Origin of the sequence: Pseudoalteromonas sp. ESRF-bin5, assembly GCF_002632075.1 — a bacterium.
In the GTDB taxonomy this organism is placed as follows: domain Bacteria; phylum Pseudomonadota; class Gammaproteobacteria; order Enterobacterales; family Alteromonadaceae; genus Pseudoalteromonas; species Pseudoalteromonas marina.
Map to the genome: position 1 here is coordinate 1 of NZ_NTLW01000170.1, position 57,671 is coordinate 57,671.

At 40.1% G+C, this 57,671-nt stretch carries 56 protein-coding genes (1 of these 56 running past the window's edge); 25 read left to right on the plus strand and 31 right to left on the minus strand.

Translation table 11 applies throughout. From position 1 onward, the window contains the following. The 4 genes from BCG07_RS09595 to BCG07_RS09610 all read left to right on the plus strand — a co-directional run. Nucleotides 1–276, plus strand: a 276-nt coding sequence (locus BCG07_RS09595) for a VOC family protein (RefSeq protein WP_286889942.1), incomplete at its 5' end; no start/stop codon positions are given. Nucleotides 277–426: 150 nt separating this feature from the next. Continuing rightward, nucleotides 427–1,017, plus strand: a complete 591-nt coding sequence (locus BCG07_RS09600; RefSeq protein WP_286889944.1) for a uracil-DNA glycosylase family protein — start codon at nt 427–429, stop codon at nt 1,015–1,017. Next, complete coding sequence (locus tag BCG07_RS09605) at nt 1,014–1,340, plus strand: phytanoyl-CoA dioxygenase (protein WP_286889945.1); 327 nt, start codon at nt 1,014–1,016, stop codon at nt 1,338–1,340. The genes BCG07_RS09600 and BCG07_RS09605 overlap by 4 nt, the downstream gene beginning before the upstream one ends. Before the next feature lie 163 nt (nt 1,341–1,503). Next, nucleotides 1,504–3,888 (plus strand): TonB-dependent receptor, encoded by a 2,385-nt coding sequence (locus tag BCG07_RS09610; protein WP_286889947.1) that lies wholly within the window; start codon nt 1,504–1,506, stop codon nt 3,886–3,888. Here the strand turns inward: BCG07_RS09610 and BCG07_RS09615 are convergent. Beyond that, a complete protein-coding gene (locus tag BCG07_RS09615) occupies nt 3,872–4,801 on the minus strand; it encodes a LysR family transcriptional regulator (protein ID WP_058429330.1) in 930 nt (309 codons plus the stop codon). The two genes, BCG07_RS09610 and BCG07_RS09615, sit on opposite strands and share 17 nt — an antisense overlap. 90 nt (nt 4,802–4,891) lie before the next feature. Here BCG07_RS09615 and BCG07_RS09620 point away from each other — a divergent pair, with 90 nt between their 5' ends. From BCG07_RS09620 to BCG07_RS09630, 3 genes are all read left to right on the plus strand, one after another. After that, nucleotides 4,892–5,698: a class II aldolase/adducin family protein gene (locus BCG07_RS09620; RefSeq protein WP_286889950.1), complete on the plus strand. Its 807-nt coding sequence runs from the start codon at nt 4,892–4,894 to the stop codon at nt 5,696–5,698. A 126-nt stretch (nt 5,699–5,824) separates the two neighbouring features. Next, on the plus strand, nt 5,825–7,816 hold the full coding sequence (locus tag BCG07_RS09625) for an AMP-binding protein (RefSeq protein WP_286889951.1): 1,992 nt from the start codon (nt 5,825–5,827) through the stop codon (nt 7,814–7,816). A 1-nt stretch (nt 7,817) separates the two neighbouring features. Next, a complete protein-coding gene (locus BCG07_RS09630) occupies nt 7,818–8,690 on the plus strand; it encodes a bile acid:sodium symporter family protein (RefSeq protein ID WP_010556125.1) in 873 nt (290 codons plus the stop codon). Nucleotides 8,691–8,748: 58 nt separating this feature from the next. On the opposite strand, the gene BCG07_RS09635 is transcribed toward BCG07_RS09630, so the two are convergent. Beyond that, nucleotides 8,749–9,657 (minus strand): LysR family transcriptional regulator, encoded by a 909-nt coding sequence (locus BCG07_RS09635; RefSeq protein ID WP_039037314.1) that lies wholly within the window; start codon nt 9,655–9,657, stop codon nt 8,749–8,751. 115 nt (nt 9,658–9,772) lie between these two features. Between BCG07_RS09635 and BCG07_RS09640 the strand changes: the two genes are divergently transcribed. The 6 genes from BCG07_RS09640 (at nt 9,773) to BCG07_RS09665 (ending at nt 15,456) form a co-directional block, all read left to right on the plus strand. After that, a complete protein-coding gene (locus tag BCG07_RS09640) occupies nt 9,773–10,993 on the plus strand; it encodes an acyl-CoA dehydrogenase family protein (protein ID WP_004586256.1) in 1,221 nt (406 codons plus the stop codon). 9 nt (nt 10,994–11,002) lie between these two features. Continuing rightward, entirely contained in the window at nt 11,003–11,824 is an 822-nt protein-coding gene (locus BCG07_RS09645; protein ID WP_286889954.1) for an SDR family oxidoreductase, read from the plus strand. 12 nt (nt 11,825–11,836) lie between these two features. Then, entirely contained in the window at nt 11,837–12,910 is a 1,074-nt protein-coding gene (locus tag BCG07_RS09650) for a phosphotransferase family protein (RefSeq protein ID WP_286889955.1), read from the plus strand. Next, nucleotides 12,910–13,614: a histidine phosphatase family protein gene (locus tag BCG07_RS09655; protein ID WP_286889956.1), complete on the plus strand. Its 705-nt coding sequence runs from the start codon at nt 12,910–12,912 to the stop codon at nt 13,612–13,614. The genes BCG07_RS09650 and BCG07_RS09655 overlap by 1 nt, the downstream gene beginning before the upstream one ends. 10 nt (nt 13,615–13,624) lie before the next feature. Beyond that, nucleotides 13,625–14,371, plus strand: a complete 747-nt coding sequence (locus BCG07_RS09660; RefSeq protein ID WP_286889957.1) for an SDR family oxidoreductase — start codon at nt 13,625–13,627, stop codon at nt 14,369–14,371. Nucleotides 14,372–14,745: 374 nt separating this feature from the next. Further along, nucleotides 14,746–15,456 carry a hypothetical protein gene (locus BCG07_RS09665; protein ID WP_286889958.1) on the plus strand — a complete coding sequence of 237 codons (711 nt, stop codon included), beginning with the start codon at nt 14,746–14,748 and terminating at the stop codon, nt 15,454–15,456. An 18-nt stretch (nt 15,457–15,474) separates the two neighbouring features. On the opposite strand, the gene BCG07_RS09670 is transcribed toward BCG07_RS09665, so the two are convergent. Then, nucleotides 15,475–17,874, minus strand: a complete 2,400-nt coding sequence (locus BCG07_RS09670) for an exonuclease domain-containing protein (protein WP_286889959.1) — start codon at nt 17,872–17,874, stop codon at nt 15,475–15,477. A gap of 229 nt (nt 17,875–18,103) precedes the next feature. Continuing rightward, a complete protein-coding gene (locus tag BCG07_RS09675) occupies nt 18,104–18,673 on the minus strand; it encodes a hypothetical protein (protein ID WP_058429322.1) in 570 nt (189 codons plus the stop codon). A 211-nt stretch (nt 18,674–18,884) separates the two neighbouring features. On the opposite strand from BCG07_RS09675, the gene arfB reads away from it, so the two are divergent. After that, nucleotides 18,885–19,298: an alternative ribosome rescue aminoacyl-tRNA hydrolase ArfB gene (arfB, locus tag BCG07_RS09680; RefSeq protein ID WP_006793276.1), complete on the plus strand. Its 414-nt coding sequence runs from the start codon at nt 18,885–18,887 to the stop codon at nt 19,296–19,298. 53 nt (nt 19,299–19,351) lie between these two features. Here arfB and BCG07_RS09685 read toward each other — a convergent pair whose 3' ends face one another. The 3 genes from BCG07_RS09685 to BCG07_RS09695 all read right to left on the minus strand — a co-directional run bounded on the left by BCG07_RS09685 (nt 19,352) and on the right by BCG07_RS09695 (nt 22,187). Then, entirely contained in the window at nt 19,352–20,236 is an 885-nt protein-coding gene (locus BCG07_RS09685) for a spermidine synthase (RefSeq protein WP_058429321.1), read from the minus strand. Then, entirely contained in the window at nt 20,229–20,852 is a 624-nt protein-coding gene (locus tag BCG07_RS09690; RefSeq protein WP_008130517.1) for a fused MFS/spermidine synthase, read from the minus strand. Before BCG07_RS09690 ends, BCG07_RS09685 begins: the two co-directional genes overlap by 8 nt. Nucleotides 20,853–21,311: 459 nt before the next feature. Continuing rightward, nucleotides 21,312–22,187, minus strand: coding sequence for a LysR substrate-binding domain-containing protein (locus BCG07_RS09695; RefSeq protein WP_286889962.1), 876 nt, complete (start codon nt 22,185–22,187; stop codon nt 21,312–21,314). A 107-nt stretch (nt 22,188–22,294) separates the two neighbouring features. Here BCG07_RS09695 and BCG07_RS09700 point away from each other — a divergent pair, with 107 nt between their 5' ends. The 4 genes from BCG07_RS09700 (at nt 22,295) to BCG07_RS09715 (ending at nt 24,344) form a co-directional block, all read left to right on the plus strand. Continuing rightward, nucleotides 22,295–22,975 carry a hypothetical protein gene (locus BCG07_RS09700; protein WP_286889963.1) on the plus strand — a complete coding sequence of 227 codons (681 nt, stop codon included), beginning with the start codon at nt 22,295–22,297 and terminating at the stop codon, nt 22,973–22,975. A gap of 390 nt (nt 22,976–23,365) precedes the next feature. Continuing rightward, nucleotides 23,366–23,626, plus strand: a complete 261-nt coding sequence (locus tag BCG07_RS09705) for a hypothetical protein (RefSeq protein WP_243534317.1) — start codon at nt 23,366–23,368, stop codon at nt 23,624–23,626. A 41-nt stretch (nt 23,627–23,667) separates the two neighbouring features. Then, nucleotides 23,668–23,991 carry a hypothetical protein gene (locus tag BCG07_RS09710; protein WP_286889965.1) on the plus strand — a complete coding sequence of 108 codons (324 nt, stop codon included), beginning with the start codon at nt 23,668–23,670 and terminating at the stop codon, nt 23,989–23,991. Between the two features lie 80 nt (nt 23,992–24,071). Then, the gene (locus BCG07_RS09715) at nt 24,072–24,344 is read left to right on the plus strand and encodes a hypothetical protein (protein WP_286889966.1); all 273 of its coding nucleotides are present in this window, start codon (nt 24,072–24,074) and stop codon (nt 24,342–24,344) included. Nucleotides 24,345–24,816: 472 nt separating this feature from the next. Here BCG07_RS09715 and BCG07_RS09720 read toward each other — a convergent pair whose 3' ends face one another. After that, complete coding sequence (locus BCG07_RS09720; RefSeq protein WP_286889967.1) at nt 24,817–25,317, minus strand: lactoylglutathione lyase family protein; 501 nt, start codon at nt 25,315–25,317, stop codon at nt 24,817–24,819. A gap of 114 nt (nt 25,318–25,431) precedes the next feature. On the opposite strand from BCG07_RS09720, the gene BCG07_RS09725 reads away from it, so the two are divergent. After that, on the plus strand, nt 25,432–26,298 hold the full coding sequence (locus tag BCG07_RS09725; RefSeq protein ID WP_286889968.1) for a LysR family transcriptional regulator: 867 nt from the start codon (nt 25,432–25,434) through the stop codon (nt 26,296–26,298). A gap of 37 nt (nt 26,299–26,335) precedes the next feature. Here BCG07_RS09725 and BCG07_RS09730 read toward each other — a convergent pair whose 3' ends face one another. Genes BCG07_RS09730 through BCG07_RS09760 form a run of 7 tightly spaced genes read right to left on the minus strand, consistent with a single transcriptional unit; the run spans nt 26,336 to nt 34,430 of the window. After that, the gene (locus BCG07_RS09730) at nt 26,336–26,764 is read right to left on the minus strand and encodes a hypothetical protein (protein ID WP_286889969.1); all 429 of its coding nucleotides are present in this window, start codon (nt 26,762–26,764) and stop codon (nt 26,336–26,338) included. Continuing rightward, the gene (locus tag BCG07_RS09735) at nt 26,751–27,410 is read right to left on the minus strand and encodes a heparan-alpha-glucosaminide N-acetyltransferase domain-containing protein (protein WP_286889970.1); all 660 of its coding nucleotides are present in this window, start codon (nt 27,408–27,410) and stop codon (nt 26,751–26,753) included. The genes BCG07_RS09730 and BCG07_RS09735 overlap by 14 nt, the downstream gene beginning before the upstream one ends. Beyond that, nucleotides 27,394–28,032 (minus strand): hypothetical protein, encoded by a 639-nt coding sequence (locus BCG07_RS09740; protein ID WP_286889972.1) that lies wholly within the window; start codon nt 28,030–28,032, stop codon nt 27,394–27,396. Before BCG07_RS09740 ends, BCG07_RS09735 begins: the two co-directional genes overlap by 17 nt. After that, complete coding sequence (locus BCG07_RS09745; RefSeq protein ID WP_286889973.1) at nt 28,025–30,373, minus strand: GNAT family N-acetyltransferase; 2,349 nt, start codon at nt 30,371–30,373, stop codon at nt 28,025–28,027. Before BCG07_RS09745 ends, BCG07_RS09740 begins: the two co-directional genes overlap by 8 nt. A 24-nt stretch (nt 30,374–30,397) precedes the next feature. Continuing rightward, nucleotides 30,398–31,576, minus strand: a complete 1,179-nt coding sequence (locus BCG07_RS09750) for an MFS transporter (protein WP_286889975.1) — start codon at nt 31,574–31,576, stop codon at nt 30,398–30,400. Next, on the minus strand, nt 31,573–32,892 hold the full coding sequence (locus BCG07_RS09755; protein WP_286889977.1) for a lysine N(6)-hydroxylase/L-ornithine N(5)-oxygenase family protein: 1,320 nt from the start codon (nt 32,890–32,892) through the stop codon (nt 31,573–31,575). The genes BCG07_RS09750 and BCG07_RS09755 overlap by 4 nt, the downstream gene beginning before the upstream one ends. Beyond that, the gene (locus BCG07_RS09760; protein ID WP_286889978.1) at nt 32,892–34,430 is read right to left on the minus strand and encodes a pyridoxal phosphate-dependent decarboxylase family protein; all 1,539 of its coding nucleotides are present in this window, start codon (nt 34,428–34,430) and stop codon (nt 32,892–32,894) included. The genes BCG07_RS09755 and BCG07_RS09760 overlap by 1 nt, the downstream gene beginning before the upstream one ends. A 383-nt stretch (nt 34,431–34,813) precedes the next feature. Between BCG07_RS09760 and BCG07_RS09765 the strand changes: the two genes are divergently transcribed. Beyond that, nucleotides 34,814–35,263, plus strand: coding sequence for a GyrI-like domain-containing protein (locus BCG07_RS09765; protein ID WP_353743797.1), 450 nt, complete (start codon nt 34,814–34,816; stop codon nt 35,261–35,263). Nucleotides 35,264–35,330: 67 nt separating this feature from the next. Here the strand turns inward: BCG07_RS09765 and BCG07_RS09770 are convergent, their stop codons facing one another. Then, on the minus strand, nt 35,331–36,011 hold the full coding sequence (locus BCG07_RS09770; RefSeq protein WP_286889981.1) for a haloacid dehalogenase type II: 681 nt from the start codon (nt 36,009–36,011) through the stop codon (nt 35,331–35,333). A gap of 454 nt (nt 36,012–36,465) precedes the next feature. Here BCG07_RS09770 and BCG07_RS09775 point away from each other — a divergent pair, with 454 nt between their 5' ends. Continuing rightward, a complete protein-coding gene (locus BCG07_RS09775; RefSeq protein WP_286889982.1) occupies nt 36,466–37,272 on the plus strand; it encodes a collagen-like triple helix repeat-containing protein in 807 nt (268 codons plus the stop codon). 524 nt (nt 37,273–37,796) lie between these two features. Here the strand turns inward: BCG07_RS09775 and BCG07_RS09780 are convergent. From BCG07_RS09780 to nhaR, 3 genes are all read right to left on the minus strand, one after another. Further along, the gene (locus BCG07_RS09780) at nt 37,797–38,837 is read right to left on the minus strand and encodes a methionine synthase (RefSeq protein ID WP_286889984.1); all 1,041 of its coding nucleotides are present in this window, start codon (nt 38,835–38,837) and stop codon (nt 37,797–37,799) included. A gap of 31 nt (nt 38,838–38,868) precedes the next feature. Then, on the minus strand, nt 38,869–39,843 hold the full coding sequence (locus tag BCG07_RS09785) for a DUF1852 domain-containing protein (protein ID WP_286889986.1): 975 nt from the start codon (nt 39,841–39,843) through the stop codon (nt 38,869–38,871). A 507-nt stretch (nt 39,844–40,350) separates the two neighbouring features. Beyond that, the gene (nhaR, locus tag BCG07_RS09790; protein ID WP_286889987.1) at nt 40,351–41,244 is read right to left on the minus strand and encodes a transcriptional activator NhaR; all 894 of its coding nucleotides are present in this window, start codon (nt 41,242–41,244) and stop codon (nt 40,351–40,353) included. Nucleotides 41,245–41,353: 109 nt separating this feature from the next. Here nhaR and BCG07_RS09795 point away from each other — a divergent pair, with 109 nt between their 5' ends. After that, complete coding sequence (locus tag BCG07_RS09795) at nt 41,354–41,665, plus strand: hypothetical protein (protein WP_008130547.1); 312 nt, start codon at nt 41,354–41,356, stop codon at nt 41,663–41,665. 224 nt (nt 41,666–41,889) lie between these two features. Here BCG07_RS09795 and BCG07_RS09800 read toward each other — a convergent pair whose 3' ends face one another. Beyond that, nucleotides 41,890–44,226, minus strand: a complete 2,337-nt coding sequence (locus BCG07_RS09800) for a S9 family peptidase (RefSeq protein ID WP_286889988.1) — start codon at nt 44,224–44,226, stop codon at nt 41,890–41,892. A gap of 137 nt (nt 44,227–44,363) precedes the next feature. Continuing rightward, nucleotides 44,364–45,248 (minus strand): LysR family transcriptional regulator, encoded by an 885-nt coding sequence (locus BCG07_RS09805; protein ID WP_286889989.1) that lies wholly within the window; start codon nt 45,246–45,248, stop codon nt 44,364–44,366. Between the two features lie 104 nt (nt 45,249–45,352). Between BCG07_RS09805 and BCG07_RS09810 the strand changes: the two genes are divergently transcribed. Continuing rightward, nucleotides 45,353–46,216, plus strand: coding sequence for an MBL fold metallo-hydrolase (locus tag BCG07_RS09810; protein ID WP_286889990.1), 864 nt, complete (start codon nt 45,353–45,355; stop codon nt 46,214–46,216). 72 nt (nt 46,217–46,288) lie between these two features. Here BCG07_RS09810 and BCG07_RS09815 read toward each other — a convergent pair whose 3' ends face one another. The 3 genes from BCG07_RS09815 to BCG07_RS09825 all read right to left on the minus strand — a co-directional run bounded on the left by BCG07_RS09815 (nt 46,289) and on the right by BCG07_RS09825 (nt 48,323). Next, complete coding sequence (locus BCG07_RS09815) at nt 46,289–47,089, minus strand: DODA-type extradiol aromatic ring-opening family dioxygenase (protein WP_286889991.1); 801 nt, start codon at nt 47,087–47,089, stop codon at nt 46,289–46,291. A gap of 91 nt (nt 47,090–47,180) precedes the next feature. After that, nucleotides 47,181–47,825: a thiopurine S-methyltransferase gene (tmpT, locus tag BCG07_RS09820; RefSeq protein WP_286889992.1), complete on the minus strand. Its 645-nt coding sequence runs from the start codon at nt 47,823–47,825 to the stop codon at nt 47,181–47,183. A gap of 9 nt (nt 47,826–47,834) precedes the next feature. Further along, a complete protein-coding gene (locus BCG07_RS09825; protein ID WP_138740720.1) occupies nt 47,835–48,323 on the minus strand; it encodes a DUF2938 domain-containing protein in 489 nt (162 codons plus the stop codon). A 98-nt stretch (nt 48,324–48,421) separates the two neighbouring features. On the opposite strand from BCG07_RS09825, the gene BCG07_RS09830 reads away from it, so the two are divergent. Beyond that, nucleotides 48,422–49,312 (plus strand): LysR family transcriptional regulator, encoded by an 891-nt coding sequence (locus tag BCG07_RS09830; RefSeq protein ID WP_178957080.1) that lies wholly within the window; start codon nt 48,422–48,424, stop codon nt 49,310–49,312. On the opposite strand, the gene BCG07_RS09835 is transcribed toward BCG07_RS09830, so the two are convergent. The 3 genes from BCG07_RS09835 to BCG07_RS09845 form a co-directional block, all read right to left on the minus strand. Next, nucleotides 49,309–49,887 carry a DJ-1/PfpI family protein gene (locus BCG07_RS09835; RefSeq protein ID WP_286889993.1) on the minus strand — a complete coding sequence of 193 codons (579 nt, stop codon included), beginning with the start codon at nt 49,885–49,887 and terminating at the stop codon, nt 49,309–49,311. The two genes, BCG07_RS09830 and BCG07_RS09835, sit on opposite strands and share 4 nt — an antisense overlap. A gap of 112 nt (nt 49,888–49,999) precedes the next feature. After that, the gene (locus tag BCG07_RS09840) at nt 50,000–53,200 is read right to left on the minus strand and encodes a glycoside hydrolase family 2 TIM barrel-domain containing protein (RefSeq protein ID WP_010556153.1); all 3,201 of its coding nucleotides are present in this window, start codon (nt 53,198–53,200) and stop codon (nt 50,000–50,002) included. Nucleotides 53,201–53,334: 134 nt separating this feature from the next. Continuing rightward, nucleotides 53,335–54,576, minus strand: a complete 1,242-nt coding sequence (locus BCG07_RS09845; protein WP_286889994.1) for an NADH:flavin oxidoreductase/NADH oxidase family protein — start codon at nt 54,574–54,576, stop codon at nt 53,335–53,337. A 92-nt stretch (nt 54,577–54,668) separates the two neighbouring features. On the opposite strand from BCG07_RS09845, the gene BCG07_RS09850 reads away from it, so the two are divergent. Then, the gene (locus BCG07_RS09850) at nt 54,669–55,073 is read left to right on the plus strand and encodes a MerR family transcriptional regulator (RefSeq protein WP_243534284.1); all 405 of its coding nucleotides are present in this window, start codon (nt 54,669–54,671) and stop codon (nt 55,071–55,073) included. Here the strand turns inward: BCG07_RS09850 and BCG07_RS09855 are convergent. The 4 genes from BCG07_RS09855 to BCG07_RS09870 all read right to left on the minus strand — a co-directional run. Further along, entirely contained in the window at nt 55,070–55,477 is a 408-nt protein-coding gene (locus BCG07_RS09855) for a hypothetical protein (RefSeq protein WP_243534282.1), read from the minus strand. The two genes, BCG07_RS09850 and BCG07_RS09855, sit on opposite strands and share 4 nt — an antisense overlap. 56 nt (nt 55,478–55,533) lie before the next feature. Beyond that, entirely contained in the window at nt 55,534–55,986 is a 453-nt protein-coding gene (locus BCG07_RS09860; RefSeq protein ID WP_243534279.1) for a GNAT family N-acetyltransferase, read from the minus strand. A 54-nt stretch (nt 55,987–56,040) separates the two neighbouring features. Further along, nucleotides 56,041–56,622: a hypothetical protein gene (locus BCG07_RS09865; protein WP_286889995.1), complete on the minus strand. Its 582-nt coding sequence runs from the start codon at nt 56,620–56,622 to the stop codon at nt 56,041–56,043. 124 nt (nt 56,623–56,746) lie between these two features. After that, nucleotides 56,747–57,671, minus strand: partial view of a DNA recombination protein RmuC gene (locus BCG07_RS09870; RefSeq protein ID WP_286889996.1) — the 3' portion only. It continues 542 nt past the right edge of the window; the window shows 925 of its 1,467 coding nt (coding positions 543–1,467); its start codon lies beyond the right edge, outside the window; its stop codon occupies nt 56,747–56,749.

Genomic DNA, 57,671 nt, shown 5'->3' on the forward strand with positions numbered 1-57,671 from the left:
TTTAACTGGCAATTTACCGACTACGGCCCAGAATATACGGCGTTTAGCGGCCAAGGACTTGATGGTGGCTTTTTTAAAGCACCGCTTAAATCACTTACTCAACATGGAGCCGCACTGCTGGTGTTTTACAGTAACGACATTCACGCAACCTATAAAAAAGTAGCGCAATATGGCGGCAAAATAGTAAAACCTATTTTTGAGTTCCCCGGTGGTTGCCGCTTTCATTTTACCGAGCCTAGTGGTAACGAATTTGCCGTATGGTCAGAAAAACAATAAATATATCAAGTGATTAGTTGTTATTTTTAGATGAGATCACGATTTTACCAACTAATAACTAGTTTGAGTAAAATAAACCGATTTTTTACCAACTCATTAGGTCTAAATGGCCATTTAGAACAAAATTCAAGCATTTAAGGCCAAATTTATATGGATCCGATCAATTTAATTGAGCAAGTTAGTAAATGCGTGATCTGTGAACCTCATTTACCGTTAGGTGCTCGCCCCGTTATACAATTTAATGCCAATGCGCGTATTTTAATTGCCGGCCAAGCACCGGGCATAAAAGTACACGAAACTGGCAAGCCCTTTAACGATGCTAGCGGAAACCGCCTACGCGAATGGCTTGGGCTAAGTGTTGATGAGTTTTATGACCCGCAAAAAGTAGCTATCTTACCTATGGGCTTTTGCTACCCAGGTAAAGGTAAGTCGGGCGACTTACCTCCGCGTAAAGAATGTGCACCCGCATGGAGAGCGCAATTATTGGCCGCTCTGCCAAATTTAGAACTGACAATCGTGCTTGGTAAATACGCGCAGGCATATCATTTACCGCATACTAAAAAGAGGCCGTTAACCGAGTTAGTAAAATCGTGGCGTGAGTATTGGCCACAATATTTAGTATTACCGCACCCAAGCCCTCGCAATAATATTTGGCTTAAAAAGAACCCATGGTTTGAGCAAACAGTATTACCAGAGCTAAGCGAACGCGTGGCCAAAATAATAAACAAAGAGCCACAATGAAAAGATATAAATCAAACGGTTATATGCTTGTAAAGGGGCTTTACAGCGCCAAAGAGCTAAATGTACGTCTTGCAAAACACAATAAACGGCCAAGCGATAACCTAACTACAGGCAAAGTTATTAAACTTAATGCGGGTGACTTACTGCTATTTTCAGCCAATATGATTCACCGAGGCTTATACGGCAAAAACCGTTTAGCACTGGATATTATTTTTTGCGAAAATGCACCACAGCTTACCGCCTTTATCAATGCAGCAAACACTCCAAACTCGGCAATCGCTAATAAAACCGCTAATCCACAAGTATTTTTTAACCCACTTTAAACCCGCTATAACCCCATTTAACACAACACTTTTTCGCTTAACTATAAATATTACTAATAGTGTTGAATAAATAAACATCACTGTTATTTATTTTAAGACTCGTCAGTATGAAATAGACGCAAAATTATCCAATAAAAATAACCTCTATAATGGAGTTGCAGCTATGACAACTGAACACACACAATCACACACACGTTTAAAGCCTGCTTTATTAAAGCAAAAAGCACTGACTTTATTTACGCTCAGCGCATTAAGTGTGGGTATGGCACAAGCCGCCGAGAATAAAGTGAATAAAAGTGAGCTTGAAACCATTACCGTCACTTCGCAAAAGCGGGTGCAATCACTGCAAGATATTCCTACCTCTATTCAAGCGCTTTCTGGCGATTACCTCGAGCAAAACAGTGTTGACGATTTACTCGCCCTAAGCGAAAACCTACCTAACGTGCATATAACCGAAACCTCAAGCAGTAAACGTATTTTTGTACGCGGTATAGGCTCGGGTACTAACTCAGGCTTTGAGCAATCGGTTGCTATGTATAAAGATGGCGTGTATTTAGGTCGCGGGCATCAGGCTAAATTTCCATTTTTAGATATGCAGCGCCTTGAACTTATAAAAGGCCCGCAGTCGGTTATGTTTGGTAAAAACGCCACAGCAGGTGCCTTTAGTATGATCTCAAATTCGCCAACCGATGTACTTGAAGGCAACGTATCGGCAGAGTTTGGCTCTGATAACGAAAAGCGCTTTACAGGCGTTATAAATATTCCTATTAACGATGATTTAGCCATACGTATTGCCGCGTTTGACCACTCTGTTGATGGCTTTTTATATAACCAAGCGCGCCAAAGCGACGAGCAATCTAACGACTCATCAGGTGCGCGTTTATCAATAGATTGGCAAATAAACGATGATATAAATGCATTATTTAAATGGGAACACGGTGAGTTTGAGTCGCACGGTTCACGCTACCAATACATTATTGATACTCCCAACCGCGACTTACAAATAGCAAGCGATCCAACAAACCCGGGTAACGTGGGCTATCGCTCACTTTTACTAAGCGACAACTCGGGCCTTGATTACACAAGTTCGGTATCGGGCGATGGTCACCTAGGTGGGCTTAATGAGCAAAGTAAAACCACGCTTGATAACGCATCACTTAAATTAACCTATAACCATGGCGAATACGAGTTTACCTCTGTAACCACGTATAGCGAGTATGATTGGGACTCAACTTTTGATGCCGACTTTTCAGAAGTCCCGCTTATAAAACAAGACTACTTAGAAACCTATAACCAGTTTACGCAAGAATTCAGAGTAAGCTCGCCAACAGGGCGCACGCTTGAATACGTAGCGGGCATTTTTTACATGAGCAGCGAGCTTAAACACCCAAACGATATTTTATTTGGTGCATCGTTACTTATTCCTGATTTAGTGGGTACATCATTGGGCGTAAATGCCCGGTTTGATCAAGACCAACAGAGCTACTCAGCATTTACCGCCCTTACTTGGAATGTAAACGCGCAATGGCGTGCTAATTTTGGCCTGCGTTATCAAAAAGAAGAAAAAGAAGTAAGCAGCGTACAAAATGTGTATAGCGTATTTGAGCCCAATACACCGCAAGCCGTACAACAATTTGCCAATGCGGCTGCGCCCACTATTGCAGGGCAGCTCTCTGGCGCGGGGGTACATAACCTTAACGCTAAGCGCGATGAATCACACTTATCACCCAATATTAGTGTGCAATATTTAGGGTTTAACAACACCATGTTATTTGCAAGCGCTGGCATAGGCTACAAAGCCGGTGGTTTTGATGGCTCTGGCTTAAATGGCTCGCAAGGTAATACGGTTGACGAAAATTCAGGCTTTGAGTTTGACGACGAAAAAGCCACTAATTTTGAATTTGGTATTAAAGCCGAGCCAATTAAAAATACTCTACAAGTAAACGCTACACTGTTTTACACCCTGTACGATGACCTACAAGTATCTGAATTTAATGGTAATGCATTTGTAGTTAAAAATGCTGCCGAAACCAAAGTAAAAGGGATTGAGCTCGATTCGCGCTGGGCAATAAATCAAAGTTGGCAGCTATCGGCAAACCTTGCTGTGCTTGATTTTGAATACGAGCAATACGCTAGTGCCTCGCCAACAGTTATGCAAAGCGAACTACTTGGCCAAGCGTTTCAAGATTTAACCGGGCAAACTGGCGCGTTTGCTCCCGACTACTCAGGCAATATAGCAATTGATTACAATACCGAGGTATTTTCAAATCTTACTTTAAGCAGTAATTTAGCACTTAACTTTAGTGATGATTACTTTTTAGAGCAAGATCTTGACCCAATAGCCAAGCAAAGCGCTTTTGAAAAGCTAAATTTACGCATAGAGCTAGGTAGCAGTGAAGGAGATTGGTCGGTGGCGTTATTGGCTAAAAACCTAACCGATAAGCAAACTTTTTCGCAGGCCAACGATGTGCCGGTAATTAGCTACGCACACCGTTTTTTATCAGAGCGTGGGCGTAGTTATCACGCACAATTTAATTATCGCTTTTAAGTTTGTCAGCAGGGATAAGTTGCTGGGCTAAACCTAGCAGCTTTTCTCGCATCCAACTATTTACTAAATCGTCGTCAGCTTGTTCGTGCCAATACATGTGCACAGGCATTAACGGCACATCAAATGGCAAGCTAGTAACATGCACTGGCATTTGCTCTTTTAATACCTGCGCGTACGCGTTTGGCATGGTCATTATCATGTCGCTTTGGCTAATCACTTTAGTCGCCGCAAAATAATGTTCACATTTAAGCACTACATTACGGGCAAGTGCATGCTTTGCCAGCGCCATATCAATAATATCTACCTGCGCACCTTTTAACGACACCAACGCGTGCGATGCCTTTGCGTAATTTTGTACGGTTAAGTCATTTAATATGGGATGATCGTGTCTACAAATTAGCGAAAAATGCTCATTACAAATAAAGGTATTTTTTATGTGGTTGCTCGTTGGGGTAAGCACATCAATGACTATATCTAGCTCTTGGTTTTCGAGTGATTTTTCCATATCAACATGCGAAACCTGTCGGCTGTTAATTGTAATATTAGGGGTGTTTGTAAGTAGGTCGCTCATTAGTGGCGGAAAAAATATCGATTCTAAAATATCTCTAAAGCCAAATTTAATTTCGCGCTTAAAGGCGGCTATATCAAAAAGCCGCTCGTTGTTCATGGTTGCCTCTAATGCCTGCACCGACTCAATCACTTGGGCTATTATTTTTTGGCAAAAAGGCGAGGGCACCATACGCCGACCGTGGCGAATAAATAAGGGGTCGTCAAACTTATCTCTTAGGCGCGAAAGCGCATGGCTAACTGCTGGTTGCGTTAAATGCAGCTTATCTGCAGCACTGGTAATGCTCCCCTCTTGGTATACCGTTTTGAGTATTACAAACAGGTTTAAATCTATCTTTCCATGCATAGCATTTATGTTTAACCATTAATTAACATCACTTCTATTTATCTTAAGCGAGACTAAACTAAAGTCAATAGACTTTAATTTAGGATTATTATGAGCAATACACTAGAGCAGCAAGCCGCAAAAATGACCATAGGCAGCGATAAATTTAAACTTATTATGCCGCCTAAATTTAACACCCTAAACGAGCAACGCACCTACGAAAAACAACGCCTAGCCGCGGGCTTTAGAGTATTTGCTATGTACGGTTTTGATGAAGGGCTTGCGGGGCACATAACACTTCGCGACTGCATAGAGCCCGATACATTTTGGGTAAACCCCGTAGGTATGCACTTTGCGCATATTAAAGCGTCAAATCTTATTCGGGTTGATCATACAGGTAATATTATTGAAGGCAGCACACCGATTAATAATGCGGCGTTTGCTATTCATTCACGCATACATATGGCGCGCCCCGACGTAAACGCAGTAGCCCATGCGCATACACGTTATGGCCGTGCGTTTTCAGCATTAGGTGAGTTACTTAAACCAATTTCGCAAGATGCTTGCGTATTTTACGAAAACCACAGTGTATTTGATGTATTTAGCGGCGTAGTAGCCGACAGCGAAGAGGGCGACATGATAGCTAAATCGCTGGCTGATCACTGCGCTGTTATTTTGCAAAACCATGGTTTAATTACCGCTGGTTCGTCGGTTGATGCCGCAGTTGCCAATTTTGTATTGCTAGATAGCTGCTGCCAAAGCCAGTTATTAGCACAAGCCGCAGGCGAGCCTAAGCTTATTTCTCATGAGGTAGCACTACATACAAAACAAGCCAATGGCTCAGAGCTGGTTACATGGGGGAACTTTCAGCCTATGTATCAGGTAGTTGCTGCACAAGATAACAGTTTTTTAGATTAAAAAATGGCAATAACTTAGTTTTTGATAGACTAAATTTTACGCGGTAATGGCCCACACACCCAAAGCCGCGTTAAACACCATGCACTCACACGCAAACACACATTATAAAAATACGTTGAGAGTTTTATGACTATAACAACAATTAAAAACCACGCCGATGTTGGCAATTTAAACCTTGCTGAAATATCACCAGCGCAACTTCCTCGCTCTACTTATCATGCCATTTTACAATCGGCCCAAAACTTTGGTGATGCAACCGCTATTGAATACATTTTAGATGGCGACTGTATTAGCGAAGCGCAAATTCCGTTTGCAAAAAAACTTATTCACCGCATTTTAATGACCTTTAAAGGTAAAAGCTTTGCTAATCCGCACCGTAAAATGAGTTACAAAGCGCTCGCAAAAAACGTAACAGGGCTTGGCAATGCATTGCACTCGTTGGGTATTACTAAAACCGAGGTAACCTCGCTGGTGTTACCTAACTTTCCTGAAACCTATGTCTCGCTTTGGGCAGCAGAGGCCGCAGGCATAGCAAACCCCATAAACCCCTTGCTTGATGAGTCCATAATGAAAGAAATTATGATCTCAGCCAATACCAAAGTAATTATTGCCCTAGGCCCAGTGCCTGGTAGCGATATTTGGCAAAAAGTAATGGCAATTAAAGAGCATATACCCGGCCTAAAAGCGGTTATTAGCTTATTTGGTGACGACATAGCGTGCTCGCAAAATAATAAAGTACCCGTGTATGGGTTTAAAAAGTTACTGGCAGCGCAAAATACGCAAGCAGCTAATTTTACTTTGCCTGAGCAAAGCGATGTGTGCGCGTATTTTCATACGGGTGGTACCACCGGCCTACCAAAACTTGCAAAGCACTTGCACTTAAACCAGCTCACCAATGCAGGGCAGGTTAATTTACTTTCGCCAGTAAACGCAGGCGACACCATGCTAGTAGGCTTACCTATATTTCATGTAAATGCGGCGGTAGCCACGGGCATAGCCTCGGTTATGAAAGGCTGTAAAATTTTACTCGCAAGCCCTTCTGGCTTTAGGGGTAAAAACATCATTCAAAACTTGCTCACCCTAATTAATAACTACGATGTAGCCGTTATGACCGCCGTACCTACGGTTTACGCTGCTATGGTTGAACAAATTACTTCGCAAAAAATTACTGTACCACCGCTTAAAATGAAGTTTGCCATTTGTGGGGCTGCGCCGCTTTCATCAGATTTACAGGCCCTGTTTACTAAACTCACCAATACCCCACTGGTAGAGGGTTATGGCTCAACTGAGGGCAGCTCGGTAAGTACGTTAATGCCTGTAAACCCAATTAATAAAGAGGCTTCTGTAGGGCTGCCAATACCGGGGATTACGCTTAAAATTGCCGATATAAACGAGCAAGGCACGCTTGTTAAAATGTGCGATACACTCGATGTTGGCGAAATAATAATAACCGGTAATAACGTATTTCCGGGTTACGTAGAAGATGCGCATAACCAAGGCGCATGGGTAGTTGATGAAAACGGCCAACAATATTTTAGAACCGGGGATTTAGGAAAAATAGATGAGAGCGGGTATGTATCGTTATGCGGTAGGCAAAAAGAGCTAATAATACGCGGCGGGCACAATATAGACCCCAAAATGATTGAAGATGCCGCAACCAGCCACCCCGATGTAACACTTGCAGCCGCCGTGCCACGCCCAGACAGCTACGCAGGCGAAGTGCCGGTACTTTACGTCATGCTAAGCCCACAGAGCACGCTTAAACTTGATGATCTCACCACATACGTTAGCGCCAACATACCTGAGCGAGCAGCAATACCAAAAGCTATTTATATAATTGACGAAATACCACTGACCGCAGTAGGTAAAATTTATAAGCCCGAACTGGTTTGCCTAGAAATAAAACAAACCATTACAGAAGCAATTAACGCGCATTTAAAAAACAAAGCCGTGCAAATAAACGTATTTGCTGATAAAAAGTTAGGCATAAAAGCAAATATTTTTGTAAATGAAAACGAAATAAACGAGTTACAGCCTCAAATAAAGGCGCTGTTAACCCCGTTTTCATTTAACTATGAAGTACTCGCTATAAAAACAATAACTAACGAGGTCGCCTAATTTGAATGCATCTTTTTTAACAGAAATAATATTACCCCTAGCCTTAGCGCTCATTATGTTTGGTATGGGTTTAGGCCTTACAACTACTGACTTTACAAGACTTTTTAAAAAGCCCATAGCAATTGCTATGGGCTTGGTAGGCCAAATTATCGCCATGCCGCTACTGGCGTTAGGTTTATGCTATTTACTTAATTTACCCACACCAATTGCAATAGGGTTAATGATTTTAGCCGCGTGCCCTGGCGGTACTATGTCAAACGTAGTGAGCCAGCTAGCAAAGGCTAATTTAGCGCTTTCGGTAAGCTTAACCGCTGCCTCAACTGCTATTAGCATTATTACCACACCGTTTATTATTGGCTTTGCCATGCACCAATTTGCGCCGCAAGACGATGCCAGCTTTTCAATATTAACTACATCACTTGGGCTATTTGTAATCACCTTAGTGCCTGTAGCCATAGGCATAAGCCTGCGCCATTTTAAAAGCGAATTTGCGATTAAAAGCGAGCCGTTTTTTAGGCGCTTTTCGTTATTTTTTATGCTCGCCATGATAGCCGCGCTAGTAATAAAAGAACGCGCCTTACTGGCAAGCTCGTTTAACGATGTATTTTGGGCGTGTATAGCACTTAATATTGGTTCAATGATCATTGGCTTGCTAATAGCAAAGCTTTCAAAACTATCTTTAACTGATTCATTAACACTTGGCATTGAAGTAGGGATTCAAAACGCATCGCTAGCTATTTTAATTGCTATAAGCTTTTTAAATAAGCCTGAGTATGCCGTAACTGGTGGTGTATATGGCCTTGCCATGTTTATTGGGCCGCTGTTATTAATTGCTGGGCTTAAGTTTAAAAACAAACGCCTTGTAAACGCTTAAAAAATAATGTGAAGCGCCAAATTTTAGTTCACTAAGTTTGGCGCTTTTTTTATAGCTATTAACGTTTAAAAATATGCTGTACTTGCCCGCGTAACCATACTAAAGCGTCGTCTTTATCAGTACTTTGATGCCAATATAAATGCTGATAAATAGCAGGCATAGTGGTGGGCACAGGCCTTGCTATTAGTGTGTCATCCAACAATTGACTGGCAACCATTGAAGGTAAAGTGAGTAAAAATGGCGCGTCTTTTATTACCTCTTTCGCGGCAAAATAATTTTGACAACGTATAGCCACCTGCCTATTAAAACTCAATTGCAATAACGCAATATCTTCAATAACAGTACCGGTTGCCCGGTTAGATACCGCCACATGCTTAGCCGCTAAATAATTGTCTATATTGAGTTGGTTTTTAAGCGGGTGGTTTTTTTTCATGAGTACACAAAAGTGATCGCTTGAGAGAACAGCGTGGCTAATGGGCGCTTTTATTGGCCGTGCTACATCAATTGCCATATCTATTTGATGATTAGCTAATTGCTTATGCATATCTTCACGGCTTAATTTTACGCTCGCTAAGCTTGCATTGGGAGCATGTTTTGCCAGTGCAAGTTGCAATTTAGGCAAAACAATAGGCTCTATTGCATCGTGCAGAGCTATTTTAAAGGTTTGCGCAGTGGTCGCTAAATTAAAGTCACCGCAGGCTTGAAGCACTTGGCGTAATTTTTCGAGTAAATCTATTAGCTCGGGTGCCATACGTTGGCACGCAGGGGTGGGCAGCATTAATTGCCCTTGGCGCTCAAATAACGGATCGTTTAATACACTGCGCAAACGTTTTATAGCATGGCTAACTGCTGAGGGCGTTATGTACAGCACCTTTGCGGTTTCGCTCATGTTTTTTTCACGGTATAGGCATTCAAATATTTTAAGTAAATTTAAATCTAACTGTTGAATATTTTTAGCTTCTATCATTATTACCCGCTCATACTATGAATGTAATTCACACTTAACTGGTAATATATTTCATTTAATTCATTGGGGCGAATGTTTTATGCTGGGTTAACTAAAAAATAAACAGGCAACCCTAATGAACTTTGAGCCAAGCCAAAAAAGCCAAGACTACCTAAAGCGTGTAACTGCCTTTATGGATGAACACGTATTGCCTATTGAGCAAGCAGTAGTTGCGCATAACCATGCTAAAAATAATTCAAACGATTGGACCACTTGGCAACTAAGTGAGCACATTGAGCCATTAAAAGCGAAAGCAAAAGCCGCTGGCCTGTGGAACTTATTTTTACCCGATGCAGAACTAGCACAAGGTTTAACCTGCTTAGAATACGCCCCTATTGCAGAGCAAATGGGTAAATGCTTATTTGCCTCAGAAATATTTAATTGTAACGCCCCCGACACTGGCAATATGGAAGTGCTTTATCATTTTGCAAACGATGAACAAAAACAACAGTGGTTAACCCCATTATTAAATGGCGATATTCGCTCAGTATTTGCCATGACCGAGCCCGATGTCGCTTCATCAGATGCGACAAACATGCAAGCTACCATAGATGTTGATGGCGACGATCTCATTTTAAATGGCAAAAAATGGTGGACCACCGGCCTTGGTCATCCCAATGCACAGGTGGCTATTTTTATGGGGCTTTCCAACCCCGAAAACGATAAACACAGCCAGCATTCAATGGTACTTGTGCCGCTAAATACACCCGGTGTAAACATTAAGCGTATGCTAAGTGCCTGTGGCGATTTTGATGCCCCCTACGGCCACGGCGAAATGGAATTTAATAACGTACGCGTACCAAAGCAAAACCTTATTTTAGGGTTAGGCAAAGGCTTTGCCATTGCACAGGGGCGCTTAGGGCCTGGGCGAATTCATCATTGTATGCGCGCAATTGGCGCAGCAGAGCGCTGTTTAGAACTCATGATTAAACGCGGGCTATCGCGCAGCGCTTTTGGTAAACCCTTACTTAAATTAGGCGGTAATTTAGAACGTGTAGCGCAAGCGCGTATGGCAATAGATCAAGCCCGCTTATTAACGCTGCACGCGGCATGGAAAATAGACACTCAAGGCGTTAAACATGCCATGACCGAAATATCGAGCATAAAAGTAGTCGTGCCTAATATGTTGCAAATGGTCTCAGATATGGCAATACAAGTGTTTGGTGGCGCAGGGGTGTCGAGCGACTTTCCTATTGCCTCGTTTAATGCAATGGGGCGTATTTTACGCCTTGCAGATGGCCCAGACGAAGTACATATGGGCATGGTTTCGCGCCTCGAACTTAACAAATACCGCTAAGGCAACACCATGAAAACACGACTAATCATAACAGGTGGAGCCACAGGGCTGGGTAAAGCGTTAGCCCTGAGTTACGCAAGTAATTTGGGCGCTAACTTACAAATTTGTATTGCCGATATAAACGCCGAGCGTGCAGCCACAACTATTAGTGAGCTGCAAGCACTAAAAGCCGATGCTTTTTTTTACGCCTGCGATGTGACCAAGCAAGCAGATGTAAAGGGGCTTTACGATATTATCAAAACCAAGTGGCAGGGCGTAGATATTGTTATAAATAATGCAGGCGTAGCCACGGGTGGCTCGCTTGAGGGCGAATCGCTTGAGCAATGGCAGTGGATTATGGATATTAATTTGCTTTCTATGGTGCGGGTGTGCCAAACGTTTTACCCCGCCTTTGTGCAACAAGGCGGTGGCTACTTTATTAATATAGCCTCACAAGCAGGGCTTACCCCTATTCCGTTTATGAGCAGTTATAACGCCGTAAAAGCAGCGGTTATTGGCTTTAGCGAAACCCTAAAGCTTGAACTCGCCCACGATAATATAGATGTAAGCGTAGTGTGCCCAAGCTTTTTTAAAACCAATCTTGATGAATCAATGCGCACTAGCGAGCCGGCCATGAAAACCATGCTTAACCGTGCCTTTGAGCGCTCCCCCATAAACGCACAACAAGTTGCCGATATTATTTATACGCAGTCTCTTAAACGCCCATTTTTAATTTTGACCCATAAATTAGGTAAACAGGCCTTTTTAATGAAAAAACTACTCCCCGTTGAGTGGTACATTAAAAGCATGCTGAAAAAAACACGCTCTATGCAACGTTTAAAATCAAAATAATAAAGGCTAGCAATGAACACACAATTATTAGATCAAGCCAAAAACGTACGCCAAGGCGAAGAGCTCGACACACAAAAAGTAGATGCCTGGCTTAAGCAACACATTACACAATTAACTGGCGAGCCAAGTGTTACTCAATACGCAGGGGGGGCATCAAACTGGACCTACTGCTTAGAATACCCAGAGCAATCGCTTATTTTACGCCGTGCGCCCAAAGGCACCAAAGCCAAAGGCGCACACGATATGGGCCGCGAGTTTAAACTTCAGCAGGCACTAAAACCAGTTTACGGCTATGTGCCAAATATGGAGGCGTTTTGCTACGATGAAAACATACTCGGCACCGATTTTTACGTTATGGAAAAGCTTACGGGGATAATTCCGCGTAAAAATTTACCACGCGGATTAACCCCCACGCCCGAGCGCACCAAAAAGCTGTGCGAAAACGTACTCGACTGCCTAGTCGAGTTACACAAAGTAGATTACAAACAGGCCAATTTAAGTCATTTAGGCAAAGGTGAAGGCTACACCCAGCGCCAAATTAGCGGCTGGAGCGAGCGCTTTACTAAAGCCAAAACGTGGAATGTACCCAGCGGCAAAAAAGTAATTAAATGGCTTGAAAACAACATGCCAAGTAACGAGCGCATTTGCATAACACATAACGACTTTAGGTTTGATAACGTTGTGCTTGATGCAAACGACTACACCAACGTACTGGGTATTTTAGATTGGGAACTTGCCACCCTTGGCGACCCACTTATGGATTTAGGTAATACACTGGCTTACTGGGTAGAGCCAGGAGATGACTTTTTAGCCCAAGCCACGCGCCGTCAACCCACTCACTTAGAGGGTATGCTAACGCGCAAAGAAGTGGTGGCCTACTACTGTAAAAAAATGAATATAACCGTAGATGACTTTACCTTTTACGAAGTGTACGGACTATTTAGACTTGCCGGCATTGTGCAGCAAATTTATTACCGCTATCACCATGGGCAAACTAAAAACCCCGCCTTTAAACACTTTTGGGTGTTTGTACATTACCTTTTATGGCGCTGTAAAAAAGCCATTAACAACCAAGGTAAAGTCTAATGTGTATTTTATATTTAGTACGCCATGGGCAGGCCAGTTTTTCGGCTGATAATTACGATACGCTCTCAACAAAAGGACAACAGCAAGCCACACTACTGGGTGAATATTTAGCTCAAAAGCAGCTAACACCCGATGCTGTATTTGCAGGCACTATGCTGCGCCATAATCAAACCACAGAGCTTAGTTTAGCAAGTGCTAATAATACGCCTGTGGTAATAAACGATGCGCGATTAAACGAATACGATCACGAGCATATTTTAGCCGTTTATAACCCAGAGCTTGCCACCCCAAGCCAAGTGCGTGCTGCACTTAGCAAGCAAGCCGAGCCTATGGAATACTTTAAAACGGTATTTATTAGCGCCATACAGCAATGGGTACTCAATCCCGACAGCACTCAATATAACGAAAGCTTTAATGCATTTACTGCGCGTGTACTGGGCGCACTTGAACAAATAGCCAATGAAAACCACGGTAAAAAAGTACTTATTTACACCTCTGGCGGGCCTATTAGCATTATAACCAGCCATTTAATGGGGCTAAAGCTCGAGCGCTTTATTGATATTAATTGGAGCTTAGTAAACGCAGGCGTAACCAAAGTAGTGGCGCGCGGCAAAGGGGCAAACCGTCAGTTAAGCATTAGCAGTTTAAACGAACATCACTTTTTAGAGTGCCACCCACAACAAAAATTAATTACATACACCTAAGGATCTAATTATGCGCAAAAACATACTAATAACAGGTGCAAGTTCAGGCTTAGGCAAAGGCATGGCAAAAGAGTTTGCAAAACAAGGTTGTAATCTTGCTTTATGTGCTCGGCGCTTTGAGCTGTTAGAGCAGCTAAAAAGTGAGCTTGAACAAATAAACCCAAATATAACCATTAGCATAAAAGTGCTTGATGTTAACGACCACGAACAAGTATTTAGCGTATTTAATGCCTTTAAAGAGGAGCTAAACGGCCTTGATAGAGTAATTATAAATGCAGGGATGGGCAAGGGTGCTTCTATTGGTACGGGTTACTTTAATGCCAATAAACAAACCGCACAAACTAACTTTGTGGCCGCACTTGCGCAAGCTGAAGCCGCAATGGAAATTTTTAGAGCGCAAAACCATGGTCACTTAGTGACTATTTCATCTATTAGTGCTGTACGTGGTTTTAGGCGCGCCATGACCGTTTACGCCGCCACTAAAGCGGCTATTACCTCATTAAGTGAGGGGATACGCATAGATGTAATGCACACGCCTATAAAAGTAAGCTGTATACATCCAGGTTTTATAAGAAGCGAAATAAACGAAAAAGTAAAAACAGTGCCGTTTATTGTTGATACCGAAACTGGCTGCAAAGCACTGGTAAAAGCAATAAATAAAGAAAAAGCCAACAGCTTTGTGCCAAGCTGGCCTTGGGCATTCCTGCATTGGATTTTACGAATTGCACCACTGAGTACAATTCGTAAAATGTCGTGAGTGTTATAAATTTTAGGTATTAAAAAAGGTGGCAAATGCCTAGGCTGGTAGGAAACTGAGGGATAAACTATCTCTCAGTTTTTTTATATCTAATTGAAAAGTAATAAGTAAATTATTGTAGGGATTTTAAAGTAACATAAGTTTTTCAACGTAAAACCTTTAAAAACAAAATCTTACGCTATCAGAAGTAAGTCAATGAAAATAACGTATTGAAAGATAAGTATTTTACCTCTTGAACTTTCATAGAAACTAGTAGAGTACCAAGTTGATAGACTATACAATTGGATATATAATTATATAATCACATTAAAAATCTTATAAATCAAATTTAAATAATAAAAATGATTTTTCACTCATAAAACAAGGGATTGATTATGAAAAACGTCCTATTTGCATTGGCTTTGGCTCTTATTCTTTCTGGTTGCCAAGCTACTGCACCTAGCTTTAACGTTAATGTTGATTCAATCAGCGTACCAGCAAGTAATGAATTAAAAAGATATATTCTTCTACCCAATAATGAAGGTGTTAACGTAGACAACCTACAATTTCAAGAATATGCAGGTTATGTGGAACGAGCATTAACCGATCAAGGCTTTGTAAAAGCTACTGACTTTGATGACGCTAATGTTGCTATTTTCGTGGGATACGGCATTGGTGATCCGCAAACCAATCAATACACCTATTCTATCCCCACATGGGGTAAAACAGGCGTTTCATCTTCAAATACTAATTCAACGGTTAATGCATACGGTAATACCGCAACTATTAACTCTACTACGACCTACACGCCTACTTATGGCATTACAGGCTCAACAACTGGTACGAGAGTTTCTACAACATATACACGCTTCCTGTTTGTTAGCGCGTTAGATTTGAACCAATACAAAATTAATGGACAAACGAAACAAATTTGGAAAACTTCCGTAATATCTACTGGTTCATCAGGTGATTTACGGCAAGTGCTTCCTATATTGGTTGCAGCTTCTAAGACTTATCTTTCAAAGAATACTGGTAAAATGATAAATGTAAGTATAAAAGAAGAAGATAAAAGGGTATTGGCAGTTAAAGGTATAACAACCAATTAATTGCTTTTTAGAGTAAAGTTATGTAATTGATTTTATGTTTTCTGGATTGGACTGTAATGTCGAACTAGTGACACTAAACTCTAAAATATCATGAATATCAAAAGGCTTGTTAGCTAACCCAATTTTCTGAGCAGGAGTTGTTGGGGTTTTACCTAAGCCTTTTTTGTTTTTTATAGATTTTTCGTCAGTGAGGATGAAGTTGTTAAAAACTCTAACAATTTCAATAAGCATTGACACATATTTCGGATTATAAGAACCATATAAGTTCCACTTTTCGAACTTGGTATTTTCAGAAGACAAATCATTTTCCACATTGGTTTTATCATTGCTACTTGCCACTGACCTTAAAGGTCTTTCAACCATGCTTATACGCCTCCTGAGTATTTGAAAGAAGTTGTCTACCCCATGAAGCGAGGCGTTATTTATCATGTCTAGGTCGCAATTGGTTAGAAGTTTCAAATCCAAATACTTGCCTTCTATTACAGGGTCATCTTGAGAAACCCACTGAAACCCTTTATCGAATTCTTCTTCTCCCGACTTAAGTTTACTTTTCCTCACACAACAAGCCTGTATTTTTCCTTCTGAAATTAAATCTTTAAATACCTTTGTAATCGATATATCTAGTCCACCATCATTGTCGGCATAAATGTAAGCAAAATTTGCGTTAGCAACTATATCTTTTAACAATTCCATATGAGCTATCATTGAGTAAGTTTGCTGAACCAAAAGATGCTTTTTTGGGGTAGTGGTATCTAGGTCATCTAACAGATTTTCGAGTAGATTTTCATCTGGTAAATTGTACTGCTGATATCTTCGTTTAAAAGGTTCTTTTGAGTATTCACCTATTCTTTTAAACTCTTTATATAGCGATATGTAATCTGATGTGAAATCAAAGTTCAGAGTGCTACCGAATACAAATCTAGTATTGTTCTCTACCGTAGCGGTATTGAAGAGTGGAGTTCTTCTTGCATCTTCTCTAGAAGTCCAGTTTGCAAAAAAATGAAGTCTATCAATGCTTAGATGTAAGTTTTTACACTCCAAATTTTTGATATTATTAAATATTTGAAATTGTTCAAATTGGATGCTCTGGCGGTAGAAAAATTCAATTCTAGAATATATAAGATCATGATTAATTCTTAGCACTTCAGAAATTCTATTTATAATTCCTTTGTTTACTAATAATGAAAACAGGGTATAGTTTATCTGCTGATTATGCTGACCTTTTTGTGGATTTATCGGTGCTGAGAATTTCGTGTGGCATGATTTACACTTGAAAGTCTGAGAAACAGTCTCTCGAATGTTGTGATACTTGCCTTTCGAGTCTGGATAGACAATCTTAGGCAATCCTTTTGTATTTTGTAATTTTTTAGTGTTCTTGCTGTCGAGCCAGTACAAATTTGGGTGCTCTAAAATGCTTTTGCCAACATTTTCACATGGCGGTTTTAGTCTGGTTAACGACAGCTCTTTCCCACGAACTTTTTTAACTATTTGCTCATACCTTCTTCCATCAGGTATTCCTTTTTTTTTATCAGGATGAAGAGAAGTATTCGGACAAGATGGTGCTTGAAGTCTATATATAGACTTTAAACGTTTAATCTCTTGCACTAACGATTTATTGCTAAACACTATGCTAGATGAATTGCATAGTTTACAGAATAGAATTTTTCTAGAGTCTGAACTTTTTAGCCTGATCACTTTAACCTCATAGTCTCCTAAATTATTGGTAAATTTATCTTTATCAATTGGTTCAGGAAACTTTGGAGGCTTTCCATAGTTTGCACATCTAGGATTTTTGCAAAAATTAATCTGATAGTTTTCATATGCTCTAGGCAACGGAAATTTTTCAGGAGTGGTTCTAGGTGCATTGTGTGGTACTTTTGTAATACGTTCACTTCTGGAACTTAACGCAATAAAAAGCTCTGCTGTTAACTGAGCATCAATCAATGCGCCATGAACTAGTCTTAACGAAGTGTCTACGCCATACATTCTACAAGCGTTATCGAGGGATATATGTCGTTTTCTGTGTGTAGAATTCATTACCAGTTTTTGAACACAGACCGTTTTATAATCAGTCGAAAACCTAACCTGTGAATCTGCTAACTTGGCTTCGTTATCTAAAAATTCAAGGTCAAAATTTTCATTGAAAAAAACCAGTTGGCTTTTACCAATAAACTTTAGGATTCGCGGCAACTGAGTTTTGAATATTGGCTTATCTAAAAGAAAGGAATCTTTAAGCTTATGTGTTCTGATAGCATTTGGTGTGCTTTTGCGCCCTTCAGGGCTGATATATGTTTGGAAGCTGTTTCCAGTGATTTTGCCATTTATAACTTCTACAAGAGCGACCTCTATCACTCGATGACGACCTTTGATGGTACTTAAGCCTGTAGTTTCGGTATCAACAACAACGTGCCTTTCCATATCTACCCCTTTTCTTAAGAACCATTCATTTCTATATTATAGTACAAAAAACACCCAAAGTCGATATTGTCATAACTAACTGTATTAAATGTAGATATTAATGAAAACTTATGCAATTAATAGATTTGGAGGCTTGATTTTATTGGTCTGTAAAAAAGAAAGGGATGCTTTTACATCCCTTGATTTCATACTGGCCTAGCAAATGCCACCTTTTTTAATTGTTTAATACTTATAAAAGTGCAAACAACTTTTTAAGCTGTGGCATGTATTCACTTACTAATGCTAAATTACTTTCGCTAACAAGTGACTCGGTTGTATCAGCAGCGCTTGACGCATTACCTAACGAACCCATTAACGATGTAGCGCCTTTATCTTTAGCGCTTTTCATGCTTTGAAAACCACCCATTAATTTGTTTGCTGTTTCTTTATTTTCATCAGACAAACCCGATTTAAGATTTTCTATGTATGCCATAGACACTTCAGAACCCACGGTAATTAACTGCTCAGGCGTAAAGCCATAGCGAGTTGTTACGCTCGCAAAGCTTTTATACAGTGATTGCTCTTTAATCATATTGAGGGCTGTATTTGCGAGCGCGCCTTGCTCTGCTGTAGTTTGATCTGCGGTTGCACCTAGCATGCTGCCTAAGTCTACGTTTTTTAACGCATCTTGAGAGCTCGCCCAGCTTGTTATAGCAGGTAAGGCTTTCATGTAGCTTTGTAAATCACCTTCGGTGATATCTTTAGCAAAACCAGAAAAGCTCATTGCTAACAAGCTCAGTGATACAAGTAATTTTTTCATGCTGGTACTTCCTATTATCGAAAATCGATTATTATATTAGGCCCGTATAAAGGCTGCGCAATTAAAAACTAAATAATTGCCTATGCCAATCTAAATTTATTTATTGGCGTAAATGTATACTCAACTTTGCATTAACCGCCTATTTAGCTTATTCACCCTAAGTCAATGTACAAATGGTACAATGCATTTTTAGCAACGGAAACTGAACGCAATGTTAACAATTTCAAATACAGTCACTATTGATGAGTGGGAGTTAGAGCTCACCGCTATTCGTTCTCAAGGTGCCGGTGGCCAAAACGTTAACAAAGTCGCCAGCGCCATTCATTTACGTTTTGATATTAATCGCTCTAAATTACCAGACTTTTACAAAGAACGTTTACTTGCTTTAAACGATTCGAGGATCACTAAAGAGGGTGTTCTCATCATTAAAGCACAAAGCCACCGTACCCAAGAGCTCAACCGCGAAGACGCCTTAAAACGCTTAAAAGATCTCATATTAAGCGCTACCAAGGTCAATAAAGCCCGCCGTGCAACTAAACCAAGCCGTAATTCGCAGCGTAAACGCATGGATAAAAAAACTAAACACGGCCAAACAAAAGCATTGCGCGGTAATATTAAGTTTTAGCAATAAACCTAAATGGATGCGCCTAACTATATTAGTGCAAGGCGCATTACATATTAAAAGTTAAGTAGGTTAGCTGGAGAGTATTGGTCGGTTAGAATTTTGGTGTTTTTAGGCCAATCTTGCTCATCTTGTGTGTACTGCATGTAATTGCTTATGGCGTTTATATCTACATCATATTTTTTAAGCTTGGGCCCAAGCGCTTTAACACGTTTGTTAAGTTGAGCCTTAGTTGGCATAGCTTTAATACCCGCTAAAATAATACGGTTGCTTCGATTAGCGCGGCTTACGTTAATAAAATCGCCAAACACGCTATGGTAAGTTGCCGACTCATGCTCGTATAGTTTACTACTCGAAAATGTATTTGCTGCAACTACGCCGCCATCAGCCAACACACCTTTAACCTCTTCAAAAAACTCTTTGGTTAACAGGTGCTCAGGAATGTAGTCACCGTTAAACGCATCAAGAATGATCCAATCGTACTTTTTCTTTTTAATAGCCGCGCGTTTAATAAAGATACGGCCATCTTGAACACTAGATGTCACTTTATCGTTTTCAATAAAGCTAAAGTAGTCGCGAGCCACACTCAATACAGCGGGGTCTATTTCTACATTGTGTATTTTAGCCGCAGGGTATAACTCATGAATAACATTCGACAATGTGCCTCCCCCAAGCCCAATAATTAATACATTTTTAGGGTTTTCAGTTACTAATAAACTCGCAAAAGTAAGCTTTGTGTAGTTGAAAACGAGCTTGTCGGGGTCGTTTTTGTACATGCAACTTTGACTTGTTTGGCTACTTTTAGTGTTAAATTTTAAGCAGCGTAAATCGCGAGTTTCATCAACAATAATATTGCGATATAAAGAGCGCTCTTCGTGAATAACATTAGCTAAAGCAGCGCCTGAAAACACACTAAGTGCTAAAAATACATATTTAAGCATGCGCAAGCTCCTTATTATTAGCAACACTGTTTACAGCAATTGCAACAACACCTAGCACACCCAACGTAGTAGCAAAGGCACTAATAATGGTGTTTACATCAAACGCGAGTACAAAGTAAAAAGAGGTAATAATAGTGCCCAAGGCACTGCCAAGCGTGCTTACAAAATACAAAATACCTGCAACTTGGCCGCTTCTTTCGCTGTCGGTAACCAGCAACCTTACTGAGTACGGCGAAATCATACCTAATATAATGGTTGGAATAAAAAACAACGCAGTAGAAGCGAGTAACGAGCCATAACGGCTATCTTCAATATGGGTAAAAATAAATGCCATTATGGGCTCAGCAAACAACGTAATAGGCACAACCATAATGCTCGCAACTAAAAATATTAATCCGTATTTAGTCAGCGACGCATTTTTTGTACTTAGCTTACCGCCAAGCAAGTAACCAAAGGACAAGCTAAGCATAAACACAGTAATAATACTGCCCCAAATATGTACACTACTGCCGAAGTAAGGCGCTAAAATACGCCCTCCTAATAGCTCAATCCCCATAATGCAAAAGCCACTGCAAAAGGCTAAAAAGTAAATCAAAGCGTTTGTTTTTAAAGTCATGTTTTTATCGTTATGTAACTATAAGTAGAGCACCATATTAACGTGATGCCACCAGAGTCGCTAGTGTAATAATTAGCCGTTTGTAGGAATAAAAAAAGTATTGCTTATTAATTTATTGTGCTATCATTTTATTACAATATAACGTAACTTGTTTTGTTGTATTGTCGGTTAATTGTACTTGTACCATTTCGCTTGATTAAGTGATCTACTTAAGTGTGGAAAAACGTGTTGATAGCCAGCCAAAATATTTGTTATTTAGTTGCTCTCGGCAATTTCTCCTGCTTTGATCTACCTTCTGCATCTGTGCAGTCGTAAATGAGAGTTTTTTAAGCAGGTATTTCCACCTTTAGCCCCGCAAAGCGATTAAGTATTGTTGCGGATTAGTATTTTTAACCACCTTGCTATTTTGTAATGTAGTTTTCATCCTAAAGCGCTTTAGTGTAGTGGCTAAAGCGCTTTTTATAACGAATACATGAGTTTATTAAGCCACCCATCGGCCTTCGATGGTTTATAAATTAACACAATGTCTTCACTGTGATGACTGTTAACCCCCTTTACAGTTAATTTTGTAAACCCTAAATCATCAATCACAAAATTTGGTAAATACGCCAACGCCAAGCCACTTTGTACTACCTCTATTAATGCACTGTAATCGCTACATCTAAATACAATATTGCGCGGTGCAATATCGTCTTGCCAGCCGTCGGAGCCTATTCCTTGCTCAAGGCCGCACAATGGCGAAAACAGCGGGCATGCAAAAGCTGCGTGCAGTAATTGGTTTTTATTAAGCGTTAAAGAGCCAGTTTGTACTAGCTGATGCCCAGCGGCCGCAGCCACACTAAACCCTGTATTAAATAAATCAACCGTAACTAAATTAGCGTGTGAGCTATTATTTAATGCCTCGCGAGTAACTAGCGCAATATGTGCAGCGCCTGATGCAACTTGGCTTATAGCTTCACCTTCAAATACATTATTAATACGTACCGAACAAGGCAGGTTGCCAAGAGGGGTAAGTAACTTTTTTAAACCACTTTTAAGTAAAATGGCAGGGCCTGCAATAACTGCATTAAATTTATGATTATCGCTTTTAAAACGGCTAGTAAGCTGCTGGTAATTATGAACTAAATCGCTACTGTGCTTAACAAACTCTTTGCCTTTATCATTAAGTACTAAGGTTTTCCCAACACGATTAAACAGCTCCGTGGCTAAGTTTGCCTCAACCTTTTTTAGCGTTTTAGACAGCGCCCCAGGGGTAATATTAAAATGTTTAGCGGTTGTGTGCAGGTTTTGCGAACTCGCCATATGAATTACTTTTTCAATGTCATCTAAATGCATAGCACCAAACCGTATTGATTAAAAGGAAACAACTAACAACTTATTATCGATTATTTATATATAAAAATCAGCTTATAGTGGCGCTATATTTATTTTTGAGCATTAACATGAAACACATACTGCTATTTTATATTTTATTGTCGAGCGCAGCACTAGCAAGAGACCCTCAGTACAAGGCACACAACACACATAAAGCCCACAGCTATGTGGGGTTTCATGGCATGGCGCTTATATTAGCCGGCGATAAAGTACTTGCCAGCCACATGCCTTTATACGCCCCCCCACACAACTACCAAATAGTGTACGAAGTAACTACCAATGACACCCATCTTAAAATAATCAAAAAAGCACTGAACGAGTCACTAAAAAAACAAACTCAGATCACCATTTTACCAACCAAATTTGATTTGAATTTATTAATAAATAAGCTGACACCCACATTAAATACCACTGTGTTAAATGGCCATTTTGAGCGCGGAGGTACGGCTTTGTTTTCGACAAAGCTGACCTTTAAAAATCCGTTATATGTAAAAAAGATCGCTATAACACAACCTGAAAAAGAAGAGTTTGATTTAATAAAGGTTTCAGCAGAGCAGGGGATGGTAATTCATAAAATACAAAGTAGACCAAGCTATGACTCGTTAATTTTAGTAGCAATAACTAACGAGAAATATAATGGCAAGTTAATGTGTGATGCACCAGTAACAACAGCGCTTACCAGTAAGCTAAAAGCCTGTTTTAAAAGCGTACCAAGCTATTTAGAAACTCGCGATTTTGCAGTTAATTAATCTATAAATAACCCTATATACAATGACAGCCACTGCTAAATATTGAAGCGTGACGTGTAGTGGCTGATACCTGAAGTTAGCGTTTAGATGGAAAGATTATAAATGCATGACTGGCTGTTATGAGCGAGGAGCTGTGGATCAAAATTAATTGTCATTAGCTAATAGATACTATAAGCAAACGTCTCCCCCTTACATAGTGAAATAAACTTTAACAAGCATAATATTTATAGCTGGCAATAGCTTACTCTATTTGCTATTAATGTAAGTTCATTAAATAAGGATTTTTTTGCGCTAAGATAGGGTGGGGTGCATAGTGTTCTTTGATAAAGTTGTTAGCTTATAATTGAATAAGCTAATATATTTTAACTTTAACGAGTAAAGGAATATAAAATGAAAAAAATGTCTGTTTTAATTTCAGTGTGCTTTTTAGCTGCTTGTAGTAATACTAACGATGTATCAAGCAACAAAAGATATACCCTGACATACGATAACGGGACCCCTGTTAGTGCTCACAAAGAAATAAATGACTGCAACGCTGCTGCTATTGTTGCTAATATCAGAGAAGTTAATAACTGGAATAGCAAATACAGTAACTCAAAAACAGCTCCATTAAATAAATCATCAGCACCTAGAAAAGCCTCATGTGAATAAACCTAACAAGCCCCTTATTGGTGCATTATGCATCCTAAGTTATGAGAAAAATTTCAATTAACGTTCAGCGTGATAGTGTTTGTATGGGGGACGATTACAACGCCCCCCATACTGTTAATTTTTCAGTGTTTGATGATAAGTCTTTAAAGGATGTATTTAATTACCTCGCAAAGCATGGTTATTTGGCGAAAATTGCGGGTAAGCATCATAGTTGGTCTTGTTTAGTAAATGGAAAAGTAATCGCAACGTTTAAAGGAAATAACAACATTCCTGAATATGATTCATCACACAATAATCCAATTTTAGAGTTGGCTACGAACGGAAGAATTAATGCTAAATTTGTTTACAATAGCGCGGCCACATAACAAAAATTCTAAGGCGGATATGCCGGAAGAACGCCATCCCACTGCTTAAAATAGTGTTATATTGCTAAGAAGGTTTATAAATGAATGAAGAGATTGTTGGAATTATTGTTCTTCTCGCCCTTGGTACTCTGACATCAATTCTGGTTCATTATTTAATGTCAAAACGGACTTTAGCGGTTGTATTATCTGCACTGTTGGGAAGTTTGCTTTTTCAATTTCTGGTCTATTTAAACCAGGGCCATTTAGATCCATTTATTCTAATCACTTTTGTTACAAGCTTCTTTATTATTGTACTCATATCGTGGTTAGTAAGTATTCCATTTTCAAAGCATCGTCGTGAGACCACAGATTGAAATATTTAAATACAAAATATCAATCCACAAAACCGGCACCAAACTCGCAGACTGACTTCCTTCGCTCGCAATATAGCCAACAAGCATTGTGCTATCAGTTGGGGCGTTAGGTTCTAAGTTAAATTGAATCTCTGTCAAGAAATAAACAAGAATGGAAAAATATCAGCAGGCACCTTTGAGTTTAATGATAACTCTTAGTTGACCCATTTATTTTATCACCATTTGCATTAACAGTTATTATTGGTTTCACTTGTTTAGCAGTAACAGATTCATGTTTTTCCTTTAGAGAGACTTTGTGTAATTAGTAAGCTATCAGTGTATGTACCTATAATCAATAAAATGAAGAGATTGATTTTTATAAACCCTAAATTAGCCAAATTAATAATCTACACGTTCATTTAACACAAAAAGGCCGCAGTAAATAAATACTGCGGCCTTTGCTTTAAACTATGTACTTGAAGCTAAGTGCGACTTAGTAAGCGCCTGCGCTGTAAATAAGCTCGTAGCTGTGGCTGTAAATCTCAAGGATGTTACCAAACGGGTCTTCCATGTAGATCATGCGGTATGGCTTTTCGCCAGGGTAGTAGTAACGCGGCTCTGGCATACGTTTTTTACCACCTGCAGCAACAATACGGTCTGCTAAGCCTTCAACATCAGGGTCTTGTACACAAAAATGAAAGATACCGGTTTTCCAGTATTCAAAGTTGTCTTTAGGGTTTTCTTGGTCTTTAAATTCGAAAATTTCTACCCCAATTCGGTCGCCTGTTGAAAGGTGCGCTATTTTAAATTTTTCCCAATTTGGACCAAATACATCGGTACACATTTCGCCAATGGGGCTGTTATCTTCAGTGATCACGGTAGGCTCCATTATGGTGTACCAGCCCATCACCTTAGTGTAAAACTCTACGGCTTCTTCAACATCTGGTACTGAAATACCAATGTGCGAAAAACTACGTGGATATGTATGACTCATAATCTGTCCTCTTTAACGTGTGGCTTGTTTTGTAACGAGTTGATGGAGTTAGTTTACGAACCATGAGTTATTAAGTAAAATTATCATTAATCATCATTTTGAGTATGTTTTGTAATGATAAACCCGACATGGTTAAACACGTTTTGCACGTTGGTTGAGGTAAATCATTTTACCCAAACCGCCGAGCGCTTATTTATGACCCAATCGGGCGTAAGTCAGCATATTAAAAAACTAGAGCAGCAAGTAAACTGCGCGCTATTAGAGCGCCACGGCAAACAATTTACCCTTACCGTACATGGGCAAAACTTGTATCAACAAGGCAGCTTGTTATTAAAAGAATGGCAATTTTTAGAGCAGCAATTAAAAGATGACTCGCCTTTCAGCGGTTTAGTAAAAATACAATCGCCTGGTAGTTGTGGGCTAAAGTTTTACAATCAACTATTAGCAATGCAAGTAGAGCACAAGGAGCTAGTTATAGATTACCGCTTTGCTCCAAATATCAGTGTTGAACAAGCGGTGGCCAATCATAGTGCCGATATTGGCTTTTTAACTCAAGCGCCAACCCTTAGCGAAGTTACTAGCCACAAAATTGGTCAAGAAGCTTTATTATTAGTAACACCTGCACATATTAAAAACCCAACGTGGGAGGTTTTATGTGAGCTTGGCTTTATTGGCCACCCCGATGCAAAACACCACGCGCAGCTGCTACTAAGCGAAAACTACAGTGAGTTTGAACATGTTGATCAAATCAAGCAAACGGGGTTTTCTAACCAAATAAGTTTAATACTTGAGCCGGTAAGTTTAGGGTTGGGTTTTACGGTTTTACCTGCGCATGCTGTTAGCGCATTTAATAAACCCGGACTGATAAAAACACACCATTTAGCTAATCCAATTAGCGAAAATATTTATGTGTGCCATCACCGTAATAGGCCAATGGCAAAGCGCATGAATACAGTAATTAAAGCAATAAAATCGGGCTAGGGCGCGTGTAACGGCGCCCGTAAAGCCCCTTTACAGCTTAAGCTGTACGTTTAGCTTTTTGCGTAATGTCTGTGAGGCTTTGTTTGCTTTTTAAATAAACCTTATGCACAGCAAAAGTAAGTAAAGTCATCAGTACCATCATACATAGTGTCGGCCAAAGGCTGAGGGTATGATAACCAAGCGCCCCCATAAACCAGCAAATAAGTACCCATTGAATAACATAGAGCGCGGTTACATGCTTACTGGCATATAAAAGAGCACGTGTAATAGGGCCATTATATTTATCAGCAAAAATAAACTGTATAGCCGCTAGTGCACATAAATTTAAGCCAATTAAATAGCTAATACCGCCGACATTTAAATGGAAAAAGTTGCCAAACTGACCTTTAAAATCAATAGCTAACCATACGCCGCCAATAACTAGTAAAGCAGCGCCAAGTTGTGCACATACCTTAGTAATCGGCATTTTGTCGATTACTAAGGTATAAACGACCAAGTACATACCCCGTTAATATCGCACTTACCCAAGGAAAAACCGGAAAATACACCTGATAGTTATTAGCAAAAAATACATCACTAATATAAGGTAAAAGCGTAAATTGCTGCCCCCTTACAAACTGGCTCAAAACTGCAATTGCAATGGCTAAAACCGCAATCCATGCTGTTTTCCAACGGGCAATATTAAGCACACCAAACAGCAATAAGCTAACTCCAGCTAGTTGTAAAATATCACCTGTTAACACCATAAATTGTAACTGCCCAGCACTGAGCGGACTTTGCCAGCCATAAGCATTTATAAACGCCTCAGGCATGGTATTAAATACTTCAATAGGCAGCCAAAACTTGGCCGCATTCATTAAATAGGCAAGCAGTAAAAGCTGTAAACCTCGCTTAATTAAAAGTAAAGGTGTTTGCCTACGCGAGAGTGCCATAGACAGTCCCATTGCCACTAAAAACGAGGCGGTGCCTTTGCCAAGTATATGCACAACCGTACCAAAAGCGCTTTCACTTTGAAGCGTCGAGGAGGCATACATCCATAAGGTATGCACAATAATCATAATAAAAACGCTCGCACCACGCGCAAGATCAATCGTTTTAAGACGTTGGTTCATTGGTTTTAATATCCTTTTTAGGGCAGGTTTGGCATTTGCTATAACCAGCTAAATAATAGCGGCAACAAGTTAAACGCTGGGGTTTTTCAGTAAATGGCGTATCAAGATTAAAGTGCTGACAAATAAGGGTGTGCAGCTGACGATGGCAATTGTTGATATGTAAAGTAGTAGCAAGGTCTAAGCTATGAGCTCGCTCAATGGTGCTACTTAATGAATCGAGTAATAACCGTGCTTGTTCTTTTTTACCCAGTGCATAGTCGGTATTTACCCATTCACCAACTTGGCTTATAAAATGAGTAAACGCTTTGGTTTGCTCTGTTTTACTTACTAATACGTCATTATTCAGGTTAAACCCACGACAATAAGCGCCATTTACCGCTAACGGCATGTTTATGGGATCAGCCGTACTTTGCTTGCAAGCAAACCAATAGCAATAAGCGTAAACAGCTTGCCAGCAAAGCTGTAAATACAAATGCCGACTAATAAATTGCTTAGGCGCAGTAGGGTACTGCGCCTTACAACGAACTGTTAAAGCGCGCACTAATAATAAGCTCGGTTTAAAAGTTCGTTGCACGGGTTGTTGGCAATATAAAAACTGCGCAAGGGTAATCGGTTTAGCCATACAGCTTTGCCGATACGGGGTTGTTTAAGTTACCAGCAAACTGCAAACTACCTGCCGGATCGGTTAAATCAACCATTTGCTCATTATTACCCAGCTGTAAGCGATTTAAACAAGAGTGAGCAAACTCATCACTAAAAAAGTCATACTCTTTAAATCGCTCATTTAAAGCAGGGTTCGCATGTTGATACGCTTTAACACTTTGCGTAACACACTGCCAAAAGTCATGCTCTGTAATACGCTCTTCTCGCACTAAAATTGCTACTAAGTATCTAAAGAAGCAGTCAAATACATCGGTAAATATACTTAATAGCTCAAGCTCTTTCGGCATAGAAACATGAATACGTTCAACCCCTACAGGCAATACTTCAGTGCTATTAAGTAAGGCAACCTCTTCACCTATGTCTTTCATATATGCGCCCACAGGCACCGAGTTTTTAAGCTTTAAAATGAGGTTTTCGCCATGAGGCATAAACACTAATTTATGCGCGTAAAAACAATGTACTAGCGGAATTAAATAGGCATTAAAGTAGGCACGTAACCACTGCTGCGAGCTCAAACCACTTTGCGTTATCCATTCGCCCACTAAACTTTGGCCATTATTATCTAAGTGTAATAACGCTGCCATGGTGGTCAGTTGTTCATCACTATTTAAATTATGGTTTGGGTTTTCTCGCCATAAGCAGGCAAACATTTTACGATAGGGTGTATCACCTAGCGCGCTTTGCTCAAACGTATGATGGGCATAACCTAAGGTGGCGTATTCTCTAAGCGCTGTAAAATTAGCGCCTGCGAGTTGTTGATCTTGGCTAACCTTAGCAAATACCCAATCGTTAATGACAGGAGTCACCGCCATGTAAGCACGCGATAGGCCACGCATAAATCCCATATTTAAAATCGACAACGCCACTTTTAAATACGGCTTATGCGGGTGCGAGCAATTATATAAGGTCCGAATTGACTGTTGCGCTTGATATAAATCGTCACCTTCACCTAAATACACTAATCGCTGATTTGCCAACTCATTTGCAAATACCACACTCAATTTGTGTTGGTACTGCCAAGGGTGAGCAGGAATGAGTAAGTAATCATCGGGGTTTAGGTTTTGAGCTTTTAGCGCTTTGTTGAACGTATCTCGGGTGGTTAAATCTAGTTCATCACTTATATGGCTTGGGTAATCGGCAAAGTATTCACTATGAGCAAAGTCGCATACCGTTTTATGCGCTGCTAACCACAGTACTTTAAACGGTTTGCCTACTTCTGGCGCATAACGTAAAAAGTCAGCTTTACTAAAACCAATGCGGCCATTATTAGCAACAAAGGCAGGATGCCCTTCGCTCATTGCGGCTTCTATTTTTTGCAGCCCTAAATTAGCTAACTGCGCCGCTGTTAACGTGTTATTTTCAAGTTTAAAGCACGCACTGGCTAAAGTAGCATTTAGCTCTTCAAGGTAGGTGGCAAGGCGCTTACCTGTTAAACCTAGCGCAGGCCCTTGCATACTAAAAAAGTGCAATACATCTAGTGGTTGCAGCTCTTCGTTAAGGTTGTAAAAGCATAAGCTTGGCTCGTCTATATCAATGTGGTTTAGTGCCATAGCACGGCCATTAAAAATAAAATAACCGTCTTCAACATTTACTTTAAAGCCTTGCTTTGTTGTCTCTGCGGCCAATAAACGCTCGTGCACTAGCTCGGTGAGTGCTTTAGCTTGTAAATGCCGATTTGCCCATTGCCAATGAGGCTGTATCACGTAATCAGTTTGCAAAGGCGCTAACGAATCAGTAAATAGTTGGCTGTGCCTATCAAAAGCGGCTTTATTACAAAAGCCTAAATAAGCGGCTTTTTCGCCTAGTTGAATTTGCTGGGTGTGCACAAACCCCAAACGCTTATTTAACGTATGAATTTTACTATTAGCAATGTCGGGCTCAACCACAACACGGGCGGCACTGTTTTGAGCAAAAATACTTTGCAGCACGCACTGCATCATTTCAAAACTAAAATGGCGCTTAGGTGCCGTGTTAGGCGCTAATAAAATATGCATACCCACATCATTAGGTTCAACCTCGTACGCCGCTTTCATTAAGCTTTCGTGCTCAGGGCTATAAAGCTCAACTAAAGCCAATAGGTTATTATTTTGCTCGATCACGTATGCCTGATGATGAGGCGTATCAATAATATCTTGATACGCTTTAGTTATTTGTTGCTCGGTTTGCTGCTGCATACCCCAAAAGTGCGAATACGGTTGCTTAAGCCAATCGCAAAATGTTGGCATATCTGTTGGTTGTAATAACCGCATCGTCACTTTGCCGGTATGCTGTAGGGTGGTTACAAAAGATGAAAAATACATAAAAACTCCAATAAATCTTAAAAACTAAGACGCTGAACGCGCAGTTCGAGCAACAGCCTTAACCCGCCAAAGCAAAATAAAGGCAAGGCTTGCAAAGCCAATAGCAGCAAAGTAAAACACAACCGTTGTTGAAAGATGCTCTACGCTCATACCCACTAGTAACGACGCTAAAATAACCCCGATATTTTGAGCTATGTGCACTTTGGCAAAGTCGCTGCCGTAATGTGCAGGCTCACTTTTAGCAAATAGCATTACCTCTAGCAGTACCATCACTTGAAATAGCGCAAAACCATATAAAACACGTGATAAAATCACTAACCCCACCGACTCCTGCGCTTGTAAATAAAGCCCAAGCGCCCCTAAAATAAGTGCACATAACAAAGTGCTAGTGCGGCTTAATGTTGGCAGTGGTAAATGCTGCCTGAAATGATTAAAAACCAGCATAACAAGCGCGGAAAAGGCAGGAATGGCGTATACAACAGCGCTTTGCAACGTACTGCTTTGTGCGTTTAATGCTTGCCAATGAGTAGTAAAGAAGGGGCGAATTAAAAACGCGCTAAAATAAACCACCACACTTAAAAAGCAAAATTGCCAAATAAAATAGGGAATACGTTCTCGCGGTTTTTCAGTCGCTATTGCTTGCTGATAAATACCTGTTTTTAATGAATACATTAAGTAGGCGCATAATAAAACCTGAACTAGGTCACCGGCACTACTGAGTAATAACGCATAGCGTGGCTCTGCTAAACTAAAGAAGTAACCACCAATTAAAGCACCACCAATCGCACCAAAATGCATCAATACAGAAAACAAACCAATAATAGATAAATGCTTAGTTTGTTGCTCTAATCGCAGTGCAAATGGGTATATAAGTAGGTAGCTTGCCTTTAGCACCAACATAAGTTGGTAGTAAATCCAAAACTCCCACACATTGGTCGCAAAGTAGCAAAGCAGGCCAAAACCAGCGGCTACTACTTGGGTTACTAACCACAAAGCCAATTCATTGTATTTTTTAGCGACCTTAGCCCATAGCGGTAAAGCCAGCATTACAGTAATACAACAGTTAGCCACAAAGAGGCCGATTAGAGTGGCGTTACTAATAGCAAATTCACTAGCAAAAAATTGCGGATAAAACGGTAGCAGCAAGGTATCGCATACAACCGAAATAACCGTCAGCAAAATTAGCGCTAAACGAAGACTCATGCGGCGCTACTCTGCTGTTGTGTTGATAGGGTGACATCGCTTAAATCAAAGTTTTGAAAAGCAATTTTTTGCTCAACCTGATAAGGCGAATAACCTAAAATTTCACGTAAAATAATACTATTACGGTAGCAAGCCATACCTAAATCTGGAGTTACAAAACCATGAGTATGCTGCTCGGCATTTTGTACAAAAATACGTTTTTGTTCGCTATCTACCGCATATTCACGGCTTACTAAATAACGACCTTGCTCATCTTGGGGTAATTGGTGGGCAATATTATTTAAAAAAGCAGGGCGCTGATATTTAAAGCCCGTGGCGCAAATTAAAAAGTCGGTTTCTATTGAAAAGGGCTGCTCAAGCTCCTGATGATAAAACTCAGTCAGTAAACGCTCACCTACTTTTTGAGTTTTTGTTAGCTTGCTGTTAGTTTTAAATGTAGTAGAGATTGGCCCATCAAGGCTTTGCGCGTAGAGGGTGTCGAAAATGTCGTTAATTAAATCGCCGTTAATGCCCTTAAATAGATTTTTTTGGTTTTGATTTAGCCAATCTCGCTGCTCAGTTTTTAAATTATAAAAGTAATCAACATACTCAGGAGAGGTCATTTCAAGGGTGAGCTTAGTATACTCAAGCGGGAAATAGCGCGGTGAGCGTGCTATCCAATCTAACTGCAAACCTTGCGGTACTGCTTGCTGCAATAAGGTGTGGTAAATTTCTGCTGCACTTTGCCCAGCCCCTACCACGGTAACTCGTTTAGCCGCTTTTAATTCATCAAGCCGATGACAAAAATCGCTACTGTGCATTACGTTATTTGAGTTACTTTGCACAGCGCAATCAGGAATATACGGTGCAGGCCCTGTGCCCAAAACAATATGGCGAGTCACATAATGTTGCATACCATTAGGGGTGTTACAGCTAACGGTATAACACTCACTTTGCGGGCAAAATTCAACGTGAGTGACTGTTTGTTCAAAGTTAACATTTGAAAGCTGCGAGCAAACCCATTGGCAATATAAGTTGTATTCACGGCGCAATAAAAAAAAGCTTTCGCGAATATAAAACGGGTATAAACGATTATTTAATTTGGCATAATTTAAAAAGCTATATTGGCTGGTTGGATCTGCCATGGTTACTAAATCCGACATAAACGGGGTTTGTAATGTAACGCCCTCAAGCATCATTCCAGGGTGCCAATCAAACTCACTGCGCTGCTCTAAAAACAGGCCTTTTACATCTTCGAGCGGTTCACTTAAACACGCTAAAGATAAATTAAATGGGCCAAGACCAATAGCTATAAAATCGTAAGGTTGATTATCCATTATGCAATTTCCCTATAAGTTTGCCATGCAATGTGGCTAATTTTCTCAATAACAGCGCGTACATCAGATAATTGGCACTGCGCATTAAGCAATGTAAATTTAAGATAATGACGACCATTTATTTTTGTACGGGCAATCATGGCTTCACCAGTTTTTAAAAACGTTTGTCGTACATGCAGGTTTAAAGAGTCGAGTAAATCAAGGTCATGTTTTAAATCATCAGGGGCAAATCTAAATACCAAGGCACTAAGCTCGGGGTAGTTAACTACTTCAAAGTCGGGGTGGTCGTTAAGTACAATATGCGTTTGGCGCGCAAGACCAATAACTTTATCAAACGCGCGGCCAAGCGGTGCTTCTCCAGTAGTGCGCAGTGTTAGCCATAACTTTAAGGCATCAAAACGGCGAGTGGTTTGCAGGCTTTTATCAACCAAATTAGGCGTGCCATTTCCCGCCTCTGCTAATGGGTTTAAATAATCGGCATACAAAGTAATGTGGCTAAAATAACGTTTGTCGCTTAATAAAAAGGCACTACAACTAACCGGTTGCATAAATGATTTGTGATAATCAATCGTTATTGAATCAACCAACTCAATGCCATTAAGCGCATTGCGGTGGTGCTCGCTTACCAACAAACCGCCACCATAAGCGCCATCTACGTGGCACCATAGCTGCTCTTCTTTAGCCAGCATGGCAATATTATGGATTGGATCGATTGAGCCAAAATCGGTTGTGCCTGCGGTAATAACCACTGCAATGGGTAAATCACCTTGCGCTTTGCTTGTTGCTATGGCGGTTTTAAGTGCCTCCATATCCATTTGCATTTCGCGATTTGTAGCCACCGGCACCACGGCGTTGTAACCTAAGCCCAGTAACGCCGCTGCTTTTTGAATACTAAAGTGCGCCACCTCAGAGCAGTAAATTTTAAAGCGCGAGGCAACAGCTGGTAAGCCCTGAAGTTTTACCTGATGTTCTGGCGCATAGCGGGTAACTCCTACTTCACGAGCAACCAACATTGCCATTAAGTTTGATTGCGTGCCGCCACTAGTAAATACTCCATCGGCAGTGCTTGGCAATGCTGCTTTTTGGCATGTCCAATCAATCAGCTTTTGCTCAATTAAGGTCGCGCCTGCACTTTGATCCCACGTATCTACCGAGGTATTAATAGCAGCAATAATGTGTTCGGCCACCACAGCAGGATAGGTTACAGGGCAGTTTAAATGAGCCATGTAGCGAGGATGATGAAAATACACGGCATGATCTAAATACACGCCTTTTAGCTCTTCAAGCACCGCCGGGAAGTCAGCCAAAGGCTGTGATAAATCAACATCGTTTACTACTTTTGCTAACGCATTTATCGACACACCTGAAAATGGCTTTTGGGCTTTAGCCATCGCTTGCTGTACTGCCGACAACCCTTGCAATGACGCTATTTGATAATTAATGAACTGCTCTAAATTGAATTGTGGGGGTAAGCCGCTTTGTTCAAATACAGCCTGTTTTTCAATGGTATTAATATTTAACACTTGAGATTGAGACACATCAACATCCCTTGAGTACACTTTTTAGGTGCAAGGATCTTAATGATAATAATTTCTATTTGCAATAATGAAAAAAGGTTAGATAGCAACTTTTTTTAATTAGAGCTAACAAGCTTGTCGTATATTTTTAACTAAAATCGATAAACTTCACTATTAAACGACAAGCGTTCCAAGCAAAAAATAAACTTAAAAAAGAGAAAGTTAAGTAAATTATTTTAGCGGTAGCAAAGCTATGTTTAGCCATTACCACCTATTTAAATATGAGCAATAAATACGCAATTGAGCTAAATAATTACTGTTTATGAAATATTTAATACAAAACTTAAAGTATTGGCGGTTTTTCTGTTACGTTGGTGTTTGTATTAACGCTAAAGGACGGCATGATGGAAGTAAAGCAACTAGCAAGTCAGACCTTAATCGGCTTAAAAGTAAGAACCTGCAACGCCAATGAAATGAACGCTGGCACTGCAAAGATAGCTGAACTTTGGCAAAAATTTGGTGAAAAGTTTGCCAACAGCCTCACCCAAAACACCAAAGTATATGGTGTGTATACTAATTACGAAAGCGATCTCACTGGCGATTTTGACGTAATTGCCTGCTGCGATAATTTATCACTTAAACTCCCTGAAGCTAAAAAAGTAACCACCCAAGCGGGGCGTTATTTGATATTTAAAGGTGAGGGTGAAATGCCAAATGCAGTAATCGATTTATGGGGCGAAATTTGGCAGTACTTCAGCTCAGACGATTGCCGCTATGAACGTACTTACACCAGTGATTTTGAGTATTATAAAAACAGTAACGAAATAGAAATTGCCATTGCAATTAAAGACTAATGAAAGGCTAGGTTTGTAAGTGCAAACCTAGCCTTTCATTAGTGTAATTTAACCCCTGCCAACTAAATCATTGGTTATTACTTGCCAGCTTGTTTTTTAAATCATGTAAATCGCACACCGTTATTGTTGGCGTTATTTCCCATGGATCAAAAATAGAATCCTCAGAACGCTTTATCCACGCACCGCGCATGCCATGCGAAATAGCGCCGGTTATATCAAACGGGTTACTCGAAATAAGCCACGTGTTTGCACCCGTTGAATTTGCCTCGCGCAAAAAGTGGCTGTAAACACCTGGGTTTGGTTTAAATGTTTTCATATCGTCGGCGCTTACTACGCCTTCAAAATAATCACTTATGCCTGCCGTTTCGAGCAAAGTATTTACCGCATCAGCAGCGCCATTAGAAAATGCAAACAACCGGTAATTTTGTGCTTTAAGTTGCTCAAGCCCTTTTTTAACATCGTCAAAAGCGGGTAAAATTTTATATTGCTCAAGTAATTGCTGTTTTTGATCATCAGAGAGTGGTGTTTTGTGCGCTAGGCAAGCGTAGTCTAACGCCTGTTTAGTACATACTGAAAACGGAACATAGTTTTGCATTAAGCCGCGCCTAAACGAATACTCCAACTGTTTTTCACGCCATGTATTTGAAAAGTTTTGCGCTTTATCGCCAATCATATTTTCAAGTAAAGATAGTACGCCGTGGGTGTTTATAAGCGTGCCGTATACGTCAAATGCGAGTGTGGTTGCCATGTTTGCTCCCAAAATTTAAGTTACTTGTAGCCTAATTGTTTCGAGCTTAACTTACTTTGAACGACTGCTCAACGTTGTAAATTTGTTATATAAAAAGGTACATCAACAACACCCGCGCTATAAACGCTAACAGAAACCCCGCAACATTTTAATTAAAGAAACAGCGCTTTCAAACCAGAGATACTCGCTCGTTTTAGAATGGCTAGAACGGCTGTTGAGCTTATAAGTGCTAGTTATAAATCAAATTAAGTAATAGCTAAAAGTAGAGGGTTACTGATTTATCTTATTCCTTTAGATTTTGTCTAATAGGCAAAATAAGGATAACGAGTCGGTCAATAAATTTGATGTCAGAACTGAGACTTTACCCCTTTTGTTTCTTATACATTTTGAAAACTATATTAATTTTATAAACTGAACTATAAATAAGTGTTGTCTTTATCGTTGGATTCTTATTATGAAATATAAGGTAGTAACCATATGGTTTTTAACATTCTTTATTGTTGGGTGTGAACTCGAGGGAGATGATGGAGTTTCCGGAGCACAGGGGCAATCTGGTCCTCAGGGAGAGCCTGGTCCTCAGGGTATAGTAGGGCTGAGTTGTTGGGATTTAAATGAAGATGGAAATAAAACCATGCCTGATGAAGATACAAACTCCGACGGCGTTATCGATGTATATGACTGTCGTACCATTATAGATTTAAGCCCTACAAATACTCTTGTAAATAGCACTACGCAAACAATAACAAATCAACACACTCGACAATCCTATTCTTCTGCATTTGCATCAGGCATTACATTGTTTACAGGTTCAAGTGAGGATTATGAAAATGCGACCGTCGACGGCAATTGGCATGCACTAGACAATTTAGCAGCAGATCCTATCCAAGATCCTTGTGGGCTATGGAAATGGGAAAGTACCCCTGGAGGGTCTTATAAACTACAAGCAGAAAATGCAGTGGCTTATAACGTTAGGCATATGCTTGCAATTGCATTATATTCAGCAGATCCAGCAGAAGATGCACATTTTGGTTTTGAACAATGTCAAAATGCATGCTTATCAGATAATAACTGTACTGGCGCGTTTTACTCTGTAGAGGACGGCACTGACAACTCTTTGAATTGTAAACTGCTGCGTGATGTGGGATTTGAGATAGACAGTGCGACAGAGTTTTCCGGATTTCAAACTGAAGAAATAGGTTTCGCTTCGGCAAATATTCAAAATAGTCCGATATATATTGGCGTCATTAGTGTTTGCGAGTAGTGCTCTAAAACTTTTTATACGAGGGGGGCACGACAATAAAGTTAGGTTCAACAATGCTTATCAAGGAGCATCGTTGAATCTGAAAGTGATGAGCAAAGTGGCACTTCAAACCTGATGTATTAGCAATTCATCTTTTTCCGACTTTCTACTTAATAAGTAATTGGATTTCCAACATCTAAACTGAAGTAAAAATTATTTTCGGAGTTTAAAAATGAAGAACCAAAGAGGCTAGAAGTGTAAATCTAAACTTCAGATATTATAGCTTCTACCTGTCTGCTGATGGCACTCTCCAGCCCATTGGAAAAGCTAACGGTTAGGTTAGGTTAGGTTAGGTTTAATTATTTTTGCTGGGTTTGTTGAATTCAACCCAACCAAGATTCAACGAACTTAAAACCTTTCACCTAACACCTTTTGCCTTTAACCTTTCACCTCGTTGTGTAAACCCCCGTTACATTTTGATTAAAAAAGCCACACTTTAACTTATGTTTAGGTGTGGCTTTTTTTACAGCAGTTGCAACTAAAAGTTAAGCTACATTCGCTGCTAATAACTCTTTACGTACAAGCTCTGCGCCTTTGCTAAGAGCGTTGAGTTTGCCGTTTGCGATGTCACGGGGTAGGGGTGCCATACCGCAGTTGGTGCAGGGGTAGAGTTTGTCGGCATCTACATATTTAAGCGCTTCGCGTAGGGTTTTGGCCACCTCTTCAGGGGTTTCTATAGTATGGGTGGCTACATCGATTGCGCCCACCATTATTTTTTTACCGCGTATCAGTTCAAGTAGCTCTATGGGTACCTGTGAGTTTTGGCATTCGAGCGAAATAATATCTATATTCGATTTTTGCAGCTTAGGGAATACCTCTTCGTATTGTCGCCACTCGGTGCCAAGGGTTTTCTTCCAATCGGTGTTGGCTTTAATGCCGTAGCCGTAGCAAATATGCACGGCGGTTTCGCATTTTAACCCTTCTATGGCTCGCTCTAGGCAGGCTATACCCCAGTCGTTTACCTCGTCAAAAAACACGTTAAAAGCGGGTTCATCAAATTGAATTATATCAACCCCAGCGGCTTCTAGCTCTTTGGCTTCTTGGTTGAGTATTTTAGCAAATTCCCATGCTAGTTTTTCACGGCTTTTATAGTGATCGTCATACAGGGTGTCGATCATGGTCATTGGCCCAGGCAGTGCCCATTTAATTGGTTGGCTGGTTTGCTGGCGTAAAAACTTGGCGTCTTCAACAAATACCGATTTAGTACGAGACACAGGGCCAACCACTGTGGGTACGCTGGCGTCGTAACGGTCGCGAATTTTAACTGTTTTACGGTTTTCAAAATCAACGCCATTTAAGTGTTCAATAAAGGTGGTTACAAAGTGCTGACGAGTTTGTTCGCCATCGCTGACTATATCTACGCCTGCAGTTTGTTGCTCGTGCAGGGAAATACGCAGGGCGTCGTGTTTGCCATCAACCAGCTCACTGCCTTGTAATTTCCACGGTGACCATAAGGTTTCGGGCTCAGCAAGCCATGACGGTTTTGGCAAGCTGCCTGCTGATGATGTGGGTAATAGTTTTTTCATAATAAATGCTGCCTTTAATTTTGTTGTGTGATTAAGCGATACTTGCCGAGAACTGCTTCAGTACTGATTGATAAGGCTTAATAAAATGCTGCTCGGTAAATTTGCCTTGCTCAACTGCTAGTTGACCTCGCTCTGCGCGGTCATACACAATTTGCGTTAATGAATGGTCGTCATTTTTTAAATTCGGTTTATAACGGCTACCTGCGGCGGCATTGGCGTTATAAATTTCTGGACGATAAATTTTTTGAAACGTTTCCATAGTGCTAATAGTGCTAATTAGTTCAAGGTTGCTGTAGTCGTTAAGTAGGTCACCAAAAAAGTAAAACGCTAACGGTGCAACGCTGTTTGGTGGCATAAAGTAGCGCACTTGTAAGCCCATTTTTTCAAAGTATTGCTCTGTTAACGACGACTCATTAGGCTGATACTCTACGCCTAAAATAGGGTGTAAATTTTCGGTTTGCTGATAGGTTTTGTTATCAGACACGCTTAAACAAATAACCGGTGGCTTTTTAAAATGCTGTTTATAGGTATTTGAGTTTACAAAGCATTTAAACAACTTTCCGTGTAAGTCACCAAAGTTATCAGGGATACTAAATTGCGGTTTGCTTTTGTTATGCTCAAGTAGTAACACGCTAAAGTCGTAGTCGCGCACATACGATGAAAAGTTATTTCCCACCATGCCTTCTATTCGCTCGTTGGTTTGGCGGTCAATAATATTGGTTTTTAATACCTCAATTGACGGAAATGCCTGACCACTGCCCGCAATATCTAAATCAACCGAAATGATTTTGAGTTCAACCTCGTAACGATCCCCTTGTGGGTTATCCCAACTGGCCAGTGCATTAAAACGATTGTTGATCATTTTTAGGGTATTACGCAGGTTTTGTTGGCGGCTTTCACCCCTTGCTAAATTAGCAAAGTTGGTTGTAATACGTGTGTTGTTTGATGGGTGGTAGTTTTCGTCCAAGTTAGTGCTTTTAATAGTAAATGTAAGATCAGTGCTCATAGCCGTATCCTTTCAATTTGAGTAATTACTGCTTTTATTAACTGGTTGTTAAACCGACATAACGGTTAAGCAGTAGTGATGCTTTGCAGAGTTAATGAATTTATACGCGGTATGTAGCATGAAGAAAAACGGGTTTATTTCAGGTAAAACATGAGACAGATTCACGCTTGAGTGAATTCATTAAGTTAGCAATATTGATTAGTTGCTGATGAGGGGTAAAACCCGATTTAGACGTCTAGATTTCTATTTAATAAACTAAGCTATGCAGTTTATTCATATAAAACCTGAATAATATTCAATGCTTTTAGAACGTGCTTATCGTTTGTATTGGTAGGTATGCTATTTAATAAAATCCAATAAATTCAACAACTTAAAAATAACAACCCATGTTAAAAATTTAATATAAAGCTAAATGAGGAAATGTTTATTTTTTAAATACAATTTAGTATTTAAAAATAGGGCGCTTAATTAAACACATTGATAACCACGTGCCGAGTAGCGCTAAGCTTACGTTGTTTGAGCGTGCTTTATAAATTCATCGTAAATACTGTCTTTAATAAGCCTGTCGGGCGTAAAGGCATAATAATGCTGATAAACATTTTCAATTGTACCTATATAGTTAACGTCGTAGTGACGCTCTACTTCGGCTCTTACCAAAATAGGCGCAGGGAATATGCCAAACCCTTGTTCACCTAACGACTTCATTAATGCGCTGTCGTCAACATGGCCAGCTATTGTCATTTCAATCTTGTGTTCTTGCAGCCAATAATACATAGCACGCGCAACGGGGCTTTCTTTTGCAGGCAGCACTAAAGGCTTGTTATTTAAAGATTGCGGAAACTGCTTATGTAACTGCGAATGCCATGTTTTGTTTCCAAAAAGAGCGATTTGGCTTTTGCCTATTTCATGGCAAAACGCCTTAAACGATAAAGTGGTATCGAGCGGTTTATCGGCTAACACTAAATCAAGCTTATGAATCGCCATTTGTGCAAGCAGTTCATCTTGTTGGCCATCAATACAGTGTAAGTTGGTAATACGGTCGTTATTAATTAAAGGGGCTAGCCACTTTGACACCAGTGATTTGGGCAACACATCTGAAATACCGACCTTTAACGTTCGTGAATAGTGCGTGGTATCACCTTGCGTGGTTTCGAGCCATTCGTGAGCAATAGCAAACATATCATTGGTGTATTGCTGGGTTACATGGCCAAATTCCGTTAACTGTAGGCCTCGCCCTTGGCGAACAAACAGTGGTTTTCCTAGTCGTTGCTCTAAGTTAGTAATTTGTGAGCTGACCGTTTGCGGCGTTAAATTAAGTATTTTACTCGCCGCTGCAATACTGCCGTGCTTACTTACCTGCCAAAAATAATATAAGTGATTGTAGTTGATGTTGGTAATCATTCGAAAATACCTGTTTTAAAGTAAGAAATAATCAGCTTTTTCCTTTGCCTCTAAGTTAGTAGATTACAGTCATGCCTGCAACATAGGTACTATTAAAAGGTGTAATTGCATGAAGCTAAAACTTACAGTTAAAAACAAGATAATTAACGCAAGTGAAAAGATGTCGCTTTTAAAGCTGATCAAAACACAATTGGCAAAACATGCTTTAAATATTCGCAAAGTGGAGATTCAAATAAATGATCTTTCGAGTGATCGCCACGGCACTTTGCAGCAGTGCAAAATTAATATTCTTGTACCTGGGCTACCCAGTATTAATGTAAATACAAAAGGACGAAGTATGCTGCAAGCGATAAAGCGTGCACTTAAAAGTTTGCAGCACATTCTCGTTAATAAGTACCAACCTTCGCAACCAAGCTCTTAATATCGCACTTGTAGTAGCAAGGATGCTACTTTTTTAATGCCTCTCTAATTCTAAGCTATGTTTAGTATTAAACGATTCAATTATTACCATTGAGCAGTATTTTCTTGTTGGGTTTTGTTGCAATGAACCCATCGAACGCTTTGTAACCCCTCGTTACACTTTAATTAAAAAAGCCGCACACTAATAATTAGTGTGCGGCTTTAGTATTTTACTTTTTAAAGCGATTACTTGGTTAGTAAGTGCTTTTCAAAAAAGTCAGCCATCATAGTATGGTAATGCAAGGTAGTGCCTTTGCCTTCACGTAAGCTGTGTGAGCGGTTAGGGTATGAGAAAAACTCAAACTGCTTGTTATGCTTTACAAGCTCATCAATTAAGCGTTCTGAGCCTTGATAATGCACGTTATCATCGCCTGTGCCATGAATAAGCAGTAGCTTACCAGTTAGGTTTTTAGCAAAGGTAATAGGCGAGGTGTTATCGTAACTCTCAGGATCGGTGTTTGGGTTACCCGCATAACGTTCTTGATAAATGGTGTCGTATAAACGTATATCTGGCACCGGTGCTGAGGCAATGCCAACTTTAAATTTATCACCATGGCGGAACAGTAAGTTAAGGGTTGAGCTACCGCCACCTGAATGCCCCCACACACCAACGCGGTCTGTGTCTATTACATCCCAACGTTTGGCCATGGCATCTAGCGCATCAACTTGATCTTGCACGGTAATTGAGCCGATTTTTTTATAAATCGATTTGCGCCAATCACGGCCTTTTGGTGCGCGTGTACCACGATTATCAACTGATGCGACAATAAAACCTTTTTGCGTTAGTAACGATTTATATAAGTAACTGTTGCCTTCCCAGCGGTCTTGCACGGTAGAGCCCCATGGTTCGCCGTATACGTAAAACACAATTGGGTATTTTTTACTTTTATCCATGTTCTCTGGGAACATAATGTAGCCGTCAAGCTCGGTGCCATCTTGCGCGTTTACTTTAAAAAACTCATGCTTTGGTAAGCTTTGTTCAGCCAGTTTTTGTTTAAGCTTTGTATTTTCAACTAAGGTTTTTACATTACTATGATCGCTCACTTTAATGATCTCTTTAGTCGGTGGCGTACCAAATTTTGAGTAAGTGTGCATAGCCCATGAGGCATCTTTTGACATGTAGTAGCTGTTTGAGCCTTCAAACTCAGCAGGTGTTACCCGTACCGGTTTGCTGCTGCCATCAAGCGGTGTGCTGTATAAATAACGCTGACCAGGATCATTTGGCGAGGCAGTAAAATACATTACGTTTTTGTCTTCATTGATGCTCAGCATATCAATAATGTCGTAATCGCCTGGGGTTAGGTCGATAATAGTTTTGCCATCGCGCGATACACGGTAAAGATGACGCCAACCGTCGCGTTCGCTATGCCAAATAAAAAACTCACCGTCTTTTGACCAGTTGGCTTTATAAAACCATTCGATAAACGCATCGTCTTTGTCTTCTAAAATTTTAGTCAGTTGCTGCTTTTGCCAATCAAACAACCACACTTTGTTATGGCTTTGTGGACGGTTTAAGTCTTGAATCATTAATTCATTACCAGTGCCTGCCCAGCTAATACGCGGAATATAACGGTCGCGGTTATCGCCTTCAAGCTCAGCCCAACGGGTTTGTTTGTCGCTAAGGCTTACCACACCAACACGCACGGCAGAGTTGGTTTCACCCGCTTTGGGATACGGGAATTTTTTAAGGGTAGGGTACAGATCATCAGTGTTGTTGATCATAGTGAAAAATTTAACGTCACTGGTATCAAGCTGCCAATAGGCAATTGATTTGTTGTCGGGGCTCCAACGAAAACCATCTGCAATAGTAAACTCTTCTTCGTATACCCAATCAAAATTACCGTTAACAATAGTGGCGTTACCATCGGTTGTGAGCGCAGTCACTTTGTTGCTGCCAACCGCTTGCATATAAATATTGTTATCGCGCACGTAGGCTACTTTTGAGCTATCTGGCGAGAACTTAGCAAACATTAACGTAGTTGGCTCAACGTCCTTACCACCAAGTTGCTGTAATTGGTTAGTCTCAAGGTTAAGTAACCAAAAGTCGCCTCTGCTGCGTGAGCGCCAAACTTGCTCGCTGTTGGTAAATACCATCAGCCATTTACCGTCTTTTGACCATTGGTAACTTTCGATTGCAAATGGCTCGTCTGCGCCCTCTGGCAATAGCTTTTCAAACTCAACCAATACTTTACGGCCTGTGCCGTCAGCATTGTAAAATACAATGTCGTTGCCTTTTACGCCGTGCTCTTTTTCGTCATCGGCGTTGTTATCGTCTGCTTTTTCTTTTTCGCTTTCGCGCTCTTCAAGTACGGTGTAGCCAGTGCCATCGTCTAGCCATTTAAAGTAAGTGCTACGCTGGGTTTTAAATTCTTTATCTTTATAAATTTGCGCTAGGCTTAATGGATTATTCACGGTACTCATCGCTGCATTATTGTTGGTTGTTATGCTGGTACTTGAACATGCTTGCAAGCCTAAGCCCGCAACAATGGCCAGTGCCAAGCCCGATGTTTTGATCAGATTCATTGTTATTGTTCCTTGGGTCTGCTGACCTTTATAGATTAAGGCGCTTATTACATTTACTGTAACAAAATAACCTACAGAATATCAGCATGCTTAACGCACAAAGCTATGGTTTAAACCCAAACTTTTATAATTTATTACTATGCTGGATTTTTAAATTCATCACTGAGCGTGTCGATTAGTGCTCTTACTGTTGCCGATAAATGCTGACGAGAAGGGTAAAGCACATATATTTTCATTAGGTTTGATGTCCATGGCGCTAATACACGCTGCAAGCGACCATCAAGTATATATTGATTTGCCAAATACGTAGGCTGTACTGAAATACCACCACCGGCTATGGCTGCATGAAGTAATGTGGTGGCCTCGTTTGCACTTAAATTGCATTTAACATCAACTGATTGAAACTCATCCCCGTTGTGTAAATGCCAAATATATCGGTCGAAGTTTTTATAGCCTAAACACTGATGAGCGCTTAACTGTTGTGGTGTCGTTATTGGCGGATAATCAGCAAGGTAGTCGGCTGAGGCCACTAATATAGATTCACACTCGGCAATAGGTTTACCTATTAAAGATGGATCAGGATTGGCTGCAATACGTATTGCCAAATCAACACGTTGCTCTATTAGATCTGTGGTTGAGTCTTCAAGATCTATGTCTATTTGCACGTTAGGATGACGTTTCATAAAGCGTGTAAATATAGGGGCTAATTGCGCAAAACCTAACGACATACTGGTCGCTACTCGTATTTTACCTGACAACTGTTGCTGGCTTTTTGTTTGTTCAACTAAACGGTTAGCCTGTGCTAACCATTGCTCTATTTCGGGTAAACAGGCCTCGCCGGCGGTGGTAAGCGTTACTTTACGGGTAGTGCGATGCAATAAGCGCGTATTTAACCAGGCCTCTGCCGACTCAATATGACGAGTAACCATAGGGCGTGACATTTCAAGCCGATCGGCAGTGGCAGTAAAACTGCCTGAGTAGGCAACATCCACAAAAACCTGCGCTGCGGTAAGTTTATCCATAGTATTTGCACGATTTATGAAACAATGATGCTAATTATTGGTTGTTTTTCTGAACATATCAAACCTTTATTATGCTCGCATTAGCAACCAATGATGAGAATACTATGAACCTACGCACTCTTTTACTAAGCACACTATTAGCCAGCAATATCGCTATTGCAGACGAAACCCCACTAACCCTTGATGTGTATAACGCTGACAGCAATAGCTTTCATGTTAATGCCACGCTGGTTTATGGCCATACCGATGCAATTTTAATTGATACCGGATTTACAAAAGCAGATGCACTGCGCATTGCCGCCAAAGTAATTGACTCTGGTAAACAACTAAAAACTATTTTTATTAGCCAAGCCGATCCTGATTACTACTTTGGCGCTGAAGTGTTACAGCAGTTTTTTCCTGACGTAGAGATTATAACCACACCGGCAGTGCACCAAAAAATAGCAGCAAAGCTTAAAGGCAAACTTGCTTTTTGGACGCCAAAAATGGGTGAAAACGCACCTAAAAACCCCGTCGTACCTAAGATATTTAATGGTAATAGCTTAAAAATAGAAGGCCACAGCATAGAAATTCGTGGCACAGAGGGTGAGCATAATCATCGTCCTTATTTATGGATACCTGATAATAAAGCTATTTTAGGAAATGTGGCTGTATACGCTAATGTTCATTTATGGATGGCCGATGCACAAACTCAAGCAGAGCAAAATGCATGGGCAAAGCAACTTAATGAAATGAAAGCACTCAACCCTGACGTGGTGATCCCTGGGCATATGAAAGCAGGCACTCAATTAGATGCTGCAAATATTGATTTTTCAATCCAGTATTTAAAGGATTTTGCACACGCTAAGCAAAGTAGTAATAGCAGTAAACTGCTGATAGATAAAATGACAAACACATACCCAGAGGCTGTATTACCTATGGCTCTTAGCATTGGCGCTAAAGTTCATAAAGGTGAAATGAAATGGTAATTGCCGCTTAACCGCTGCAATAAATGCAGTAGTACCAAAAAACACGCCTAGTAAAGTCTGGCGTGTTTTTTATTATTGCCACAAATACATACTGGCTCGCTTATTAGCAATATTTAATTCAAATACCTCAGTGCTGGAACACATAGCAGCGCCATAGCATACATGTAGTGGTAACAAGTGCTCTTCTCTGGGGTGATTAAAGCGTGCAGCTGGAGCTTGCTGCCATGCTAATAATTGCTGTTCACGCTGATGCTCGGTTAATGTTTGATCTGCGACTGTGCTTACCAGCCAATTTTCAAATGCCAGGTTTTGCTGATTAACATCGCTTGATTGGGTAACACCAAAAGCGCGCATATTATGGAAGGTAAAGCCTGAGCCTATAATTAATAAGTTATCATAATCAATACTTTGCAGCGCTTTACCAATTTCAACATGCAACAGCGGATCAAGACTTGGATGCAAGGATATTTGCACACAGGGAATGTCGGCCTCTGGGTACATAATTTTTAACGGCACAAACATCCCGTGATCAAAACCACGCTGAGAATCGAGTTTTGAGTCAATATTACGTGTTGCGAGCGCTTGCTGTACTAAATTAGCAAGTTGCGGCTGGCCAGCACAAGGGTAAGTTAATTGATACGCCTGCTCAGGAAAACCGTAGTAATCGTAAATTAATTTAGGTGTTGCTGAGGCTGTGATTGCAATAGGGGTTGCTTCCCAATGTGCGCTGATCATTAAAATAGCGCTAGGCTTTTTGATTTTAGCAGCAACGGTTTGTAAACATTCCACCATATCTTTATGGCTTGGCTCTCCTAGCAGCGGTAATGGACCGCCGCCATGAGATAAAAAGAAAACATTTGCTGGTTGCGGCATACTTAACCCTTAATTGTTCGATATGGTTATTATAATGCATGCTCAAATCACAATTAACTAGCCACAAAAATGCACAGCTAAAGTGCAAATTCTAAGAAGCTCTAGCAGTCATCAACCAAACCACAATACTGGCAGGGGTAACACCTTTAATACCTTGGTTTAATTTTTCGCAGCTGAGCATTTTTAAGCTGTACTGCTTTGCATAAATACTCTGTACCTCTGCCGCAGGCACACTGTATGGCGTGCCACTACGTTGAGATTGGTCGTAAATACAGGTGATCAATAATTGCGGTGCAGCATCATTTAGGCTAATCAAGTGTTGGGCATATTGACTGCGAATAGTGTAGGGTAGCGCGACTAAGGCACCGCGATCATATATTGCATCAACATGACCTAAATGCTCAACCGTTAAAGCAAACACATCACCGACCCAAATACAGATCCCCAGAGCCTGATACGCAGTAAGTAGACCATGTGTCGTTATTTTTGGCGTAAGTGCTAATTCATCAAACAGTTGTTGAACAGCAAGCTCACTAAGTTCTACACCCACAACTTGCATGCCCTTATTGAGCAAGTAGTGTATATCAACTGTTTTGCCACACAAAGGTACAAACACACGACTATCTAGCGGTAAATTTAAATTAGTAAAATAACGATCTAAACTCGGGTTTACATTATCGCCATGAAAGCCAACATCATTATTTTGCCAGCGCTTTAACCAATATTCTGCTTGCATAATAACCTCTCAAAAGAGTGACAGCGCTAATGCGCTTAGGTATAAACCCACACCAAACACTGCGTGCGATAAAATGCTTTTAATTCTAGCTGTGATTGGCTTTGATGTTTTAGCCGCAGCAATACCTAGCCCGAGAGCTGGTTGCATCAAAAAAAAAGGTATAACAACCGTTAGCACGCCAAAAAATAGAGCAGGCATTAAGCTTGGCGCTGTTAACCAATGATTTGGCAACAATAGTATAAATACCAATGCAAAAATAACCCCTATGAAGTAATGACTAAACCAACCAATTGCGCATTCATTAGGTTGTGCAGCGGTTTTACTAATAGCAAGGTGTTTCCACTTGCCGTAGCGCATTAAACATAGCCAGCGACCCACTATACAAAAGTTTAAAGAGTTAATACCAAACTTACTAAGTAGTAGCGCCCATACATCAAGTAATGCCGTAGCACCTATACCAATAATTATGACCGCCAACCAATCAATTGTTGAAAACATAATGTCACCCTTTGCTGAAAACTTAAGCACTATGATATACACTTGCAAAAATGTTAAATACAAAGATTTAATCAAACTTAAATTGCAAAAGTGGAATCATGTTAGACGATATAGTGTTGTTTGTGCACATAGTTCAACAAGGGGGCCTGTCTCAAGCAGGCGAGTATTTATCGCTCCCTGCGGCAACCGTTACAAGGCGATTACAACGCCTAGAGTCTCGACTGGGCCAAAAGCTGCTGCACCGCTCTGCGCGCCAATTTACACTAACCCAACAGGGAGAGGTTTATTACCAAAGCTACGCAAGTTTAGTTGAGCAGTTTGAACAAACCAGTCATCACCTCAATCAACAAAAAGAGCAATTAAGCGGCAAACTTAAAGTGCTTGCGCCGCTTAATATTTGCCATGGCTTTTTAAAGTCAATGTGGTTGTCGTTTACTAAAGAGTATCCTGATATCCAATTGGAACTTGTTTTAAGCAATCAACTTGAAGACATAATTAAAAGCCAAGCCGACTTAGCATTAAGAATCGGCCCACAAGCGGATTCACTTTTGCAACAAAAAAAACTCGGACAAGCAGATTCGATTTTGGTGGCTACCCCAATTTATTTAACCAATGCACCAGTGCTCACAGAACCAAGCGACCTTAAACAACACCGCTTAATTGGCACGACACTAAGAAATAAATGGCCACTCACTCACATTACTTCACGCGCAAGCTATACACACATGTGTCGATTTAGCAGTATTTATAACGATACTGGCTTTGTTAAATACCAAGTGGCTGATCATCAAGGAGTAGGCTTATTACCTAGATTTGAAATTATAAACGAGTTGGCAACAGGAGAGTTTGTAAGGGCATTACCAAACTGGCAAAGCCATAATCGCGAAATCTTTGCTATTTGGCCAAGCGGTCGTTTACTTAGTAAAAAAGCGGTTTGTTTACGTGATTACATACATAATTTTATTCAGCAACAGTTACCAGGGAGTTAACCATTTTTATGCCATCGGTATTCCATTTGCTTTGCTGTATGCTCAGCGTGTGATGGGCTTATTAACTGCGCAACTAATGCCAAACTCATATCAACTCCCGCAGAAATACCACCAGAGGTAGTAAATTTACCTTGTGACACCCAACGCTTATTTGCAACTACGTTTAGGCTTGGGAACATAGCAGCAAGATCGTTTATGTCTTCCCAGTGAGTTGTTACATTTTTACCATTTAATAGCTCTGCCTTTGCTAATAAAAATGCGCCAGTACATACCGATGCAACGACAGGAGCTAACTGAGCTGTGCGCTTTATCCAATCAATAACAGGTGCTTTAGTAAGCTCATTATTGTGAACACCGCCAACCACTAACAATAAATCTATAGGAGGATGATCAGCAAAACTGTAATGGGGGTTTACACTAAAACCCCCTCGCGCATTGACAGGCTGATTATGTTGCGCGACTAAAAATATATTCCACTCGTTTTTAGCTAAACGTTGAGCAGTACTAAATACTTCAAATGGGCCTGAAAAGTCGAGCACTTCAGCATCATCATATATATAAATACCTATGTTCATTTAGCGTTCCTTCTATTTCAAACGTTTAAATTAGCATGTTTTACATAAAAAAAGCCCACTATTTAAGGGGAAAAAGCGGGCTTAGGGTAGTCATTTAAAGCTTTATGTATAGCTATTTTTTAGCGTTTAACTTAACAGCTTCAATTTTATAGCTGTATTTGTAGTCTAACCATGGGAGCTCATATTCGTACAAGGGTTTACTACCCCACGAATCCGTTCCACCCACACCACGCTGCTTGTAATCTATATTTACAAAAATGTACGGGGCTTTGGTTAAATCTGATGGGTGCATATTGCGCCTATTAACTTGTTCAGTACTCTTATCGTAGTCGTGCATATCGTAGAAAGATGCATTAAAGCCAATTAAGGGATCGCCAGAGAACTTAACACCAATTCCTTTATCATCATAAAACGTAACGTACCGTACATCCGTTTTGTGACCGTTTTCTTGCGGGCGAACATACGGTACACGTAAAGAGTCAACGTCAGATTGATATAAGCCAACAAAAGCCGATGACTTACGATCGTCGTAGTTTTCGTGAGGCCCTCGGCCATACCACTGTACGTTTTTAAAGTTCTCGTTCACAACAAACTGCATACCTAATCTGGGTAAGGCTGAGTACGAATTATGAGGTGCAGCATAAAAGTAAACATCTACATCAACTACGCCATTGCCATTTATTGTGTATGTTGTGAAGTACCGACTTTCAACGTTATTTAATGTGTGCTCTGTTTCGACTTTGTATTGTGTTGAGGATACTTTTTTACTACTAAAACTAGTCAGTGTTGTATTTGATCCCGCGTGTTGCCACACAGCAAACGAGTCACCATATCCCTTTTGCGGTAAATCATTATCGGTAGGCGCACGCCAAAAGTTAGGCTGCACAGGTTGGTCTACACTATTGGCTAGTAATGGCTTTCTAAAGACATTAATTTCATTTAATAAGCCTGTTTTTTTGTTAAACGTAAATTGAGCGTTTTTAGTAGAAAAAGCTAAAGAATTTTCAGAATCCTTTACTTTTAACGAGGCTGATTTTGTATTATTAGTCAGTGCAAAGCCTGTTAATGCTAGTTGCTCTGACGCAACCACATGACCCGTTGGCAATGTATTTTTAGCCTTTTTGAGAACGGCTTGTACATTTAAAAAATATTCAATTCCTGCTTTTAGTTTTGTTTTAATTGGCAAACTAACACGCTGAGATGTTTGTGGTTTGGCATTAATACCAAGGTTAGCACCTTGCTCGACTTCAACACCGTTGGCCATTAGCTGCCATGACAAAGTAAAGTCAGACAGGTCGGCAAAAAACTGTTTGTTAATTACGCTTATTTCGTAAGGCGTTTTGCTCGTTAACTCAAAGTCGATGTTTTGCTGTACTTGTTTAACCTCCCACAAATAAGGGTAGGGCGTTCTGTCGGCGTAAACTAACCCATTTGCAGCAAAACTTTTTGCGCTTACTGCAAATGGAGGCTCTAAGTCGCCACCATATGCCCAAAAAAGCTCACCTTTACTGTTTTTCATGGCAAAAGTTTGATCGACCCAATCCCAAATAAAACCGCCTTGTAGCTGTGAGTATTTTTCAAAGGCCTGCCAATATTCTTCAAGGTTACCTAACGAATTACCCATTGCGTGTTCGTATTCAATTAAAATCATGGGTCTTGATACATCATGCATTGTTTTAGCATAGCGAATAGCCGATTGGATTGGCGCATACATTTGACCGTATACGTCGGTGTGGCGCCTTAACTGTGCTTGTTCGGATACAACTGGAAACCCTGGGGCTTGACGCTTTAGCCAATCGTACGACGCCTCTAAATTAATACCATCGCCCGATTCATTACCCAGTGAGCGCATTACAACCGATGGATTATTTTTAGAACGGTGATACATGTTTGAAATGCGATCTATGTATGCATTTTGCCAACTAAGCTTATTTACCAAGTGTGCCGAGGGGTCGTACTTACCTTGGTTTGCGGCTCCCATTCCATGTGACTCAATATTAGCTTCGTCCATAACGTATAAGCCATATTTGTCTGCAAGGTGATAAATGTACGGATCTTGCGGGTAATGAGCCATTCGTATTGCATTAATATTAAAGGCCTTCATTAATGCAACGTCTTTTTCCATAGACTCTTTAGAAACGACGTGCCCTGTTTCTGGGTCGTGCTCATGTCTATTTACACCTTTAAATAAAACTGGTTTGCCGTTAACTAAAATATTACCATTTTTTAATTCACTGCTTCTAAAGCCTATTGATTTTCCAATCCACTCAACAACCTTATCATTACTATTACGTAAGCCTATTTTTAATTTATAAAGGTTAGGAATTTCAGCACTCCAAGGCAGTACATCATTTACTTTAAACACTGTTTTTACTTGCGTACTTTGTTGTTTTTTTATTTTAGGAACTGACAATGTTTTAGTACTCATTACCTTATCGTTTGCGTCTAAAAGTGAAACGAGTAAGTCAAAGTTAGTTTGGGTTTGCTTAGTGTGGTTTTGTACTGTTGTGGTTAGCGTTAGTTCACCGTTTGTGTAATTGTCAATCAAAGTGGTATTAGCTTCAAAATCACTTATACGCACTTTTGGCGCTGCATATAAATACACATCGCGCTCAATACCACTCATACGCCACATGTCTTGGCATTCAAAGTAAGACCCTGTTGAATAGCGGTAAACTTGTAATGCTAAAGTATTTTCACCTTTAGAAACGTATGGCGTAATATCAAATTCGGCGGCAGTTTTAGAATCTTCTGAATAACCAACTTGCTGACCATTTACATAAATATAGAACGCAGACTTTACCGCCCCAAAATGAATAAGGATTTGTTTGTTATTCCAGCTTTCGTCGATGTTAATTATTTTTCGGTATGAGCCAACAGGATTATAGTAACGCGGCAGCTCAATTTGCTCAGTATTAGGTATTAAACAGTAGTGAGAGTGATAAAAAGGAGAACCGTAACCATTTAGCTCCCAATTGGCAGGGACGGCTATTTCATCCCAGCTTGCGTCATTGAAGGTTACTTTTTCAAATCCGTTTGGTTTTCTACTAGGCGAGTCAACCCAGTTAAACTTCCACTGCCCATTTAGTAATTTATAACTATCTAACTGCCAAGGCTCTAGTGTAAATGCGTTTTGCTCATTTGCTGTAGGATAATAGAACGCGCGGGGTGGGAGTTTATTTACTCTAAATATACTTGGATCCTGCCAAGCCTGAGCAACTTGCTGTTCTATTGCAATGCTTGGCAAGCTAGTTATTAATAAATAAAGTCCCCCAAAGCATAGAAGCTTTTTTAGATAACCTTTAAGCCGCATCCTGTTCTCCTTTAATTTTTTATCATATAAATATGCTAATTAAACTTTAGCGTATTTTTAACAATTAAGAAACCTAATTAATAGAGACTACAACGGCGGCTATGGGGACTATTTCTAATCAACTAAGTTTCAGACTATTCAATATAATGTTTTTTATAGCGCTTTGTTAATTTAAGAGATCTAATTTGGTCGTAAATTAAAGTAAATACTGCTGATGCATTTACTTTCGCACCTTTGCCTTGGCCTATACGACGAATTTGCCTTTTTACTAATGCCATGGTGGCAAGGCCTGCTATGGTTTTATCTTTAATCTGAACGTTTGGCGCTGCAGGAATAAACTCGGGTTGTTTTTGCCAAATATTGACTAAATCAGGTTTATACGCAAGTGCCGTTGCAATACCGGCCAAAGCTACGCCAGAATCAATAACATTATTAGCCACTGATAGGCGACTAATACCACCCGTGGTCATAATTGGAATACTTGATTGTTCACTAATTGTTTTAGCAAATTCTAAAAAGTACGCTTCACGAGCGAGTGTACATTCATCGGCCGTTTTACCTTGCATGGCTGGTGCCTCGTAACTACCGCCCGAAAGCTCAACAAAATCTATATTTAAGTCACTTAATAGGGTAATTACTGCTTGGGCGTCGCTAGGTTCAAATCCACCACGCTGAAAATCAGCCGAATTTAATTTAACCGATACCGAAAAGTTATTTGCGCAACTAGCCTTAATCTTTTGCGTTATTTGTGTGAGTAAACGCGCTCGATTTTCAAGGCTACCACCGTATTTATCATCACGCTTATTGGTTAAAGGCGATAAAAACTGTGCTAATAAGTAACCATGAGCCGCATGTATTTGCACGCCATCGAACCCTGCCTTTTGTGCTTGTAATGCCGTATTTGTGAATCGCTCAATCACATCATCAATTTCATTGTGTGTCATTGCTTTTGGCTGGCCAAATAAATGAGAGTGTTTTCCCATGCTTAATGCCACGTTGGAGGCTGAAAGAACCTTTCCCCCCATTTTTTTAAACACTTGACGACCTGGGTGATTAATTTGCATCACAATTTTACTGTCGTTTTGCTGCCCTAAACGCGCAAGCTCCGCAAAAGGCGTTACATCGGTATTATGCTCAAGCGCAAGGCCACCGGGGCCAGTCATAGCTAAGTGATCAACCATTACATTGCCGGTAATAATTAAACCAACCCCACCCTCAGCCCATGCGTTATAACAATTTTTAAGTACTTGAGAGGGTGTGAGATCGGCTTCTGCTAGATTTTCTTCCATGGCCGCTTTTACTAGCCTATTTTTTAATACTAAACCGCTAGGTAAAGTAACCGATGTAAATACGCTCTGTTGTTGATTTTTTGGCATGTTAGGAACCAATTAAATTGACATTAATGCCACTATAACTTTAAAGTCAGCTTTAAGGTCAAGGCAGTATTTATAACTAATTTAGGACCACTATGAAAATAAGTGAGCTTGCAAAACTTGTTGGCGTTGCCCCCAGTACAATTCGTTATTACGAAGGTAAAGGTTTATTGCCGAAGGGTAGCCGCAACAGTAATGGTTATAGGCAATACGACCATTCAAGCATTGAGCAAATAAAAATGATTAAGTTTGCACAAAGTTTAGGGTTTTCGTTAGAGGAGATACCCACATTAAAAACGCCAGAAAACGATCTGGATCACACTGTTGTTATTGAGCGTTTGCAGCAAAAGCAAAACGAAGCGAATGCGCTGATTGCTCAGCTGCAAAAAAAGTCGCAGCGTATTGGTGATTTAGTCACGCAATTAAATGCAAGCTGGTCAAATGGACAATGTTTAACACAACAACAAATGAGTGACTTATTGGATGAGGTTCAGTTTTAACGGTTAGGTGCTTTGATGTGTGTTAAGAATACCCAAGCAAAAAACAGCATAAACACAAAATCGTTGATACCGTAAATACTGTAAAAAATCCCCGCGAATACATCTTTATCGTAAACGTCATCAAGGTTATTGTTTGCTAACCATAATGACCAAGCAACAACATAAACCAGTTTTTCAATTACGAAAGCGCCAGCTAACCACCTTATATTGGAGGTAATAAAAGCACTAGCCAAATATGCCAAGCCCCATATAACAATCATTAACAAGCCAAAATTAGACATAACAACAGGGTCTAGTTCGTTTATTGTGGAATTTGTAAATAGCCGTGAGAACAGTAAAACGCCACCTATATTCATGGCTGCAGCCATAATAAAACCAAATTTAATTAGTTTATTTTTTGTCATGTTTTTCTTCCTATCAGGCTTATTAATTAAAGCGGAAAACTTAATCACATATTTTGTTAGTGAACTTCAATCTGCATTGCTGTTTTTAAAATACCATGTGCGGGCAACCATTGTTTATATTCAGAAAAGCCATGTTTTTTATATAAATTTATTGCTGGCGTATTTGCTACAGCAGTTTCTACTATAGCTTTATTATACGTATGCAAAGTAAGCGCATGAGCAATTAACTTCCCTGCGATTCCTTTTTTAAAGTAGCGAGGGTGCACTGTTAAGCTTTCGATACTTAAGCACTTATTTTTTACTGTAATTTCTATGACCCCCGCAAGCGTACTCTCATAATAAAAACCATAAAATAGCGCGTTGCTGCGCACAATGGCATGCTGCGTTCTACTAAGAGGGGGAAAATGTTCAACCTTTATTAAAAGCGCCTCTATTTTATAAGCACATTGAAAAACGTTATAAATTTGCTCGGCAACAGAAGGAACTGCATTTTTTAGTTGAGTGATCATTTTAATTTCACTTATTTATTTTTAGATACTGCAGCGATTGGAAAAAATGAATTATTAATTGGTATATTCAATTAGCTCTTCAACGTATAAATACCCTTTTTGACGCTGAGTTAACTTAATGAATGTTTTTAGTGTTGGTGCATACAAGTGTATGTCTTGTGTGTCGGCTGAATAGCCTCTCGAATTAGTAATTTTACCCGTGTACTCAATGGTGTAGGCTTTATATGTGCCAGATTCTACTTTTTCATCTTTAAAAGAGACAACTTTAGCGTTTTGAATTGTTGAGCCTTTGGTGCCATCTTCGCTTTCCCAGTGCTCTTCAAATACCCATGTTTTGCCTACATATAACGGCCAATAATAACGCGAGGTTTTGCTGTTATTTGGTTTTGTTAATACCTTTAGTAACGTAGTTCCCTTAGCCGTTAACATACTAAGTGCGCCATTTTTGCTGACTATTTGTTTAGTATCGGTACCTTGTGCACGTATTTCATTGCTAGGTGTTACCCCTTTATATTTCCATACCCACTTTTCTCCTTCACTATAATCAGCTTCTGTTGGCTGATACGCTTTTTCATTTGAAGCTTGGGCAAAAAAGCTTATTAGGCTTAAGGCAAAAATAATAAATTTAGCGTTCATTCGCGTTGTTCCTTTTATTGATTTTTGTATGTGTGTTCAAGCCAAATAATTAGGTGTATTAACCTAACAAAAGTGTGAGTAATAGCGCTTACACTTTATAAGCGCTTTTATAAAGCTAAAAGGACTAATCTAACTCTAACTGTGCTCGCTCTACGCTCTCGTTGGGTAACTCTTTTTGAACAGATACACCAAGCTCTTTAAATTCGGCGGCTTGTTTAATTAAGTTTCCCTTACCTCGGTAAAGCTGAGAAAAGGCCTTGTCGTAACTTTCTTTTGCTCGGTCTAATTGTTTACCAACACCTTCCATGCTGAGTAAAAAGCCATTTAATTTGTTGTAGAAGCGCTCTGCACGATTGGCCAGTTCCTTTGAATATTTAGTTTGCTCTTCAAAACGCCACAGCTGTTTAACAATATTTAAACTGGTTAACAGCGTAGTGGGGGTAGCGACCAGAATGTTTTTTTCTATCGCTTGTTGATAAATATCACTTTGATATTTAAGCGCCTCTACAAAGGCTGACTCTATAGGTACAAACATAATGACAACCTCTGGCGAATTTAACCCAGGAAGGCGGTCATATGATTTACTGGCTAGTTCGTTTATTCGAGCCGTAACTGCATTTACATGCTCTTTAATTGCTTGATTAGCATCAAGTTCATTTTCAGCATTTACATAACGGGTGTAGGCATTAAGGGATGTTTTTGCATCTATAACTAAATGACGCTCTTGTGGTAAGTACACTATAACATCTGGGCGCAAGCGACCGTCCTCGGTATTAAACGAGACCTCGCGTTTGTAATCGGTACCGGCACGTAAGCCGGCACTATCGAGTACATTTTCGAGCATGAGTTCGCCCCAATTTCCTTGGGTTTTCTTTTGTCCTTGTAAGGCATTAGTTAGCTTATCGGCTTGCTCTGTAATGGATTGGCTTTTGGCTTGTAAATGTAAAAGCTCAGTTTTTAATTGTGCACGCTGTTTTAAGTCCTCAACATGAATTGATTCCATTTTATCTCTAAAGCCTTTTAACTCACCTTGAACGGGTTTAAGCAGT

Coding starts and splice junctions, on each gene's coding strand:
- BCG07_RS09600 (WP_286889944.1), top strand. CDS start 427: ATGGATCCGATCAATTTAATTGAGCAAGTTAGTAAATGCGTGATCTGT.
- BCG07_RS09605 (WP_286889945.1), top strand. CDS start 1,014: ATGAAAAGATATAAATCAAACGGTTATATGCTTGTAAAGGGGCTTTAC.
- BCG07_RS09610 (WP_286889947.1), top strand. CDS start 1,504: ATGACAACTGAACACACACAATCACACACACGTTTAAAGCCTGCTTTA.
- BCG07_RS09615 (WP_058429330.1), bottom strand. CDS start 4,801: ATGCATGGAAAGATAGATTTAAACCTGTTTGTAATACTCAAAACGGTA.
- BCG07_RS09620 (WP_286889950.1), top strand. CDS start 4,892: ATGAGCAATACACTAGAGCAGCAAGCCGCAAAAATGACCATAGGCAGC.
- BCG07_RS09625 (WP_286889951.1), top strand. CDS start 5,825: ATGACTATAACAACAATTAAAAACCACGCCGATGTTGGCAATTTAAAC.
- BCG07_RS09635 (WP_039037314.1), bottom strand. CDS start 9,657: ATGATAGAAGCTAAAAATATTCAACAGTTAGATTTAAATTTACTTAAA.
- BCG07_RS09640 (WP_004586256.1), top strand. CDS start 9,773: ATGAACTTTGAGCCAAGCCAAAAAAGCCAAGACTACCTAAAGCGTGTA.
- BCG07_RS09645 (WP_286889954.1), top strand. CDS start 11,003: ATGAAAACACGACTAATCATAACAGGTGGAGCCACAGGGCTGGGTAAA.
- BCG07_RS09650 (WP_286889955.1), top strand. CDS start 11,837: ATGAACACACAATTATTAGATCAAGCCAAAAACGTACGCCAAGGCGAA.
- BCG07_RS09655 (WP_286889956.1), top strand. CDS start 12,910: ATGTGTATTTTATATTTAGTACGCCATGGGCAGGCCAGTTTTTCGGCT.
- BCG07_RS09660 (WP_286889957.1), top strand. CDS start 13,625: ATGCGCAAAAACATACTAATAACAGGTGCAAGTTCAGGCTTAGGCAAA.
- BCG07_RS09665 (WP_286889958.1), top strand. CDS start 14,746: ATGAAAAACGTCCTATTTGCATTGGCTTTGGCTCTTATTCTTTCTGGT.
- BCG07_RS09670 (WP_286889959.1), bottom strand. CDS start 17,874: ATGGAAAGGCACGTTGTTGTTGATACCGAAACTACAGGCTTAAGTACC.
- BCG07_RS09675 (WP_058429322.1), bottom strand. CDS start 18,673: ATGAAAAAATTACTTGTATCACTGAGCTTGTTAGCAATGAGCTTTTCT.
- arfB (WP_006793276.1), top strand. CDS start 18,885: ATGTTAACAATTTCAAATACAGTCACTATTGATGAGTGGGAGTTAGAG.
- BCG07_RS09685 (WP_058429321.1), bottom strand. CDS start 20,236: ATGCTTAAATATGTATTTTTAGCACTTAGTGTGTTTTCAGGCGCTGCT.
- BCG07_RS09690 (WP_008130517.1), bottom strand. CDS start 20,852: ATGACTTTAAAAACAAACGCTTTGATTTACTTTTTAGCCTTTTGCAGT.
- BCG07_RS09695 (WP_286889962.1), bottom strand. CDS start 22,187: ATGCATTTAGATGACATTGAAAAAGTAATTCATATGGCGAGTTCGCAA.
- BCG07_RS09700 (WP_286889963.1), top strand. CDS start 22,295: ATGAAACACATACTGCTATTTTATATTTTATTGTCGAGCGCAGCACTA.
- BCG07_RS09705 (WP_243534317.1), top strand. CDS start 23,366: ATGAAAAAAATGTCTGTTTTAATTTCAGTGTGCTTTTTAGCTGCTTGT.
- BCG07_RS09710 (WP_286889965.1), top strand. CDS start 23,668: ATGAGAAAAATTTCAATTAACGTTCAGCGTGATAGTGTTTGTATGGGG.
- BCG07_RS09715 (WP_286889966.1), top strand. CDS start 24,072: ATGAATGAAGAGATTGTTGGAATTATTGTTCTTCTCGCCCTTGGTACT.
- BCG07_RS09720 (WP_286889967.1), bottom strand. CDS start 25,317: ATGAGTCATACATATCCACGTAGTTTTTCGCACATTGGTATTTCAGTA.
- BCG07_RS09725 (WP_286889968.1), top strand. CDS start 25,432: ATGATAAACCCGACATGGTTAAACACGTTTTGCACGTTGGTTGAGGTA.
- BCG07_RS09730 (WP_286889969.1), bottom strand. CDS start 26,764: ATGCCGATTACTAAGGTATGTGCACAACTTGGCGCTGCTTTACTAGTT.
- BCG07_RS09735 (WP_286889970.1), bottom strand. CDS start 27,410: ATGAACCAACGTCTTAAAACGATTGATCTTGCGCGTGGTGCGAGCGTT.
- BCG07_RS09740 (WP_286889972.1), bottom strand. CDS start 28,032: ATGGCTAAACCGATTACCCTTGCGCAGTTTTTATATTGCCAACAACCC.
- BCG07_RS09745 (WP_286889973.1), bottom strand. CDS start 30,373: ATGTATTTTTCATCTTTTGTAACCACCCTACAGCATACCGGCAAAGTG.
- BCG07_RS09750 (WP_286889975.1), bottom strand. CDS start 31,576: ATGAGTCTTCGTTTAGCGCTAATTTTGCTGACGGTTATTTCGGTTGTA.
- BCG07_RS09755 (WP_286889977.1), bottom strand. CDS start 32,892: ATGGATAATCAACCTTACGATTTTATAGCTATTGGTCTTGGCCCATTT.
- BCG07_RS09765 (WP_353743797.1), top strand. CDS start 34,814: ATGGAAGTAAAGCAACTAGCAAGTCAGACCTTAATCGGCTTAAAAGTA.
- BCG07_RS09770 (WP_286889981.1), bottom strand. CDS start 36,011: ATGGCAACCACACTCGCATTTGACGTATACGGCACGCTTATAAACACC.
- BCG07_RS09775 (WP_286889982.1), top strand. CDS start 36,466: ATGAAATATAAGGTAGTAACCATATGGTTTTTAACATTCTTTATTGTT.
- BCG07_RS09780 (WP_286889984.1), bottom strand. CDS start 38,837: ATGAAAAAACTATTACCCACATCATCAGCAGGCAGCTTGCCAAAACCG.
- BCG07_RS09785 (WP_286889986.1), bottom strand. CDS start 39,843: ATGAGCACTGATCTTACATTTACTATTAAAAGCACTAACTTGGACGAA.
- nhaR (WP_286889987.1), bottom strand. CDS start 41,244: ATGATTACCAACATCAACTACAATCACTTATATTATTTTTGGCAGGTA.
- BCG07_RS09795 (WP_008130547.1), top strand. CDS start 41,354: ATGAAGCTAAAACTTACAGTTAAAAACAAGATAATTAACGCAAGTGAA.
- BCG07_RS09800 (WP_286889988.1), bottom strand. CDS start 44,226: ATGAATCTGATCAAAACATCGGGCTTGGCACTGGCCATTGTTGCGGGC.
- BCG07_RS09805 (WP_286889989.1), bottom strand. CDS start 45,248: ATGGATAAACTTACCGCAGCGCAGGTTTTTGTGGATGTTGCCTACTCA.
- BCG07_RS09810 (WP_286889990.1), top strand. CDS start 45,353: ATGAACCTACGCACTCTTTTACTAAGCACACTATTAGCCAGCAATATC.
- BCG07_RS09815 (WP_286889991.1), bottom strand. CDS start 47,089: ATGCCGCAACCAGCAAATGTTTTCTTTTTATCTCATGGCGGCGGTCCA.
- tmpT (WP_286889992.1), bottom strand. CDS start 47,825: ATGCAAGCAGAATATTGGTTAAAGCGCTGGCAAAATAATGATGTTGGC.
- BCG07_RS09825 (WP_138740720.1), bottom strand. CDS start 48,323: ATGTTTTCAACAATTGATTGGTTGGCGGTCATAATTATTGGTATAGGT.
- BCG07_RS09830 (WP_178957080.1), top strand. CDS start 48,422: ATGTTAGACGATATAGTGTTGTTTGTGCACATAGTTCAACAAGGGGGC.
- BCG07_RS09835 (WP_286889993.1), bottom strand. CDS start 49,887: ATGAACATAGGTATTTATATATATGATGATGCTGAAGTGCTCGACTTT.
- BCG07_RS09840 (WP_010556153.1), bottom strand. CDS start 53,200: ATGCGGCTTAAAGGTTATCTAAAAAAGCTTCTATGCTTTGGGGGACTT.
- BCG07_RS09845 (WP_286889994.1), bottom strand. CDS start 54,576: ATGCCAAAAAATCAACAACAGAGCGTATTTACATCGGTTACTTTACCT.
- BCG07_RS09850 (WP_243534284.1), top strand. CDS start 54,669: ATGAAAATAAGTGAGCTTGCAAAACTTGTTGGCGTTGCCCCCAGTACA.
- BCG07_RS09855 (WP_243534282.1), bottom strand. CDS start 55,477: ATGACAAAAAATAAACTAATTAAATTTGGTTTTATTATGGCTGCAGCC.
- BCG07_RS09860 (WP_243534279.1), bottom strand. CDS start 55,986: ATGATCACTCAACTAAAAAATGCAGTTCCTTCTGTTGCCGAGCAAATT.
- BCG07_RS09865 (WP_286889995.1), bottom strand. CDS start 56,622: ATGAACGCTAAATTTATTATTTTTGCCTTAAGCCTAATAAGCTTTTTT.